Annotated in this window: 49 protein-coding genes (1 of these 49 only partly in view); 25 read left to right on the top strand and 24 right to left on the bottom strand. The window is 71.9% G+C overall.

Annotated elements, in window-relative coordinates:
* Positions 1-21: 21 nt before the first annotated feature.
* Entirely contained in the window at positions 22-1,497 is a 1,476-nt protein-coding gene (locus ACGF3C_RS01610; protein ID WP_393217743.1) for an alpha/beta hydrolase, read from the top strand.
* Between the two features lie 164 nt (positions 1,498-1,661).
* Here the strand turns inward: ACGF3C_RS01610 and ACGF3C_RS01605 are convergent, their stop codons facing one another.
* The 3 genes from ACGF3C_RS01605 to ACGF3C_RS01595 all read right to left on the bottom strand — a co-directional run bounded on the left by ACGF3C_RS01605 (position 1,662) and on the right by ACGF3C_RS01595 (position 4,679).
* Positions 1,662-2,915, bottom strand: coding sequence for a sigma-70 family RNA polymerase sigma factor (locus ACGF3C_RS01605; protein WP_357226192.1), 1,254 nt, complete (start codon positions 2,913-2,915; stop codon positions 1,662-1,664).
* On the bottom strand, positions 2,912-3,268 hold the full coding sequence (locus tag ACGF3C_RS01600; protein ID WP_357197465.1) for a YciI family protein: 357 nt from the start codon (positions 3,266-3,268) through the stop codon (positions 2,912-2,914). Before ACGF3C_RS01600 ends, ACGF3C_RS01605 begins: the two co-directional genes overlap by 4 nt.
* 148 nt (positions 3,269-3,416) lie before the next feature.
* Entirely contained in the window at positions 3,417-4,679 is a 1,263-nt protein-coding gene (locus ACGF3C_RS01595) for a DUF2786 domain-containing protein (protein ID WP_393217741.1), read from the bottom strand.
* A gap of 188 nt (positions 4,680-4,867) precedes the next feature.
* On the opposite strand from ACGF3C_RS01595, the gene ACGF3C_RS01590 reads away from it, so the two are divergent.
* Together ACGF3C_RS01590 and ACGF3C_RS01585 are read left to right on the top strand one after the other, a co-directional pair.
* Positions 4,868-5,350 (top strand): DUF2243 domain-containing protein, encoded by a 483-nt coding sequence (locus ACGF3C_RS01590; RefSeq protein WP_357197456.1) that lies wholly within the window; start codon positions 4,868-4,870, stop codon positions 5,348-5,350.
* Positions 5,347-6,273: a cytochrome c oxidase assembly protein gene (locus ACGF3C_RS01585; RefSeq protein ID WP_357226200.1), complete on the top strand. Its 927-nt coding sequence runs from the start codon at positions 5,347-5,349 to the stop codon at positions 6,271-6,273. Before ACGF3C_RS01590 ends, ACGF3C_RS01585 begins: the two co-directional genes overlap by 4 nt.
* On the opposite strand, the gene ACGF3C_RS01580 is transcribed toward ACGF3C_RS01585, so the two are convergent.
* The 6 genes from ACGF3C_RS01580 to ACGF3C_RS01555 form a co-directional block, all read right to left on the bottom strand.
* The gene (locus tag ACGF3C_RS01580) at positions 6,248-7,375 is read right to left on the bottom strand and encodes a CaiB/BaiF CoA transferase family protein (RefSeq protein ID WP_393217738.1); all 1,128 of its coding nucleotides are present in this window, start codon (positions 7,373-7,375) and stop codon (positions 6,248-6,250) included. The genes ACGF3C_RS01585 and ACGF3C_RS01580 overlap by 26 nt on opposite strands.
* Positions 7,375-9,531, bottom strand: coding sequence for a 3-hydroxyacyl-CoA dehydrogenase NAD-binding domain-containing protein (locus ACGF3C_RS01575; protein WP_393217736.1), 2,157 nt, complete (start codon positions 9,529-9,531; stop codon positions 7,375-7,377). The genes ACGF3C_RS01580 and ACGF3C_RS01575 overlap by 1 nt, the downstream gene beginning before the upstream one ends.
* Before the next feature lie 14 nt (positions 9,532-9,545).
* Positions 9,546-10,760, bottom strand: a complete 1,215-nt coding sequence (locus ACGF3C_RS01570; protein ID WP_393217734.1) for an acetyl-CoA C-acetyltransferase — start codon at positions 10,758-10,760, stop codon at positions 9,546-9,548.
* Positions 10,750-11,916, bottom strand: coding sequence for an acyl-CoA dehydrogenase family protein (locus ACGF3C_RS01565; protein ID WP_393217732.1), 1,167 nt, complete (start codon positions 11,914-11,916; stop codon positions 10,750-10,752). The genes ACGF3C_RS01570 and ACGF3C_RS01565 overlap by 11 nt, the downstream gene beginning before the upstream one ends.
* A gap of 158 nt (positions 11,917-12,074) precedes the next feature.
* Positions 12,075-12,221, bottom strand: coding sequence for a hypothetical protein (locus tag ACGF3C_RS01560; RefSeq protein ID WP_357226219.1), 147 nt, complete (start codon positions 12,219-12,221; stop codon positions 12,075-12,077).
* Between the two features lie 198 nt (positions 12,222-12,419).
* The gene (locus ACGF3C_RS01555) at positions 12,420-12,638 is read right to left on the bottom strand and encodes a hypothetical protein (RefSeq protein ID WP_357226224.1); all 219 of its coding nucleotides are present in this window, start codon (positions 12,636-12,638) and stop codon (positions 12,420-12,422) included.
* Between the two features lie 157 nt (positions 12,639-12,795).
* Here ACGF3C_RS01555 and ACGF3C_RS01550 point away from each other — a divergent pair, with 157 nt between their 5' ends.
* Together ACGF3C_RS01550 and ACGF3C_RS01545 are read left to right on the top strand one after the other, a co-directional pair.
* Positions 12,796-13,053: a hypothetical protein gene (locus tag ACGF3C_RS01550; RefSeq protein WP_357226227.1), complete on the top strand. Its 258-nt coding sequence runs from the start codon at positions 12,796-12,798 to the stop codon at positions 13,051-13,053.
* A 107-nt stretch (positions 13,054-13,160) separates the two neighbouring features.
* Positions 13,161-13,805 (top strand): TetR/AcrR family transcriptional regulator, encoded by a 645-nt coding sequence (locus tag ACGF3C_RS01545; RefSeq protein WP_357226231.1) that lies wholly within the window; start codon positions 13,161-13,163, stop codon positions 13,803-13,805.
* 74 nt (positions 13,806-13,879) lie between these two features.
* On the opposite strand, the gene ACGF3C_RS01540 is transcribed toward ACGF3C_RS01545, so the two are convergent.
* Positions 13,880-14,794: a zf-HC2 domain-containing protein gene (locus ACGF3C_RS01540; RefSeq protein ID WP_393217728.1), complete on the bottom strand. Its 915-nt coding sequence runs from the start codon at positions 14,792-14,794 to the stop codon at positions 13,880-13,882.
* Positions 14,795-14,866: 72 nt separating this feature from the next.
* On the opposite strand from ACGF3C_RS01540, the gene ACGF3C_RS01535 reads away from it, so the two are divergent.
* The 8 genes from ACGF3C_RS01535 (at position 14,867) to ACGF3C_RS01500 (ending at position 26,666) form a co-directional block, all read left to right on the top strand.
* Entirely contained in the window at positions 14,867-15,907 is a 1,041-nt protein-coding gene (locus ACGF3C_RS01535; RefSeq protein WP_357197426.1) for an SAM-dependent methyltransferase, read from the top strand.
* 498 nt (positions 15,908-16,405) lie between these two features.
* A complete protein-coding gene (gene kdpF, locus ACGF3C_RS01530; RefSeq protein ID WP_036410889.1) occupies positions 16,406-16,495 on the top strand; it encodes a K(+)-transporting ATPase subunit F in 90 nt (29 codons plus the stop codon).
* Positions 16,495-18,150: a potassium-transporting ATPase subunit KdpA gene (gene kdpA, locus ACGF3C_RS01525; protein WP_393217725.1), complete on the top strand. Its 1,656-nt coding sequence runs from the start codon at positions 16,495-16,497 to the stop codon at positions 18,148-18,150. The genes kdpF and kdpA overlap by 1 nt, the downstream gene beginning before the upstream one ends.
* A 20-nt stretch (positions 18,151-18,170) precedes the next feature.
* A complete protein-coding gene (kdpB, locus tag ACGF3C_RS01520; RefSeq protein WP_393217723.1) occupies positions 18,171-20,366 on the top strand; it encodes a potassium-transporting ATPase subunit KdpB in 2,196 nt (731 codons plus the stop codon).
* The gene (locus ACGF3C_RS01515; RefSeq protein WP_393217721.1) at positions 20,366-21,247 is read left to right on the top strand and encodes a potassium-transporting ATPase subunit C; all 882 of its coding nucleotides are present in this window, start codon (positions 20,366-20,368) and stop codon (positions 21,245-21,247) included. Before kdpB ends, ACGF3C_RS01515 begins: the two co-directional genes overlap by 1 nt.
* A 74-nt stretch (positions 21,248-21,321) precedes the next feature.
* Positions 21,322-23,871: a DUF4118 domain-containing protein gene (locus ACGF3C_RS01510; RefSeq protein ID WP_393217719.1), complete on the top strand. Its 2,550-nt coding sequence runs from the start codon at positions 21,322-21,324 to the stop codon at positions 23,869-23,871.
* Positions 23,868-24,548, top strand: coding sequence for a response regulator (locus ACGF3C_RS01505; protein ID WP_357228997.1), 681 nt, complete (start codon positions 23,868-23,870; stop codon positions 24,546-24,548). The genes ACGF3C_RS01510 and ACGF3C_RS01505 overlap by 4 nt, the downstream gene beginning before the upstream one ends.
* Positions 24,549-24,650: 102 nt before the next feature.
* Positions 24,651-26,666, top strand: coding sequence for an FAD-dependent oxidoreductase (locus ACGF3C_RS01500; protein ID WP_393217716.1), 2,016 nt, complete (start codon positions 24,651-24,653; stop codon positions 26,664-26,666).
* Here ACGF3C_RS01500 and ACGF3C_RS01495 read toward each other — a convergent pair.
* Positions 26,567-26,986 carry an SAV_915 family protein gene (locus ACGF3C_RS01495; protein ID WP_393217714.1) on the bottom strand — a complete coding sequence of 140 codons (420 nt, stop codon included), beginning with the start codon at positions 26,984-26,986 and terminating at the stop codon, positions 26,567-26,569. The two genes, ACGF3C_RS01500 and ACGF3C_RS01495, sit on opposite strands and share 100 nt — an antisense overlap.
* Before the next feature lie 181 nt (positions 26,987-27,167).
* A complete protein-coding gene (locus ACGF3C_RS01490) occupies positions 27,168-28,130 on the bottom strand; it encodes an SDR family oxidoreductase (RefSeq protein ID WP_393217712.1) in 963 nt (320 codons plus the stop codon).
* A gap of 151 nt (positions 28,131-28,281) precedes the next feature.
* Here ACGF3C_RS01490 and ACGF3C_RS01485 point away from each other — a divergent pair, with 151 nt between their 5' ends.
* Positions 28,282-29,037, top strand: coding sequence for a dienelactone hydrolase family protein (locus ACGF3C_RS01485; RefSeq protein ID WP_357229003.1), 756 nt, complete (start codon positions 28,282-28,284; stop codon positions 29,035-29,037).
* A 17-nt stretch (positions 29,038-29,054) separates the two neighbouring features.
* Here ACGF3C_RS01485 and ACGF3C_RS01480 read toward each other — a convergent pair whose 3' ends face one another.
* The 8 genes from ACGF3C_RS01480 to ACGF3C_RS01445 all read right to left on the bottom strand — a co-directional run bounded on the left by ACGF3C_RS01480 (position 29,055) and on the right by ACGF3C_RS01445 (position 36,305).
* Positions 29,055-30,158 (bottom strand): L-dopachrome tautomerase-related protein, encoded by a 1,104-nt coding sequence (locus ACGF3C_RS01480; protein WP_357229006.1) that lies wholly within the window; start codon positions 30,156-30,158, stop codon positions 29,055-29,057.
* Between the two features lie 155 nt (positions 30,159-30,313).
* Positions 30,314-31,195 carry an SMP-30/gluconolactonase/LRE family protein gene (locus ACGF3C_RS01475; protein ID WP_393217709.1) on the bottom strand — a complete coding sequence of 294 codons (882 nt, stop codon included), beginning with the start codon at positions 31,193-31,195 and terminating at the stop codon, positions 30,314-30,316.
* A gap of 73 nt (positions 31,196-31,268) precedes the next feature.
* Positions 31,269-32,210 (bottom strand): sugar kinase, encoded by a 942-nt coding sequence (locus tag ACGF3C_RS01470; protein ID WP_393217707.1) that lies wholly within the window; start codon positions 32,208-32,210, stop codon positions 31,269-31,271.
* Positions 32,207-32,827, bottom strand: coding sequence for a bifunctional 4-hydroxy-2-oxoglutarate aldolase/2-dehydro-3-deoxy-phosphogluconate aldolase (locus ACGF3C_RS01465; RefSeq protein WP_393217705.1), 621 nt, complete (start codon positions 32,825-32,827; stop codon positions 32,207-32,209). The genes ACGF3C_RS01470 and ACGF3C_RS01465 overlap by 4 nt, the downstream gene beginning before the upstream one ends.
* Before the next feature lie 10 nt (positions 32,828-32,837).
* A complete protein-coding gene (locus ACGF3C_RS01460) occupies positions 32,838-33,674 on the bottom strand; it encodes a hypothetical protein (RefSeq protein WP_393217703.1) in 837 nt (278 codons plus the stop codon).
* Positions 33,671-34,816 carry a galactonate dehydratase gene (dgoD, locus tag ACGF3C_RS01455; RefSeq protein ID WP_393217701.1) on the bottom strand — a complete coding sequence of 382 codons (1,146 nt, stop codon included), beginning with the start codon at positions 34,814-34,816 and terminating at the stop codon, positions 33,671-33,673. The genes ACGF3C_RS01460 and dgoD overlap by 4 nt, the downstream gene beginning before the upstream one ends.
* On the bottom strand, positions 34,813-35,523 hold the full coding sequence (locus ACGF3C_RS01450; protein WP_393217699.1) for a FadR/GntR family transcriptional regulator: 711 nt from the start codon (positions 35,521-35,523) through the stop codon (positions 34,813-34,815). The genes dgoD and ACGF3C_RS01450 overlap by 4 nt, the downstream gene beginning before the upstream one ends.
* A 35-nt stretch (positions 35,524-35,558) precedes the next feature.
* The gene (locus ACGF3C_RS01445) at positions 35,559-36,305 is read right to left on the bottom strand and encodes an SDR family NAD(P)-dependent oxidoreductase (protein ID WP_393217697.1); all 747 of its coding nucleotides are present in this window, start codon (positions 36,303-36,305) and stop codon (positions 35,559-35,561) included.
* A 159-nt stretch (positions 36,306-36,464) separates the two neighbouring features.
* On the opposite strand from ACGF3C_RS01445, the gene ACGF3C_RS01440 reads away from it, so the two are divergent.
* The 5 genes from ACGF3C_RS01440 to ACGF3C_RS01420 are packed head-to-tail and all read left to right on the top strand — an operon-like array spanning position 36,465 to position 43,844.
* Positions 36,465-37,760: an ABC transporter substrate-binding protein gene (locus ACGF3C_RS01440; RefSeq protein ID WP_393217695.1), complete on the top strand. Its 1,296-nt coding sequence runs from the start codon at positions 36,465-36,467 to the stop codon at positions 37,758-37,760.
* Between the two features lies 1 nt (position 37,761).
* The gene (locus ACGF3C_RS01435; protein WP_357264275.1) at positions 37,762-38,682 is read left to right on the top strand and encodes a sugar ABC transporter permease; all 921 of its coding nucleotides are present in this window, start codon (positions 37,762-37,764) and stop codon (positions 38,680-38,682) included.
* A complete protein-coding gene (locus tag ACGF3C_RS01430; protein ID WP_196920834.1) occupies positions 38,679-39,500 on the top strand; it encodes a carbohydrate ABC transporter permease in 822 nt (273 codons plus the stop codon). The genes ACGF3C_RS01435 and ACGF3C_RS01430 overlap by 4 nt, the downstream gene beginning before the upstream one ends.
* The gene (locus ACGF3C_RS01425) at positions 39,497-41,584 is read left to right on the top strand and encodes an alpha-galactosidase (RefSeq protein WP_393217692.1); all 2,088 of its coding nucleotides are present in this window, start codon (positions 39,497-39,499) and stop codon (positions 41,582-41,584) included. The genes ACGF3C_RS01430 and ACGF3C_RS01425 overlap by 4 nt, the downstream gene beginning before the upstream one ends.
* A 46-nt stretch (positions 41,585-41,630) precedes the next feature.
* A complete protein-coding gene (locus tag ACGF3C_RS01420; protein ID WP_393217690.1) occupies positions 41,631-43,844 on the top strand; it encodes a glycoside hydrolase family 27 protein in 2,214 nt (737 codons plus the stop codon).
* 105 nt (positions 43,845-43,949) lie between these two features.
* On the opposite strand, the gene ACGF3C_RS01415 is transcribed toward ACGF3C_RS01420, so the two are convergent.
* The 3 genes from ACGF3C_RS01415 to ACGF3C_RS01405 all read right to left on the bottom strand — a co-directional run bounded on the left by ACGF3C_RS01415 (position 43,950) and on the right by ACGF3C_RS01405 (position 50,793).
* Positions 43,950-46,460 carry an ATP-binding protein gene (locus ACGF3C_RS01415; RefSeq protein WP_393217688.1) on the bottom strand — a complete coding sequence of 837 codons (2,511 nt, stop codon included), beginning with the start codon at positions 46,458-46,460 and terminating at the stop codon, positions 43,950-43,952.
* 97 nt (positions 46,461-46,557) lie between these two features.
* Positions 46,558-49,584, bottom strand: a complete 3,027-nt coding sequence (locus ACGF3C_RS01410) for a S8 family serine peptidase (RefSeq protein WP_393217686.1) — start codon at positions 49,582-49,584, stop codon at positions 46,558-46,560.
* 729 nt (positions 49,585-50,313) lie between these two features.
* On the bottom strand, positions 50,314-50,793 hold the full coding sequence (locus ACGF3C_RS01405) for a winged helix-turn-helix transcriptional regulator (protein WP_393217684.1): 480 nt from the start codon (positions 50,791-50,793) through the stop codon (positions 50,314-50,316).
* Positions 50,794-51,015: 222 nt separating this feature from the next.
* On the opposite strand from ACGF3C_RS01405, the gene ACGF3C_RS01400 reads away from it, so the two are divergent.
* Complete coding sequence (locus ACGF3C_RS01400; protein WP_357221930.1) at positions 51,016-52,503, top strand: MFS transporter; 1,488 nt, start codon at positions 51,016-51,018, stop codon at positions 52,501-52,503.
* A gap of 12 nt (positions 52,504-52,515) precedes the next feature.
* Here the strand turns inward: ACGF3C_RS01400 and ACGF3C_RS01395 are convergent, their stop codons facing one another.
* Positions 52,516-53,382, bottom strand: coding sequence for an oxidoreductase (locus ACGF3C_RS01395; RefSeq protein WP_393217681.1), 867 nt, complete (start codon positions 53,380-53,382; stop codon positions 52,516-52,518).
* Positions 53,383-53,538: 156 nt separating this feature from the next.
* Between ACGF3C_RS01395 and ACGF3C_RS01390 the strand changes: the two genes are divergently transcribed.
* The 5 genes from ACGF3C_RS01390 to ACGF3C_RS01370 form a co-directional block, all read left to right on the top strand.
* Positions 53,539-54,420, top strand: coding sequence for a helix-turn-helix transcriptional regulator (locus ACGF3C_RS01390; protein WP_357221934.1), 882 nt, complete (start codon positions 53,539-53,541; stop codon positions 54,418-54,420).
* A gap of 91 nt (positions 54,421-54,511) precedes the next feature.
* Positions 54,512-55,054 (top strand): TetR/AcrR family transcriptional regulator, encoded by a 543-nt coding sequence (locus ACGF3C_RS01385; RefSeq protein WP_393217678.1) that lies wholly within the window; start codon positions 54,512-54,514, stop codon positions 55,052-55,054.
* Between the two features lie 86 nt (positions 55,055-55,140).
* Positions 55,141-56,175, top strand: a complete 1,035-nt coding sequence (locus ACGF3C_RS01380; protein ID WP_357221938.1) for a medium chain dehydrogenase/reductase family protein — start codon at positions 55,141-55,143, stop codon at positions 56,173-56,175.
* 167 nt (positions 56,176-56,342) lie between these two features.
* A complete protein-coding gene (locus ACGF3C_RS01375; RefSeq protein ID WP_393217675.1) occupies positions 56,343-57,557 on the top strand; it encodes a PP2C family protein-serine/threonine phosphatase in 1,215 nt (404 codons plus the stop codon).
* Between the two features lie 73 nt (positions 57,558-57,630).
* Positions 57,631-57,671, top strand: the start of a protein-coding gene (locus ACGF3C_RS01370; RefSeq protein WP_393217673.1) for a DUF2855 family protein. It continues 1,027 nt past the right edge of the window; the window shows 41 of its 1,068 coding nt (coding positions 1-41); its start codon is at positions 57,631-57,633; its stop codon lies beyond the right edge, outside the window.

Below are 57,671 nucleotides of genomic sequence, written 5' to 3'. Positions count from 1 at the left end.
TCGAGGAGAGGACAGCACCTCATGCTGCGCTCACGCAAATCCGCAGTCGGCTGGGCCGTCGCCCTGGCCCTGACTGCCGCCGGCCTGACCCCGGCGAGCCCGGCCGCCGCCCGACCACAGCCCGCCCCGACGATCGACTGGCGGCCCTGCGCCACTGACACCAACGCCACGGACACCAGCGCCGAGTGCGGCACCCTGTCACTGCCGGTGGACTGGAACCGACCCGGGGGTGAGCGCTTCGACCTGTCGCTGGCCCGCCGGCTCGCCGACCCGGCCACCCGGAAAGGCGCGCTGGTCTTCGGCCCCGGCGGGCCGGGCGACAGCGGGGTCGACCGGGTGGTGAACGGCAGCTCCCGATTCAGCGCCGACCTGCGTGCCCGGTTCGACATCGTCAGCTTCGACCCACGCGGCACCGGCGGCAGCCACCCGGTGGTCTGCGCCCGGGACCTGCTCGCCCGGCAACCGCAACTGATCGCCGACCAGGCGCAGTTCGACGCCACACTGGCCAACAACGCGCTGTTGCGCGCCGACTGCAGGGCCCGCACCGGGGCGCTCTACGACCACGTCGACACCACCAGCGCCGCCCGCGACCTGGACGCGGTCCGCGCCGCGCTCGGCGAACGACAGTTGACCTTCCACGGCAGCTCGTACGGCACCCTGCTCGGGCAGCGGTACGCCGAGCTGTACCCCGACCGGGTCCGGGCCATGGTGCTGGAGGCCACGATGGACCACAGCCTCGGCACCCGCGCCTTCCTGGACAGCCAGGCCGCCACAGCGGAGGGCGCGTTCGACGAGTTCGCCGCCTGGTGTGAACGGTCCACGGCCTGTGCCCTGCACGGCCGGGACCTCCGGTCGATCTGGGCCGGGCTGCAGGTGCGGGCCGAGCGCGGCCTGCTGACCGACCCGAAGCGGCCCGGGGTGGTGCTGACCCCGTTCGAATTGAGCCGGCTCACCCACAAGGAGTTCTACGACACCTGGCGGTGGCCGGGCCTGGCCGAGTGGCTGGGCAGGATGGATGCCGCCACCGCCATGCGAAGCGCCGGCCCACCGACCGGCGACGCCGTGGCTCCGTACCCCTTCGCGGTCTTCTGTCAGGACTGGAGCCTGCCGGTGAGCGACTACCGCGAGTACGTCGGACATCTGCGCCGGGCGGCCCGGCTCGCCCCGGACCTGCGCTACCCGCCGGCGCTGTTCGCCCTCGTCACCTGCCTGGGCACCCCGACGCCGGTGGCCAACCCGCAGCATCGGCTACGGGTCCACACCGACGTTCCGCTGCTGCTCGCCGCCACAGTGCACGACCCGGCCACCGGCTACGACTGGGCGCGCAACGTGGCGCGACAGTTGGGCCGGCACGGCGCGGTGCTCACCTACCAGGGGTGGGGGCACGGCAGCTACAGCAGTAGCCCGTGCGTGCAACGAGCCGTCGACTCGTACCTGACCGATCAGGTGGTGCCCGCCCGGGGTGCCAGCTGCCCGGCCATCGAACCCGAGGTGTGACCGCCGCTGCCGGCCGCCGGGCGCCCGGCGGCCGGCAGCGGTGTGCTCAGCGGCGTCGGGTGGCGCGGACGACCACGTCGTACAGCGGGGCCTCCCGGCCCGGCACCGTGCGGCGGCGCTCCTCGGCGGTGACAATTGTTGCCAAAACGGCAAGGCGACGTCGCTCAGCCCTGCCCGGTCAGCCGGGCCGCCCGCACCTCCAGGTAGCGCTGCTCTGGCCGGCTCGTGGTGCCCCGCGCCGCCACCAGGTACGCCTCCCGCGCCGCACCGACCTCCCCGGTCAGCTCCAACAGGTGAGCCCGGACGGCGGCCAGCCGGTGGTGCCCGGCCGTGCGTTCGTCGGCGTCCAACGGCGTGAGCAGGGCGAGCCCCGCCCGGGGCCCGTCGACCATGGCCACCGCCACCGCCTGGTTCAGGGTGACCATCGGGTTCGGCGCGATCCGGGCCAGCAGTCGGTAGAGCGCGACGATCTGCCGCCAGTCGGTCTCCGCCGCCGTCGACGCCTCGGCGTGCACAGCGGCGATGGCCGCCTGGAGCTGGTACGGGCCGGGCGGCGACCAGGTCAGCGCCTCGGTGATCAGCGCTACCCCCTCCGCGATGGCGGCGGCGTCCCACCGGGAACGGTCCTGCTCCGCCAGCGGCACCAACTCCCCGTCCGGCCCCACCCGGGCCGCCCGGTGCGCGTCGGTCAGCAGCATCAGCGCCAGCAGCCCGGTCACCTCGCCGTCGTCGGGCAGCAGCCCGCGCAGGATGCGAGCCAGCCGGATCGCCTCGCCGGTCAGCTCGGCCCGGCGCAGGTCCTGGCCACTGGACGCGGTGTAGCCCTCGTTGAAGATCAGGTAGAGCACCCGCAGCACCGTGCCCAGCCGCTCGCCCCGCTCGGCCGGCCCGGGCATCGTGAACCGCGCCCCGGCAGCCTCGATCCGTTGCTTGGCCCGTCGGATCCGTTGACTCATCGTCGCTTCGGGCACCAGGTGCGCCCGGGCGATCTGGGCGGTGCTGAGACCGCCGACCGCCCGCAGGGTGAGCGCCACCTGCGCCGAGCCGGGCAGCGCCGGGTGGCAGCAGAGGAACAGCAGCGTGAGGGTGTCGTCGTCGGCCGCAATGGTGGGCTCCGCGTCCGCCGCGGGCGCCACCCCGGCGTACGCCGGCTCGCGCCGCGCCACCGCCGCCTCGCGGTCCCGGCGCGCGCTCTCGCTGCGCCACTCGTCGGTGAGCCGGCGGGTGGCAACGGTGAGCAGCCAGGCGCGTGGGTTGTCCGGCACGCCCTGCCCGGGCCACTGCGTCGCGGCGGCGAGCAGCGCCTCCTGGACCGCGTCCTCGCACCTGTCGAACTGTCCGTGCCGACGGACCAGCAGGCCGAGGACCTGCGGCGCGAACGTGCGCAGCAGATCCTCGACCCTCCGGTCCTCGGTCACATCTCCGTCCCGGCCTCGTCCATGATCGGGCGGACCTCCATCGCGCCGCCGTACCGGACGTCCGGCCAGCGGGCCGCGATCTCGGCAGCCCGCTGCGGGGTGTCGCAGTCGACGGCCAGGTAGCCGGCGAACTGCTCCTTGCTCTCCATGAACGGGCCGTCGAGAACCTCGGGGCTGCCGTCCACGAGCCGGACCGTCAACGTCTGCGACGGATTCGCCAACGCCTGGCCGCCGATCAGCTCGCCGGTCTCGGTCAGCTCCTTCATGATCTCGTCGACCTCGCCGAAGAGGGCGGTGCGCTCCTGCTCGCTCAGACTCTCGGTGAAGCCGGGCCGGTTCCAGATCAGCAGCATGTACTTCACGGCGATTGCTCCTCAGGCTCTGGTCGCACCCCGATCGGGGCGCGACTCACCGGAGGGTCGGAGCCGATCCCCCGATCCCTACCGCGTACCGAAGAAGATCGCAGAAACATCCGCCGGGGGCGTTCCCACGCCGGACGGTTCAGCGCGGATCGGGTCGGCCGGGCACCTGTCGGGGCTTCCGGGCGCCGCCGACGTCCAGCGAGGCCCGGTCGGCGGCCGAGGTGCCGGACGACCAGCCCTCGGCGTCGCGCACGCTGAGCCGGTGCCGGGTGACGCCGGGGAAGAGCGTGTCCAACCGCTCCCGGACCGCCTCGCCCCGCGCCGCGAGCACCGGCAACAGCCGTTCCGCCCCGGCCGTCTCCGCCGCCGCCTCGTCCGCCGCGTTGGTCGCCGCCTCGGTGGCCGTGCGCAGCCGCTCGCCGATCCGCAGCGCGAACGCGTTGAGGAAGGACTCGTCCCAGACCTTCGTCCGCCGCCCCGACCCCGACCGGCGCTCGGCGCGGCCACGCAGCATCGCCGCCGTGGCCTGCACCAGCAGCGACGTGTAGAGCAACTCGACCGCCACCAGATCGGCCGGCCAGCCCAGCACTGTGGCGAAGCCCAGATCGTCGGACCAGACCGCCTCGCACCGGTTCGCCGCCGCCACCTCCTGCACCAGCAGCGCCTTCGCTCCCGCGTATGGGGTGTCGGTGCTCAGGCGTACCCCGCCGGGCAGGTCCCCACGCTCGGACCCGGCCGCCAGCAACGCCTCGTCGATGCTGTGCCGGGCGATCAGCTCCTGGGCCTTACCCGTCAGTGCCTCCGCCTCCGCCGGGAAGGTCGTCGACTCGGCCTTCGCCAGCAGCGCCCGCACCCGATCCAGCATCGGCGACCCGCTGCGAGCCGTGCCCGCAGTGCGGGGCAGTGCCGCGCCGCTCGTGCCCGGCGGCGGGCGCAGCACCGCGATCGGCGGCAGGCTCTCCACCAGCGCGAGCGCGTCCACTGCCGATCGGAGCGCGTCGGCCCGGTCCAGCCCCTCCCGACTGGCCCAGCCGGCCACCACGCTGCCGTCGGCACCGCCCTCGGCGGCCACCAGCTCGCGTAACTGGTCGTCCCACCAGGCCGGGACCGGCTCGGCCTGGTCGCGCCGCTGGGCGGCCATCGCCGCACGGACCAGCCGCGCCGCGCGGCCGTCGAGCCGTCGACTGGTGATCCGGTCCACGTCGACCGGCTGCCAACCGCGCGGCCAGAGCCGACCCAGTCCGCGGACCAGGCGACGCAGCAGAGCGGCGTCCACCGCCGTGCTGCCGTCCGCGGCGCCGGTGCCGACCATCAGTTGGTCCAGCTGTCGTTCGGCCTGTCGTACGTCAGTGCCGCGCACCGCCGCGAGCGCGTTGGCGACGAGTTCGTCCGCGTCCGGCACGGGCACCTCCTTCTCGGGATCTGGCTGTCGTTGCCCCTCCAGGCTCCATGATCATGCCGTCAGCGGCCCGGGAGCCACGAAACGGGGATGTGCCCCGGCCCCTTGGGCCTTCCTACGGCTTCAGTAGCGCATGTTTCATGCGGTTAGGGGTATTTGCGGCCTGTTCCGAGTTGACTGCGAGGTGTGTGGTGGTCGAAGCGAGCCTGCCGAGGACCCGGACCGCCGACGTTCGTTCCTCCACCCTCGTCGGCGTCCTGATCGGCATCGCGATCATGGCCGCGGTGGACGAGATCGTCTTTCACCAACTCCTCGCCTGGCACCACTTCTACGACCGCTCCACCCCGTCGGTGGCGCTGCTCTCGGACGGGCTGCTGCACGCCGCCGAGGTGATCGCCCTGGTCGGCGGGTTCTTCTGGTTCGCCGACCTGCGTCGACGGCGTGCCCTGTCGAGCCGGCTCGCCTGGGGTGGCTTCCTGCTCGGCGCCGGAGGATTCCAACTCTTCGACGGGATCGTCGACCACAAGGTGCTGCGGCTGCACCAGATCCGCTACGGCGTACACCTGGTGCCGTACGACGTGGTCTGGAACGTGGCCGGCGCGGTGCTGCTGCTGGCCGGCGTGGCTGTCCTGTGGCGGGCCCGTTCCCGCCGGCCCGACGCCGGCCCCCGATGACGGCGGTCGGGTCGCTGGCGCACGCCGGACACGGTGCGGCCGGGCCGACCTGGTTCCCGCTGTTCCCGGTCGCGTTGTTGGCGGTCGGTTACGTGCTGGCCGCCGCCCGGGACCCTCGGGGTTGGGACCACAGGCGCACCGCCTCCTGGCTGGTCGGCTGCACCCTGCTGGCGGTCGCCGTCGGGCCGCTCGCCCAGCTTCCCGACAACCCGAGCGGGCACATGGCGCAGCACCTGCTGCTCGGCATGCTGGCCCCGCTGGGGCTGGTGCTCGCCGCCCCGGTGACGCTGCTGCTGCGGGTCGCGCCGCCGCCGGTACGCCGAGCGGTCGGCCGGCTGCTGCGCGCCCGCCCGCTGCACCTGCTCGCCCACCCGGCCACCGCCGCGCTGCTGACCACCGGCGGGTTGGCGTTGGTGCTGCTCACCCCGCTGTACGCGGCTGCCGAACGGCAACCAGCCCTGCACCACGCCGTGCACCTGCACTACCTGGCCGCCGGGTACCTCTTCGCCTGGTCGTTGGCCGGGCCGGACCCAGCGCCGCGTCGCCCCGGGCTGGCGGTACGGGTTGGCGCGTTGCTGGCCGCGTCGGCCGGCCACGCCGTGCTGGCCAAGTACCTGTACGCCCAGGCCGAAACCCTCCCGCCCGGCCTCACCGACCGCGACCCGGAAGCGTTCCGCTCGGCCGCCCAACTCATGTACTACGGCGGCGACCTGGCCGAGCTGCTCCTGGCCGCAGCCCTCTTCGCCACCTGGTACCACACCCGCCGCCGACCCCACCCCCACCCCCGCCGGTCGCCGCCGACCCCACCTCCGCCCGTCGCCGTTGACCAAGAGGTTTGCGTCACCGGAAGGCGATTCCCTGACGCAAACCTCTTGATCAACAAGGTGAGGGGGTCGGTCAGGCGCGCTGGGGCCAGTGGCTGAGGATCTCCTCGACGGGTAGGACGTCCTGCTCCGGGTTGGGTGCCGGGGTCGGCCGGTCGGTCGGGGTGCGGTCGAAGCGGGGTGCGGGGGCCGGTTGGATCTCGCCGCCCACCTCGACGAACGTGCCCCGGGCCGCGTTGTGCGGGTGCGCGTGCGCCTCGCCGGGGGCGAGCACCGGCGCGACGCAGGCGTCCAGGCCGGCGAAGACCGCCGTCCACTCGTCCCGGGTGCGCTCGGCGAACCGTTCGGTGAACCGGCGGCGCAGCTCGTCCCAGCCGCTCGGGTCGTACTGGGCGGGCAGGTCCGGGTCGTCGGCGAGGTCGAGGCCGGTGAGCAGTACGGCGTAGAAGGCCGGTTCCATCGCGCCGACCGCCATGAAGCCACCGTCGGCGGTGGCGTACGTGTCGTAGAACGGCGCCCCGCCGTCGAACAGGTTGCCCCCGCGTGGGGCGGCCCACAGGCCGGCGCCGAGCAGCCCGTGCAGGAACGAGGTGAGCAGCGCCGAGCCGTCCACCATCGCCGCGTCGACCACCTGGCCGAAGCCGGAGCGCTCCCGCTCCAGCAGCGCGGCCAGCACCCCGACGGCGAGCAGCATCCCGCCGCCGCCGAAGTCGCCGAGCAGGTTCATCGGCGCGTACGGGCGTTCGCCGGCCCGTCCGAGCGGCTCCAACGCCCCGGCCACCGCGATGTAGTCGATGTCGTGCCCGGCTCGGGCTGCCAGCGGGCCGTCCTGACCCCAGCCGGTCATCCGCGCGTACACCAGTCGGGGGTTGCGGGCCTGGCACACCTCCGGCCCGATGCCGAGCCGTTCGGCCACCCCCGGCCGGTACGCCTCGACCAGCACGTCCGCGCGGTCGGCGAGGCGCAGCAGGTCCGCCACCCCGGCCGGGGACTTGAGGTCCAGCGCGGTGACCTGCCGGCCGCGTTGCAGCGGCCCGCTGGTCGGTGCGGCCAGCCGGCCCGCTCCCGGTGCGCCCGGCCGGTCCACCCGCACCACGTCCGCGCCGAGGTCGGCGAGCACCATGCAGCCGAACGGCGCCGGGGCGAGGCTGGCCAGCTCGACCACGCGTACCCCGGCCAGCGGTCCGCCGCGGGCCGCCATCACGCGACGTCAGCCGGTTCGGCCCGAAGGGCGGCGAGCCGGTCGGCCAGGTCGGCGGGGGGCGTGAACCGGTCGCCGTAGCTGGCGGCCAGCTCGGTGGCACGGGCCGCGAAGCCGGCCGGGCCGCCCGTGTACTGCCGGACGTAGCGGATCACCCCGCCTGTCCATGCCGGGAAGCCGATGCCGAAGATCGAGCCGATGTTGGCGTCGGTCTCGGTGCGCAGCACCCCCTCGTCGAGGCAGCGCAGCGCGTCCAGCGCCTCGGCGAAGAGCATCCGCTCCTGGAGGTCGGTGAACGGCACCGCCCGACCCGCGTCGGCGACCAGGTCGGCGAGCCCGGACCACAGCCGGCCCCGGGCACCCTCGTCGTAGGAGTAGAAGCCGCGTCCCGCAGCGCGCCCCGGCCGGTCGTACGCGTCGACCAGCTCGTCCACCAGGCGGTGCGCCGGCAGCGGGCGGAACTCCTCGCTGGCCGCCTCGAACTGGCGGCGGATCCGTTGGATCAGCGTGAGACTGACCTCGTCGGCCAGCGCCAGCGGCCCGGTCGGGTAGCCGGCCTGGAGGGCGGCCTGCTCCACCGATGCGGCGGGGACACCCTCGGCGACCATGCCGACCGCCTCGTCGATGAACCTGCCGATCACCCGGCTGGTGAAGAAACCCCGGCCGTCGTTGACCACGATCGGGGTCTTGCCGATCCGCCGGCCCAGGTCGAATGCCCGGGCCAGCGCCACGTCCCCGGTCCGCTCGCCCACCACGATCTCCAGCAACGGCATCCGGTCCACCGGCGAGAAGAAGTGCATGCCGATGAAGTCCGCAGGCCGGTCCACGCCGGTGGCCAGGCCGGTGATCGGCAGGGTCGAGGTGTTGGAGGCGAGCAACGCGTCGGGTGCCAGGACGGGTAGCACCTCGGCGAAGACCTGCTGCTTCAGCGCCGGGTCCTCGAAGACCGCCTCGATGACCGCGTCGCAGCCGGCGAGGGCGTCCACCTGGTCGGTCGTGTTGATCCGGTCCAGCACGGCGCGGGCGTCCGCCTCGGTCGTGCGGCCCTTACGTACGGCGCGGGCCAGTAGGCGCTCGGCGTGTTCGCGGGCCCTGCCGGCGGCCTCCGGCGTGACGTCCTTGACCACGACGTCCAGCCCGGCAGTGGCGCAGGCGTACGCGATGCCCGCGCCCATCATGCCGGCCCCGAGCACCGCCACCCGGCGTACCGGTGCGGCGTCCACACCGGTCGGGCGGGCCGCGCCACCGTTGACGGCCTTCAGGTCGAAGAAGAACGCACCGATCATGTTCTTGGCGACCTGCCCGGTGAGCAGCCCGATCAGGTGCCGGGTCTCCACGGTCAGGGCGGTCTCCAGGTCGACCTGTGCGCCCTCGACGGCCGCGGCGAGGATCGCCTCGGGCGCTGGTAGCCGGGCACCCTTGAGCTGCTTGCGCAGCGTCGCCGGGAAGGCGGGCAGTTGTGCGGCCAGCGAGCGGCTGGCCGGGGTGCCGCCGGGCATCCGATAGTCCGGCCGGTCCCACGGTTGCGCCGGGTGCGGGTTCGCCGCGATCCAGGCCCGTGCCCGGTCCAGCAGTTCGGCGGGCGTGGCGACCACCTCGTCGACCAGCCCGACCGACAGCGCCTCGGTCGGGCGCATCCGCCGGCCGGTGAGCAGCACCGTGGTCAGCGCGCCGGCCAGGCCGAGCATCCGCACGGTCCGGGTGACGCCACCCGCCCCGGGCAGCAGGCCCAGCGTCACCTCGGGCAGCCCGAGCCGGCTGCCGGGGGTGTCCAGCGCGATCCGGTGGTGGCAGGCGAGCGCGATCTCCAGCCCACCGCCGAGCGCGGAGCCGTTGACCGCGGCGACCACCGGTCGGCCCAGCGTCTCCAGCCGGCGCAGGTCCCGTTTGATGGCGCCGAGCAGGTCGGCCAGGTCGGGCGCGTCGGCACGGGTCGCCCGGATCATCTCGGGCAGGTCACCGCCGGCGAAGAAGGTCGACTTCGCGCTGGTCACTATGACGCCGACGAGATCGGGCTCGGCCTCCAGCCGGTCCAGCACCGCGCTCATCGAGGCGGCGTACGCCCGGTTCATGGTGTTGGCGGACTGGGTGGGGTCGTCCAGGGTGAGCGTGACGATGCCGTCGGCGCCGCGGTCGTACCGGATGGTGTCAGTCATTGTCGTCCTCCGGGTCAGCAGCGCTCGAGAACTGTGGCGACGCCCATGCCGCCGCCGATGCACAGGGTCACCACGGCCCGGCGCAGGTCGCGGCGCTCCAACTCGTCCAACGCCGTACCGAGCAGCATCGCTCCGGTCGCGCCGAGCGGGTGGCCGAGCGCGATCGCGCCGCCGTTGACGTTCACCCGGTCCGGGTCGAGGCCCAGGTCGCGGACGTATTTGAGCACCACCGCGGCGAACGCCTCGTTGATCTCGAACAGGTCGATGTCGTCGACTGTCAGCCCGGCTACGGCCAGCGCCTTGTGGGTGGCGGGGATCGGGCCGGTCAACATCAGCGTCGGGTCCGCGCCGGTGACCGCCGCGCCGACGATCCGGGCGCGCGGGGTGAGGCCGAGATCCCGACCAACCTGCTCCGAACCGATCACCGCCAGCGCCGCGCCGTCCACGATGCCGGACGAGTTGCCCGCGTGGTGGACGTGCTCGATGGCCTCCAACCAGTGGAACTTCTGCAACGCGACCGCGTCGAAGCCGGCCGCCTCACCCATCGTGGCGAACGACGGGGTGAGCTTGGCCAGCGCCTCCCGGGTGGTCTCCGGGCGCGGGTGCTCGTCGACGGTGAGGATGTCCAGCCCGTTGCTGTCGCGGACCGGCACCAGCGAGCGGGCGAAGTATCCGCCGGCCATCGCCTTGGCGGCACGCTCCTGCGACCGCAGCGCGTAGCCGTCCACGTCGTCGCGGGTGAAGCCCTCCAGGGTGGCGATCAGGTCCGCGCTGACGCCCTGTGGCACGAACGACGTGGCCAGCGCGGTCTGCGGATCGGTGGCCCAGGCCGCCCCGTCGGAGCCCATCGGCACCCGGGACATGGACTCGACCCCGCCGGCGAGCAGCAGATGCTCCCAACCGGAGCGGATTCGCGCGGCGGCGGAGTTGACCGCCTCCAACCCGGAGGCGCAGAACCTGTTGAGCTGCACCCCGCCGACCTGGTCCGGCAGCCCGGCCAGCAGCGCGGCCGCCCGGGCCAGGTCGCCGCCCTGCTCGCCGACCGGGGTCACGATGCCGAGCAGCAGGTCCTCCAGCCGGCCGACGTCCAGGCTCGGGTTGCGCTCCCGCAACGCGTCGATCAGGCCGACCACGAGGGAGATGGGCTTGACCCCGTGCAGCGCGCCGGTGTCCCGGCCGCGTCCGCGCGGGGTGCGGACCGCGTCATAGACGTACGCCTCAGAGGGCACGGGCGATCAACTCCTTCATGATCTCGTTGGTGCCGCCGTAGATCTTCTGGACGCGGGCGTCGGCGTACATCCGGGCGATCGGGTACTCCGTCGTGTAGCCGTAGCCGCCGAAGAGCTGAAGGCACCTGTCGACGACCTCACACTGCCCGTCGGTGAGCCATGACTTCGCCATCGCCGCGGTGGCCACGTCCAGGTCGCCCCGGGTGTGTCGGACGATGCAGTCGTTCAGGAAGACGCGGCTGACCCGCGCGCGGGTGGCGCACTCGGCGAGCACCATCCGGGTGTTCTGGTGACCCATCAGGGGCTTGCCGAAGGCGGTGCGTTCCTTGGCGTACGCGACGGTCAGCGCGACCGCCCGTTCCATGGCGGCGACCGCGCCGACACCGATGACCAGCCGTTCCTGCGGAAGCTGCTGCATGAGCTGGACGAAGCCCAGCCCTTCGGCGCCGCCGAGCAGGTTGGCCGCCGGCACCCGGAACTCGTCGAAGAACAATTCCGCCGTGTCGTTGGCGTGCAGGCCGATCTTGGACAGCAGCCGGCCTCGCCGGAAGCCCTCCGGGTCACCGCCCACCTCGCAGACCAGCAGCGAGACGCCGGCCGCCCGCTGCTCGGGGTCGGTCTTCACGGCCACGATGACCAGGTCGGCCAGGCCACCGTTGGTGATGAACGTCTTCGCGCCGGTGACCAGGTAGTCGTCGCCGTCGCGGACCGCCCGGGTCCGCATCGCCTGAAGGTCCGAGCCACCGTCCGGCTCGGTCATCGCGATGGCACCGACCAACTCGCCGCTGCACAGGCCGGGCAGCCAGCGCCGCTTCTGCTCCTCGCTGCCGTACGCCACCAGGTAGCCGGTGACGATGCCGCTGTGGACGGCCAGGCCCAGACTGCTCTCCCCGGTGTACGCCTGCTCGTGCAGCAGCACCGCCTCGTGGGTGAACCCGCCGCCTCCGCCGCCGTACTCCTCCGGGACCGACAGGCCGAGCAGCCCCAGCTCACCGGCGCGCCGGTAGTGCTCGCGGTCCGGATGGCCCTGCTCCTGAAGGCGGTCGGCGTGCGGCAACACCTCCTTGGTGAAGAAGGTGCGGGCCAGCTCGGCCAGGTCGTCATGCTCCGGCTCGCGCCACTGTGAGGGGGAGCCGTCGGGCGGGGGGGTCGGCATGTGCACCACCCTCGCGCGCTGTTGGCAGCATGTCAATAAGTCGTGATCGGCTCTCGGCGCCTCGGTCGTCGGGGTGTTCCGGAACCGCAGCCGGCACCGCCAGGCGGGATCCGCCAGGCCGGCTGGAGTTACGGCAGCACGAGCTCGCCGGCCCTGGCCTAGACGTCGTCGATCATGGAGTTGTGGTGCTTCACAAAGAGGGAACGCGCGACCATATCGCCCACCACAACTTCATGATCGACGGTGGTCCGGGCGGCACGCGGGCCGGGAAGGCTGCGCGCCGACGGGGAGGCATCGATCGCCATGGCCGTTTGCGCGGAGATCTTGGACAGTTTCCGTTACGAGCTAACGGAAACTGTCCAAGATTGCGGGAACTTGCCCCGCCGCGAGGCGTGCGCCGTGCGGAGCGCGGGGTTGTGTGGGTGCATCAATCGCGCGAACCCGCTGTTGTCAGACACCACGGGCGGGCGGCGAGTGGGCGGGCGCCAGGCGGGGCGGGCGAACTACTCGGCCTCGTCGCCGTCGGTGGGGCGCGGCGGGCGGTGCTCGGCGATCCACGCCTCCACATCAGCACGCAGCCACACCTTCATGCCGCGCAGCTCCTGATAAGGCTTCGGGAAGGTCGGCCGCATGGCGATCTGCTGGAACCGGCTCCGGGAGACGTTCAGCCGTTGACCGATCTCATACGGCCCCATCAGCTCGCCCGGCCCGTCGTCTCCCACACCTGGAACCTATGCACGGTCGCCCATCCCTGATCGGGGGTCCCCAAATGGGGGTCCCCGAACGGTTGACACTCAGCCGAAAGTGGCTGAGGGTGGTTGGAGCGTGTCGTTGCGTCGTCGATTGGGCGGCGTGGGTGGTCAAAGAGGGGTGAGCGTGGTGGATCAGGCGACGGAGTTGGCGTGGTTGCGGGAGCGGGTCGGGGGCCTGGAGACAGCGCTGCACTGTGCGCGGAGGGAGTTGTTCGATCTCCGGTGTCGGCTGACGTTGATCGGCCGGGTGGTTCAGGACGTCGACCGGGTGCAGCGAGCGCCCGGGGTGGCCCTGGGTGCGATCAACGCGGCGCTCTACTCCGAGGCGTCCAATCTGCGCCACCTGGGCCGGCACCTGGTCCGGCGTCGCCGGGGCCTGCGGTGATCACTTGATGCTGAGTAGCTCAGCGGCAGCCGTGACGACTACTGAGCATCAAGTGATCAAGGTGAGGAACGGCGGCCGACCGGTGGGCTGTCGATAGGGTCGGGCAGATGAGTGTCGAGACGGCTCCGCGCCGCCGCCGTTTGGAGCCGGACGCCCGGCGTGGGCAGATCCTGGCCTGCGCGGTCCGGCTGTTCGGTGAGCGCCCGTACGTGGACGTGTCGACCACCGACGTCGCCCGCGAGGCTGGTGTCGCTCGCGGCCTGGTCAACCACTACTTCGGTGCGAAGAAGGACCTCTACCTGGAGGTCGTCCGGGTCATGGTGACCATCCCCGAGGTTGCTCTGGAGCGGCTGCCCAAGGGTGATCTGCGGACCCGGGTCGACGCGAGCGTCACCTGGTTCCTCGACGTGGTTTCCCGGCACAGCACCTCGTGGCTGGCGGCGGTCACCGCTCGGGGGATGGGCGGCGACGCCGACGTGGAGCGGGTGCTCGCCGAGGCCGAGGAGGTCGCCGCGGACCGCATGCTGGTCGCCGTCGGGCTGGCCGGCGAGGCGGAGCACCGCGAGGAGTTGCGCGGGATGGTCCGGGCGTACGGGGGTCTGGCCACCTCGACCGCCCGCGAATGGCTCCAGCGTGGCGCGCTGACCCGCGCCCAGGTGCACCTGCTGCTCACCACGACCCTGCTGACCATCGTCGAACAGGTCATCCCGCAGGTCCTCGCCGACGAAGAACCGACGCGACCAGAGCGCTGAACGCCGAGGCCGTCAAGCGCTGAACGCCGGGGCCGCTCAGCGCTGACCGCCGTCCGCCGAAGGGCACCGGCCGCTCAGGCGGCCCGTCGGTCGCCGGCCTGGCCGGTACGAGCCGCCGGAGCGGGCTGGCCGGCATGCGCCGCCGGTGCGGCCTGGCCGGTACGAGCCGCCGGGGCGGCGTACCGGTCGGCGGCCTGCGCCGGATAGGACTCGGGGCGTACCACCCGCAGCGGCCGGTCCACCTCGTCGGCACCGAACCGCCAGCGCGACGGTGTCGGCTGCCGCTGCGGTGCCGGGCCACCGGGGCGCAGCCCGGGCCGGGACAGCAGCACGGTGATCAGGTAGCCGACCACCAGGAAGCCGTGGCTGATCAGCCGTTCCCCGCCCACCGAACCGGTGGCCAGGTCGTTGACCGACAGCAGCAGCAACGTGCCGACGAACGCGCTGAGCATCGGCAGCAGCCCGGCGGGCGGGCTGCGGCGCAACGCCACGAACAGGAAGCCCGCACCCACTGCCACGTTCCACGCCGCCGACTCGTGCCACAGGTGCTGGCCGGTGGGGTGCAGGTGGTCGGCGGTCGCGCCCCGGCCGACCTGGGCCAGGCCGAGCACCAGTTGCACCGCGCCGAGCAGCCCGAGCGCCGACCGCAGGCCGGCGACGAGCGGGCCACGTCCGAACGCCGCGCGCAACCCGGCGGCGAGCTGACCCCGTCCGGGCACCTTTCGCAGGCCAGCGACCAGCGGGCCACGCCGCCACCGTGACCGGCGGGCCGGGGTCGCGCTGGCGGCGGCAAGGATCGCCTCCGTCCGGTCGGGCACCTCAACGACCAACCGGGTACGAACCCGACGGGTCACCGCGGCCGCAGCCGTGAACCAGGCCCGGCAATCGGCACACCCGTCGAGGTGCCCCTGCACCGCCGCCAGTTCGGCGGCGGTCTCCTCCCCGTCCAACTGCGCGGACAGGACCTCCCGCCACTGCTCACACCCCATGTACCGGTAGTCGCTCTGGCAGCCGCTCCGGTTCCCGGCGACGGTGACCTGTTGTGGAATACTCGCCGGATCATGACGCGTTACGGCCTGCTGATCCTGCCCGCCACCAACCGGGTGTACGCCCGCGCCGCAGTCGACCTCACCCGGGCCGAGCTGGAGATCTTCGGCCGCTCGGCGCTCGACGGCCGGATCGGCGAGCTGGACACCGAGGTCGTCGGAGGGGCGTCCTACATCACGTTCACCGGCGACGGGCTGACCGAGCGTGACCTGGCCGTCCTGGGCAACCTCTCCGCCGGGTACGCGTTGTTCGAGATCGTCGGTGAGCTGTTGCGGCCGATCGAGTGGAGCCGTCTGGACCGCTACGACGACGATCTGCTCACCATTCAGAAGTACCCGGGCAAGACCAACGAGCAGTTCACCAAGCTGCTGCTCAACGTCACACTGCTCGCCTCGGACTGGGCCGCCGAGATGACCAGCCGCCGGTTCCGGGTGCTCGACCCGCTCTGTGGTCGGGGCACCACCCTCAACCAGGCGCTGATGTACGGCTTCGACGCCGCCGGGATCGAGCGCGACCAGAAGGACGTCGAGGCGTACCGGGCGTTCGTCACCACCTGGCTGAAGCAGAAGCGCGTCAAGCACCGGGTGCTGGAGTCGGGGCCGGTGCGGCGGGAGCGCAAGGTGGTCGGCCGGCGGGTACGGATCGAGGTGGCGCCGACCCGTGAGGAGCACAAGGCCGGCCAGACGCAACTGCTGGACGTGGTCAACGCCGACACCACCCGCTCGGCGGAGTTCTTCCGCCCGGAGACCGTGGACCTGGTCGTCGCCGACGCGCCGTACGGCGTGCAGCACGGCAGCCGTACCGCCGGGCAGGGGTTGACCCGCGACCCGCTGGCGTTGCTCGCGGACGCCGCACCGGTCTGGGCCCGGTTGTTGCGTCCTGGCGGTGCGCTCGGAATCTCCTGGAACACCCACGTCGCCAGTCGGGACGACGCGGCGGCGGCGTTGGCCGACGCCGGCCTGACAGTGGTCGACGACGAGCCTTACCGCGCGCTGCGGCACCGGGTGGACCAGTCGATCATGCGCGATGTGCTGGTGGCGCGCCGCCCGGCCTGACCCCCGGCCTCGCCCCTCCGCCCCTGCGCCGCGCCGTGCGTCACCCCATCGGGGTCGCGCACGGTCTCGGCCTCGCCCTTCCGCCCCTGCGCCGCGCCGTGCGTCACCCCATCGGGGTCGCGCACGGCCTCGTGCGTCCTTTGCTCTGCACCCGCGGAGGCGACACTCACTGTCCGTAGCTGGTGCCTCCGCGGGTGCAGAGCAAAGGGGTGGACAACTGGTCTCGACCCCCCGGACCGCCGAGGGTCTGTGCCGCATCTCACCTGCTCAGTGGGCGGGCGTGAAAACCACGTCAAGAAAAGGTTCGCCCCCGTCATGGTCGCGTTATGACCCCTGCCGATCGGCGGGTGGTGGGGCTTTGATTGCCCGGCGCGACCGGAAGGCGGTCGCGACGAACCTTTCCGGCTGAGGAGTCAGCGTGTCTGACGTGGTGTTCGTGGTCCTGACGGTGGTGCTGTTCGCAGTGCTCGCCCTGGTTGTCCGGGCGGTGGAGAAGCTGTGAACGCGGTAAACGCCGTCGGTCTGGTGCTCGCGGTCGTGCTGGGCGCGTTCCTGGTGTTCGCCCTGTTGTTTCCGGAGCGCTTCTGATGACCATGACAACAGCGGGCGTCATCTTCGTGTTGACGCTGGTGGCGGCCCTGGTCGCCGTATACAAGCCGTTCGGCGACTACATGTTCCGGGCGGTCTCCGGCACGAAGCAGTCCCGGGTCGAGCGGGGCATCTTCCGACTGGTCGGGGTCAATCCGGCAGCCGAGCAGACCTGGGGCGTGTACGCCCGCAGCGTGCTGGCGTTCTCCGCGGTCTCGATCCTGTTCCTGTACCTGTTCCAGCGGGTGCAGAACCACCTGTGGTTGTCGCTCGGGTTCGACCCGGTGGTGCCGCACGGCGCGTGGAACACGGCCGTGTCGTTCGTGACGAACACGAACTGGCAGTCGTACTCGGGTGAGTCGACGATGGGCCACCTGGTGCAGATGGCCGGTCTGGCCGTGCAGAACTTCGTGTCGGCGGCGGTCGGCATCGCGGTGGCTGTCGCGTTGGTACGCGGCTTCGCCCGCAGCCGTACCGGGCAGCTCGGCAACTTCTGGGTCGACCTGACCCGGATCACGCTGCGGATCCTGCTGCCGATCGCGGTGCTCGGCGCCATCGCGTTGATGATCGGCGGGGCGGTGCAGAACCTGTCCGCCGGCACCGACGTGAGCACGCTGACCGGCGGCACCCAGACCATCACCGGCGGCCCGGTCGCGAGCCAGGAAGTGATCAAGGAGCTGGGCACCAACGGTGGTGGCTTCTACAACGTCAACAGCGCGCACCCGTTCGAGAACCCGACCACCTGGACGAACTGGCTGGAGATCTTCCTGATCTTCCTGGTCCCGTTCAGCCTGCCCCGGGTCTTCGGCCGGATGGTCGGGCAGAACCGGCAGGGCTACGCCATCGCCGCGGTGATGGGCATCCTCGCGTTCCTCAGCGTCGCCATCACCAACATCTTCGAGCTGGCCGGCCACGGCACGGTGCCGCAGGCGGTCGGCGCGGCGATGGAGGGCAAGGAGGTGCGGTTCGACGTGTCGAACTCGGCCACCTTCGCCGCCGCCACCACGCTCACCTCGACCGGTGCGGTGAACTCGTTCCACGACTCGTTCACCTCGCTCGGCGGCATGATGGCGATGGTCAACATGATGCTCGGCGAGGTCGCGCCGGGCGGCACCGGTTCAGGGCTGTACGGCCTGCTCATCCTCGCGGTGATCACGGTCTTCGTGGCCGGGCTGATGGTGGGTCGCACTCCCGAGTACCTGGGCAAGAAGATCGGGTCCCGCGAGATCAAGTTCGCCTCGCTCTACTTCCTGATCACGCCGATCCTGGTGCTCGTCGGTACGGCGGCGGCGTTCGGCACCGGCAACAACTCGACGGCGCTCAACGTCGGCCCGCACGGCCTCTCCGAGGTGCTGTACGCGTTCACCTCGGCCAGCAACAACAACGGCTCGGCGTTCGGCGGCATCACGGTCAACACCACCTGGTGGGACACCGCGCTCGGGTTGTGCATGCTGCTGGGCAGGTTCCTGCCGCTGATCTTCGTGCTCGCGTTGGCCGGCTCGCTGGCCCGCCAGGCACCCACCCCCGCGTCCGAGGGCACCCTGCCGACCCACCGACCGCTGTTCATCGGCATGGTCGTCGGCGTCACAGTGGTCCTCGTCGCGCTGACCTTCCTGCCCGCGCTCGCGCTCGGTCCGCTGGCAGAGGGGCTCTGACCATCATGAGGAACGAGGACATGTCCGTCACGTCCGCCCCAACAGAGCAACTCCCCGGTACGCCCGCCACCCAGGGCAACCGGACCGGTGGAGGGCTGCTCGACCCCAAGCAGTTGATCCGGTCCCTGCCGGACGCGGTACGCAAGCTGAACCCCGCCACGATGTGGCGCAACCCGGTGATGTTGATCGTGGAGGTCGGTGCGGCCTTCACCACCGTCCTGGCGGTGGCCGACCCGTCTGTGTTCGCCTGGGCGATCACCATCTGGCTCTGGCTGACGGTGGTCTTCGCCAACCTGGCCGAGGCGGTCGCCGAGGGACGGGGCAAGGCCCAGGCCGCGACCCTGCGGCAGGCGAAGAAGGACACCATCGCCACCCGGCTGATCGACTGGAAGCCGGGCGCGCGGGCCAACACCTACCGCGACGAGGCGGTGCCAGCGCCGGACCTGCGTCAGGGCGACGTGGTGCTCGTCGAAGCGGGCGGCATCATCCCCGGCGACGGTGACATCGTCGAGGGCATCGCCAGCGTCGACGAGTCGGCCATCACCGGCGAGTCGGCCCCGGTCATCCGGGAGTCCGGCGGCGACCGCAGCGCGGTCACCGGTGGCACCAAGGTGCTCTCCGACCAGATCATCGTGAAGATCACCCAGAAGCCCGGGGAGAGCTTCATCGACCGGATGATCGCCCTGGTCGAGGGGGCCAACCGGCAGAAGACGCCGAACGAGATCGCGCTGAACATCCTGCTCGCCGCGCTCACTGTCATCTTCCTGCTGGCCGTGGTCACCCTCCAGCCGCTGGCCATCTTCTCCAAGGCGTATCAGGCGGCCGCGCCGGACAGCGGGGCGATCACCGGTTCCGGTGTCACCGGGGTGGTGCTGGTCTCGCTGCTGGTCTGCCTGATCCCCACCACCATCGGGGCGCTGCTCTCCGCCATCGGCATCGCCGGCATGGACCGCCTCGTCCAGCGCAACGTCCTGGCCATGAGCGGCCGGGCCGTCGAGGCCGCCGGCGACGTCAACACCCTGCTGCTGGACAAGACCGGCACCATCACGCTGGGCAACCGGCAGGCCGCCGAGTTCGTCCCGGTCGAGGGGGTCGACGCCGCGACGTTGGCCGACGCCGCGCAGATCTCCAGCCTGGCCGACGAGACCCCGGAGGGGCGCTCGGTGGTCGTCCTGGCGAAGAACGAGTTCGGGCTGCGCGAGCGCGAGCCCGGCGTGATGCCGCACGCCACCTTCGTACCGTTCACCGCGCAGACCCGGATGAGCGGCGTCGACCTCACCCCGGACGCCAGCGTGGACGCCGGCGCGGTGGGCACGGCCCGCCGGGTCCGCAAGGGCGCCGCCGCAGCGGTGATGAAGTGGGTACGGGAGAACGGCGGCCACCCGACCGAGCAGGTCGGCGAGATCGTGGACGCGATCAGCGGCACCGGCGGCACCCCGCTGGTCGTCGCCGAGCACGTCGACGGTGCGCCCGCCCGCGCCCTGGGCGTCATCCACCTCAAGGACGTCGTCAAGTCCGGCATGCGCGAACGGTTCGACGAGATGCGCCGGATGGGCATCCGCACCGTGATGATCACCGGCGACAACCCGCGTACCGCGAAGGCGATCGCCGACGAGGCCGGGGTGGACGACTTCCTGGCCGAGGCGACGCCGGAGGACAAGCTCGCGCTGATCAAGCGGGAGCAGGAGGGCGGTCGGCTGGTCGCGATGACCGGTGACGGCACCAACGACGCGCCGGCGCTCGCCCAGGCCGACGTCGGGGTGGCCATGAACACGGGCACGTCGGCCGCCAAGGAGGCCGGCAACATGGTCGACCTCGACTCCGACCCGACCAAGCTGATCGAGATCGTGGAGATCGGTAAGCAGTTGCTGATCACCCGTGGCGCGCTGACCACGTTCAGCATCTCGAACGACATCGCGAAGTACTTCGCGATCATCCCGGCCATGTTCGCCGGCCTCTACCCGAGCCTGGACGCGCTGAACATCATGCGGCTGGCCAGCCCGGAGTCGGCGATCCTGTCCGCTGTCATCTTCAACGCCCTGGTGATCATCGCGCTGATCCCGCTCGCACTGCGAGGCGTGCGATACCGGCCGGCCGCCGCGTCGAAGCTGCTCAGCCGCAACCTGCTGGTCTACGGACTGGGCGGCATCATCGTGCCGTTCATCGGGATCAAAATCATCGACCTGCTCATCCAGTTCATCCCGGGGATTTCGTGATGCGCCTACCCACCTGGATCGCCCAACACCTCGCCGCGCTGCGCGCCGTACTCGTCTTCACGGTGCTGCTCGGCCTGGTCTACCCGCTGGCCCTGGTAGCGCTCGGTCAGCTACCCGGCCTCAACCACAAGACCGACGGTTCGCTGATCTCCTCGGGCGGGACGGTTGTCGGCAGCGCGCTGATCGGCCAGTCCTTCACCGACGCGGACGGCAACCCGATCGCCCGGTACTTCCAGTCCCGCCCCTCCGCCGCCGGCGACGGCTACGACCCGAGGGCCACCTCGGCCAGCAACCTGGGCCCGGAGAGCGTTGTCGACACCATCGCCACGGACCCGGAGGAATCCAGCGAGAGCCTGCTCACCCAGGTGTGTGGGCGCAGCAAGTCGGTCGGCGAACTCAACGGCGTCGACGGCCGGCGCCCGTACTGCACCGACGACGGGATGGGCGCCGTGCTCGCGGTGTTCCGCGCCGACGGCCTGACCGGCCCGATCACCCGGGTGGTCAGCGTCAACCAGGCAGCCCCGGCCACGCCGTTCGTCAGCGAGTACCAGGGCGTGACGGTGGAGCCGGCCCAGCCTGGCGAGGACTACGTGGCCGCCGGCGGGGTGATCACCCCGATCCGGGGCGACGCGCCCGCCGACCCGGCGGTGCCGGCCGACGCGGTCACCGCCAGCGCCAGCGGCCTCGACCCGCAGATCAGCCCGGCGTACGCCGAGTTGCAGGTGAACCGGGTCGCGCGGGAGCGCGGCGCGGACCCGGCGGCGGTCCGCAAGCTGGTCAAGGAGCACACCGACGGGCGGGCGCTCGGCTTCATGGGTGAGCCCGGCGTGAACGTGCTGGAGCTCAACCTCGCGCTCGACAAGCAGTTCGCCGCACGCTGAGCACGCGCGCGGGGCGGGGCCGTGCCCACCGGGCGCGGCCCCGCCCGCCAATCTGACCAGGGAGGATGGTCCCCGTGCCACGCGGAGAACTGCGCATCTATCTGGGGGCCGCCCCCGGCGTCGGTAAGACGTACGCCATGTTGGAGGAGGCCCAGCGGCGGGCCACGCGCGGCACCGACGTGGTGATCGGTTTCGTGGAGACCCACGGCCGTCAACACACCGCCGCGATGCTCGGTGATCTGGAGCAGGTGCCCCGCCGGACCATCGACTACCGCGGCGCGGAGTTCACCGAGATGGACCTGGACGCGGTGCTGGCCCGCCGACCACAGATCGCCGTGGTCGACGAGCTGGCGCACAGCAACGTGCCCGGTTCCCGGCACGACAAGCGCTGGCAGGACGTCCAGGAGCTGCTCGACGCGGGGATCGACGTGCTGTCCACCGTCAACGTGCAGCACCTGGAGTCGGTGAACGACGTCGTCGCGCAGATCACCGGCACCACCCAGCGGGAGACCGTGCCGGACGAGATCGTCCGCGCCGCCGAGCAGGTCGAGCTTGTCGACATGACCCCGGAGGCGCTGCGCCGGCGGATGGCGCACGGCAACATCTACCGACCCGACAAGATCGACGCAGCGTTGGGCAACTACTTCCGGGTCGGCAACCTCACCGCGCTGCGCGAGCTGGCGCTGCTCTGGCTGGCCGACAAGGTCGACGAGCAGCTCGACCGCTACCGCAGCCAGCAGGGCATCGCTGCCACCTGGGAGGCCCGGGAACGGGTGGTGGTCGCGCTGACCGGCGGCCCGGAGGGCGAGACGCTGATCCGCCGCGCCGCCCGGGTCGCGGCCCGCAGCAAGGGCGCCGACCTGCTCGCCGTGCACGTGGCCCGCAGCGACGGCCTGGCCGGGGCTGACCCGGCCCAGTTGGCCCGGCAACGGGTGCTGGTGGAGAGCCTGGGCGGCACGTACCACCAGGTGCTCGGCACCGACGTGCCGGCCGCGCTGCTGGACTTCGCCCAGGGCGTGAACGCCACCCAGTTGGTGCTGGGGGCCAGCCGGCGGGGTCGCCTCGCGCAGGTCTTCGCGCGGGGTGTCGGGGTGACCACCACAGCGCTCTCCGGCTCGATCGACGTGCACCTGGTCACCCACAAACAGGCCGGCAAGGGCCGGAGGGCGGCGGCCGTACCGGCGGCGCTGTCCCGACGCCGCCGGCTGCTCGGCTTCGGTCTGGCGGTGCTGGGCATGCCGCTGCTCACAGTGCTGCTGAAGACCCTGCCCGACCTGACGTTGACGAACGACATCCTGCTGTTCCTCGCCGGGGTGGTCGGGGTCGCGCTGGTCGGCGGGGTGTGGCCGGCCCTGGTCGCCGCGCTCGGCGGCTCGCTGCTGCTCAACTGGTTCTTCACCCCGCCCTTCCGCACGCTCACCATCGCCGAGGCGGACAACCTGCTCGCCCTGGCCGTCTTCGTCGGGGTGGCCCTGGCCGTGAGCTGGATCGTCGACGTGGCCGCCCGGCGTACCCGGGAGGCCGCGCGGGCCGCCGCCGACGCGCAGACCCTCGCCGCCGTCGCCGGTGGTGTGCTGCGCGGCGAACGTCCGCTGCCCGCCCTGCTCGATCAGCTCCGGGAGACCTTCGGGCTCCGCGCGGTGAGCGTGCTCGAGTTGGCCGAGGAGGCCAGCGGGCGACCGGGGCGGTCCCGCGAGGAGCACGCCTGGTGCGTGGTGGCGAGCGTCGGCGAGCAGCCGGCGTGCACACCCGACGCCGGCGAGACGGCGGTGCCGGTCGACGAGCGGATCACGGTCGTGCTCAGCGGCCGGCGGTTGGAGGCGGCCGACCGGCGCATCGTCGAGGCGTTCGCCGCCCAGGCCGCCGTCGCGCTGCGCCAGGAACGGCTCGCCGAGGAGGCCGCCACCGCCCGGCCCCTCGCCGCCGCCGACCGGATGCGCACCGCGCTGCTCGCGGCGGTCAGCCACGATCTGCGTACCCCACTGGCGTCCGCGAAGGCGGCCGTGACCAGCCTGCGCAGCCACGACATCGAGTTCGACGAGTCCGACCGCGAGGAGTTGCTGGAGACCGCCGAGGAATCGCTGGACCGGCTCGCCCGGCTGGTCGGCAACCTGCTGGACATGAGCCGGCTTCAGGCGGGCGTGCTGGGCATCTCGGCGACCGCGATCGGCCTGGAGGACGCCGTACCCCTGGCGCTTGACGAACTTGGCCCGGTGGCCGCGACGGTCGGCACTGACATTCCGGCCGACCTGCCGGCCGCCACCGCCGACCCGGGCCTGCTGGAACGGGTGCTTGTCAACATCGTCGCCAACGCGCTGCGGTACAGCCCGCCCGGTCAGCCGCCCACGATCACCGCGAGCGCCCACGCCGGCCAGGTCGAGCTGCGGGTGATCGACCGGGGGCCGGGCATCCCGGAGGACCAGTGGGAGCACGTCTTCCTGCCGTTCCAACGTCTCGGCGACCGGGACAACCAGACGGGTGTCGGTCTCGGTCTTGCCCTGTCCCGGGGGTTGGCCGAGGCGATGGGTGGCAGCATCACCCCGGAGACCACGCCCGGCGGTGGGCTCACCATGGTGCTGCGGCTGCCCGCCGCGCCGACCAGCTCGGAGGGGCCGCAGGAATGACGCGCATCCTGGTCGTCGACGACGAACCGCAGATCCTGCGTGCCCTGCGCATCAACCTGCGCGCCCGCCGGTACGACGTGGACGTTGCCGGCACCGGGGCCGCCGCGTTGAAGGCCGCCGCCAGCCACCCGCCCGACCTGGTGGTGCTGGACCTCGGCCTGCCCGACATCGACGGCGTGGAGGTGATCCGGGGCCTGCGCGGGTGGACCACAGTGCCGATCATCGTGCTCTCCGGTCGGGCCGGCAGCGAGGACAAGGTCGCCGCGCTGGACGCGGGCGCGGACGACTACGTCACCAAGCCGTTCGGCGTCGAGGAACTGCTGGCCCGCATCCGCGCGGTGACCCGCCGTCTCGGCGCGCCCAGCGAGGCGGTGCCGGCCCTGCGGATCGGCCAGCACACCGTCGACCTGGCCGACCACAGCGTGCGGCGCGACGACGGCACCGAGGTCAAGCTGACCCCCATCCAGTGGAGCGTGCTGGAGAAGCTGCTGCGTCACCCCGGCAAGCTGGTCAGCCAACGTCAGCTCCTCCAGGACGTGTGGGGGCCGGAATACCAGAACGAGACCAACTACCTGCGGCAGTACCTGGCCCAGCTACGGCGCAAGCTGGAGGACGACCCGGCCCGCCCCCGCCACCTCATCACCGAGCCGGGAATGGGTTACCGCTACCGGCCGTGAACCGTTGACACCCGCGCGAAGAGATTGAAGAATTTCGCTCGCAGCGGCAGCGGCGTGCTTCTGTAACCGTCCCCTCCACCGGTTACCCCTCGGGAGCCCGCCGTGTCCGTGCCTCTGCCCCTGTCCCGTCGTCGGCTGCTGGTCGCCGGCGGTGCCGGCCTCGTCCTGGCCGGTCTCACCGACCCGTTCCGGGCCGCCCCCGCCCGAGCCGCCGTCACCACCGCCGACCTTGTCGTCTACGGCGCCACCTCCGGCGGGTTGGCCGCCGCGATCACCATGCGCCGGCTCGGCCGTACGGCAGTGGTGGTGGAGCCCACCGGTCACGTCGGCGGGTTGAGCACCGCCGGGCTGGGCGCCACCGACACCGGCGTCCAGGCGTCCATCGGCGGGCTCGCCGCCGAGTTCTACCGCCGGGTGTACGTGAAGTACCACGGCGGAACCCTCACGTCGACGTCGCCACTGCGGATGACCTTCGAACCGCACGTCGCCACCGCCGTCTTCGCCGAGATGCTGGCCGAGGCGGGCGTGCCGGTGGTCGTCGACGCCCGGCTGGCCGGCCTGGGCCGAACCGGGAACCGGATCACCGAGCTGCGCACCGAGGACGGGTCGATCTACCGGGGCGGGGTCTTCGTCGACGCCACCTACGAGGGCGATCTGCTGGCCATGGCCGGCGTCGGGTTCACCGTCGGGCGGGAGTCCAACGACACCTACGGCGAGACGATCAACGGGGTGCAGTCGCGCAACACCCACCAGTTCGCCTACCCCGTCGACCCGTACGTGACGGCCGGCTCGCCCACCAGCGGACTGCTGCCGGGCATCTCCGCCACCCCGCTCGCCCCGCAGGGCAGCGGCGACGACAGGATCCAGGCGTACTGCTTCCGGATGTGCCTGACCCAGGCCGCCAACCGGATCCCGTTCGGCAAGCCGTCCGGCTACGACCCCATCCGGTACGAGCTGCTGCTGCGGCACATCCAGGCCGGCTACGCGGGACCGTACTTCACCACCCACTCGGTCGGTGGCGGGAAGACCGACTCCAACAACAACGGTGCCGTGTCGACCGACAACATCGGCTTCAACTACGCGTACCCGACGGCGAGCTGGGCGACGCGCGAGAGCATCATCGCCGAGCACCGCACGTACCAGCAGGGGTTGATGTGGTTCCTGGCCAGTGACAGCCGACTGCCGGCGTCGGTTCGCGACTCGACGGCCCGGTGGGGGCTGCCGGTGGACGAGTTCACCGGCACGGGCGGCTGGCCGCCGCTGCTCTACATCCGCGAGGCCCGCCGGATGATCTCCGGGTACGTGATGACCGAGGCCGACTGTCGGGGTCGGGTACGCGCCACCGACTCGGTGGGCCTGGCCAGCTACACGATGGACTCGCACAACTGTCAGCGGGTGGTCGTCGACGGCAAGGTGCGCAACGAGGGCGATGTGCAGATCGGTGTGCCGGCGCCGTACCCGGTGAGCTACCGCGCGATCGTGCCGCACGAGGCGCAGTGCGCCAACCTGCTGGTGCCGGTCTGCCTCTCGGCGAGTCACATCGCCTACGGCTCGATCCGGATGGAACCCGTATTCATGATCCTCGGGCAGGCCGCGGCCACCGCGGCGTCCCTGGCGCTCGCCGGGAACCTCGCCGTGCAGGCCGTCTCCGTGCCGGCCCTCCAGACCCGGCTTCGCCAGGACGGCGCGGTGCTGGAGTGGGGCTCCACCAGCGAGGTGATCCTGGACAACGCGTCGACCAGCGGGATCACCCGGGCCGGAACGTGGCTGCGCAGCACCAGCATCGGTGGTTACTACGGCGGGGACTACGAGCACGACGGCAACACCGCCAAGGGCGTCAACCGGCTGCGGTTCCGCCCGACGCTACCGGTCTCCGGGTCGTGGACGGTGCAGTTGCGCTGGACCGCTGACCCCAACCGGGCGAGCAATGTGCCGGTGGACATCGCGTATTCCGGAGGGTTGGTCACCCGGACCGTCGACCAGCGGCAGTCCGGGGGTCAGTGGGTACCGCTGGGCACCTACCCGTTCACGGCGGGCACGGAGGGGAGCGTGTTGATCCGCACCGAGGACACCGACGGCCACGTGATCGCCGACGCGGTGCGCTTCGTCCGGGCCTGACCGCTCGAAACGGCAGCGGTCTCCGGACGGGCGGCGGTCTCCGGACGGGCGGCGGTCCTCGGATCGAGCGGCGGTGCCACCAGCAGCGGGTCGACCTGGATCACCTCGATCCCGAGCGGGCGCAGCATGCCCCGCAGTGCCGACTCGCACAGCTCCTCCCAGGGCTGCTCCGCGCCCATGGCGGCGACCAGCAGCTCGGGGCGGGTGAAGGCGATGCCCACCCGTCGCCCCTGTGGGGAGCGGCCGGTCCGCACCGTCCGCACCAGCCGTCCCGGCAGGTCGCGCACCGGAACGGCGAAGATTATCGGGGCCTCGTCCATTGTCGGGTTGGTCCTTCCCGTTCGTGCCGCGGTTGCGGTTGCGGCTGTTCCCAGCGTGTCATCCGCCAAGGACTCATGGACCCATCGTCACCACCGGGCGACGGCGGTGCGCCAGTCGATACGCCGTTTCGACGGGCCATCGCCAGATCTTGACGCCGCGTTCACGCGGTGCGCTCTCCGGTCAGTTGCCGGAGAACCCGACGCCCACCAACCGTTCCGAGACGGCCCAGAGGCGGGCGGCGTCGTCGACGCTCCGGGCGGAACGGTAGACGGTCAACTCGGTCGGCGCCCCGGTGAACTGACCCAGCCCGTCCGGGCCGTAGAACCGGCCGCCCTGCGCCTGCGGGCTGGTGGCCGCGTACAGGGCGGGACGCAGCCCGGCCTCCACCGAGTGCACCAGGAAGCCCCAACGGGCCAGCCGACTCATCACCGTGTGGTGCAGCGAGGGCCGGCTGCGGCCAAGGTTGGGACCGGACGCGTACAGGTTCGTCATCGTGGTGCCCGGGTGGGCGACGTTGCTGACGATTCCCCAGCCGCCGGCTCGACTGCGCCGGTCCAGTTCCAGCCCGAACAGCAGGGTGGCGAGCTTGGAGGCGTTGTAGGCGCGGATCGACGCGTACCTGCTGTCGCTCTGCAGGTCGTCCCAGTCCAGCCGGCCGGAGCGGGCGGCACTGCTCGACATGGTGGTGACCCGCGCCCGCCCGGCGCGGAGCAGCGGCAGAAGCCGTCCGGTCAGCGCGAAGTGGCCCAGGTGGTTGGTGCCGAGTTGCAGCTCGAAGCCCTCCGCTGTGACGTGCCGGGTGGGGGGTGTCATCACGCCCGCGTTATTGATCATGAGGTGGATCGGCCGGCCCTCGCCCAGCAGCGTGTCGGCCAACGCGGCCACCGAGTCCAGCGAGGCGAGGTCCAGCTGCCGGGTCGACACGACGGCGCCCGGTGCGGCGGCCCGTACGGCGTCCAGCGCGGCGGCGCCCTTGGCAGGGTTGCGGACCGGCAGCACCACCTCGGCGCCGGCCTGCGCCAGCCGGGTGGCCAGGCCGAGGCCCAGCCCGTCGCTGCCGCCGGTCACGACGGCGAGTTTTCCAGTCAGGTCCGGAACGGTCAGGTCGAGCACGACATCCCCCAGGTCGACGGTGTCCTTCATCGGTCGTGGACAAGCCTGGATCGGTCGCCGGCCGGTACCCAGGGTGGCCTTGTCCAGGGATCACCGGTCCCTGGCTCGGGGAAGCTGCCGGCCGGGCCGACACGGGGAGTAGCGTTCCAGGCGGACCAAGATCGGCGTACGAGGAGGCACAGTGCAGACGACGACGGTGGACATCCCGACCGGTGACGGAGTCGCGGACGCATCCCTGAGCCGGCCCGACGGAGACGGCCCGTTCCCCGCGGTGCTGCTCTTCATGGACGCCTTCGGCCCGCGTCCACGCCTGGTCGAGATGGCCGAGCGGATCGCCGCCCGGGGCTACCTGGTGCTGACACCCCACCTGTTCTACCGGGCCGGCCGGGCGCCGCTGTTCGACCTGTCCCGGCTGGGCGACGCGGATCAGCGCGGCGCGCTGTTCCAGAAGATCATGCCGTTGGTCGGCGCGTTGACCCCCGAGGTGATCAGCCGGGACACCGCCGCGTTCCTCGATTTCCTGGCCGCCCGCGACGACGTCCGACCGGGAGCGGTCGCCATCACCGGTTACTGCATGGGCGGCACGAACGCGCTGCGGGCCATCGAGGCACACCCGGACCGCATCGCCGCGGTGGCGAGCTTTCACGGCGGGCGGATCGTCACCGAGGCGCCGGACAGCCCACACCTGGGCGTCGCCTCGATCACCGGCGAGCTGTACCTCGGGCACGCCGACGCAGACCAGTCGATGACGCCCGAGCAGATCGCCACGCTGGAGAAGGCGCTCGACGCCGCCGGTGTGCGCTACCGCTCCGAGGTGTACGAGGGCGCGCACCACGGCTACACCATGGCCGACACCCCGGCGTACGACGAGCAGGCCACCGAGCGTCACTGGGCCGCCCTGTTCGACCTCCTGGACCGCACAGTGCCCGCCAGCTGACGGGCGCGCCGGCCCGATCAGCGGCGCAGCAGCACCGGGCCGGCGTCGATGCGGGTGCGGAACAACGCGTACGGCTTGCGCCGCAGGTCCTTGCCCCGCTGGTACTGCGGCTGCCGGTGCAGTTGGTTGGCGGTGACGTAGAGGTAGCCGTCGGTGGCCACCGACATGGTGTCCGGCCAGAGCAGCCGTGGGTCGTGCACCAGGGTCTCGTACTCGCCGTCGGGCAGTCGACGGAGCACCCCGTTGTGCTCGTACGAGGTGAGGTAGAGCCGCCCCGCGTCGTCGCTCTCCAACCCGTCCGAGGCGGTGCCCCGGTCGCCCTCGTCGACCACTGTGGCGGCGACCGCCTCCTGGGTGACGCCCGGGTCGGCCAGCGCCTCGGTGGACACGCTGTGCAGGCGTCGGGACGCCAGCGGGCAGTAGTAGAGCCGTTCGCCGTCGGCGGAGATGGCGATGCCGTCGGAGCCCATGCTCACCGGCTTCGGCGGGCCGTCGGCCGGCCGTTCGAGGAACGGTCGGCCCTCCACCACCGGCCGGAACGACGTCAGCGGTTCCGCCTTTGTGGACGGGTGGTCGTGCAACCGCCGCCAGGAGGCCCCGCTGGCCAGGTCCACCACGATGATCCCGTTCGGCCCGGAGTCCGCCGAGTCGGTGATGTACGCGACCCCCGCCTCGCCCCGCCGCAGGTCGAAGCGGACGTCGTTGAGGTAGGTCGTCGGCAGCGCCACGTCCGCCGGGAAGGTGATCACTTGGGCGACCGTGTCCGTGTCCAGGTCGATCCGGACCAGCTTGGGGCCGCCCGGCTTGGTGGGCTGGAACATCGGGCTGCCGGTGTCCAGCACCCAGAGCCGGTCGGCCGGGTCCACCACGATGCTCTGCACCGAAACGAACGCACCCGCGTCGTTGTCGCCGGACGGGTCGTTCCAGGCCTGGTCGGGGTAGGGCACCTCCTGATCGTCGCGCAGCTCGACGACCGTGGCCGGCACCTCGTCGCCCCATTTCGGGAAGTTGACGAAGATCCGGCCGGAGTGCGAGACGCTCACCCCGGTCGGCATCGGGCCGGTGAAGGTGTGCACCAACTCCAGCTCGCCCATCGGCTCGTCGCCGACCGGCCCGTTCATGACGTCCGCCCCACGGTGCTCATCGCCCGCCCCTTCCGACCCGCCGGATGTCCCGCTCCACCGCTGCTATTCCCGCCCGGACGTCCGGTATGCGTCGCCAGTCAGCGGAGCCGGAAGGGACAGCGGAGCCGGAGGGCGGGCCGGTCCGGGTTCGGTCAGGCCACCGGCGCGGCGGCCCTGGCGGCGGGCAGGCCGGGAACGGGGACGTCCACCGCGAGTAGCGCTCCGTCTTCCGGGCCGGGCGTGTCCAGCCCCACCCGGGCGGTGCCGATGAAGAGTCGCCGCAGGTCGGGGCCGCCCAGGCAGATCCCGGCCGGCTGTTTCGCCGGCAGCCGGATCTCCTGCTCCAGGGTCCCGTCCGGCCGGTAGCGGCGGACCGCCGAACCGCCCCACAGCGCGATCCAGAGGTGACCGGCGGCGTCGACGGTCATGCCGTCCGGGCCGCCATCCGCGGAGGGCAACCGGAGGAACGGCTCCCGCCCGTTCAGGGCCCCCGTCGCGGGGTCGACGGTGAACCGGTCGATCTCGCCGCGCGGCGTGTCGGCGAGGTACATGGTGGTGCCCGTGGCGTCGAACGCCGGTCCGTTCGGGATGGTCAGTCCTGTGACCGCGGGCACCGGTGCCGTGCCGGGGGTGAGCCGGAACAGCGTGCCGCCGCCGGGCGTCATCGCGTACGTCATGCTGCCGGCCCAGAAGTGGCCGTGCGGGTCGGCGACCGCGTCGTTCATCCGGGTGGGAACGGGTGCGTCAGCGACCAGGTCGGCGACCGGTCGGGGGTCACCGGTGGCGGGCAGCACTGTGAGACCGGTTCCGGCGGCGGCCAGCCAGTCACCGGGCCGGCCGGCCACCGGGGCTACCGCGCCGAGCGGAACGTCGAGACGGCGCACCTCCCGTAGCGCGGCGGGGGCGTCGCCGTCGGTTTCCAGCAGTCGTCCGGCCAGCAGATCGACGAGGATCAGGCGGTCGTCGACCCAGCGCAGCCCTTCGCCCAACTCCAACCGGTCGGTGCTCCAGACGGTCGGCTCGGTCAGCTCCATCTCGCTCCTCCAAACGATCTACGGGGCGGCGGCGGGCGGTCCTGCCGATCAGCGGTGACCGCCCACCACCCGGTCAGCGGACCGTACCGCCCGGCTCGTGGTCCAGCAGGGCCAGCTCCGCCCGGTCGGGCAGGCCCTCCCAGTCGCCCCTGGTGGCGACCGCGAACGCGCCGGTGGTGACGGCCCGGTCCAGTCGGGCCGACGCGTCGACGCCGTCGAGCCAGCCGGAGAGCAACCCGGCGACGAAGGCGTCGCCCGCGCCGACGGTGTCCACCACCGGCACCGTCCGGGCTGGACGGTGCAGTGTGCCGACCGCGCTGTGGCTTGTCGCTCCATCGGCACCGTGCTTGACCACGACCTCGGTGACGCCGGCCGAGAGCAGCGCCGAGGCCGGGTCGGTCGCATCGGTGAGCACCGCCAACTCGTCGTCGGAGGCGATCACCAGGTCGATCGAGGGCAGCAGCGGGCGCAGCGCGGCGGCGGCGTCGGCCACCGACCACAGCCGGTTGCGGTGGTTGACATCCAGGCAGATCGTGCTGCCGGCGGCGCGGGCGCACCGCACGGCCTCCACCACCGCCTGGTACGGCTCGACGCCGAGCGCGCAGGTGATGCCGGTGACGTGCAGCAGCCGGGGCGGCGGCCCGGGCGCGTCGAAGGCCCGGGTCACGTCGGCCGGGCCCAGCCGCGACCCGGCCGACCCGGCCCGGTGGTAGGTGACCCGGAAGATGTCGGCGACACGGTTCTCGAAGAGGATCAGTCCGGTAGGGGCGGTCGTGTCGACCCGGGACCAGGTCAGGTCGACACCCTCGGCGCGCAGCGTACGGCGGACCAGCTCGCCGGGCTCGTCGGCACCGGTGACACCGACCCAGGCCGCCCGGTGGCCGAGCCGGGCCACGCCGATCGCCACGTTCGACTCGGACCCCGCGACGGAGATGCCGGCGGTGCCGCCGAGTCGCAGTGGGCCGGTGGTGCGGAACGCCGCCATCGTCTCGCCGAGCGTGAGCAGGTCGGTCATGGCCGGACCGCCGCGAGGAAGGCGGCGGCGCGCTCGCGCAGCGCGGTCGCGTCGCCGCCTCGGACGGCGTCGCCGAGCAGCGGGGAACCGACGCCGACGGCTGTAGCGCCCCGGTCGAGGTAGCGCCGAGCGCCGTCCGCGTCGACACCACCGACCGGCACGAACGCGGTACCGGGGAACGGGTCGCGCAGCGCGCCGAGGTAGTCGGGCCCGCCGAGCGAGGCCGGGAAGAGCTTGATCGCGGTGGCCCCGCCGTTGGTGGCCTGGACCACCTCGGTGGGGGTGAGGGCGCCGGCGAGCACCGGCAGCCCGAGCCGGCCGCCTTCGGCGAGGCTCGGTGCGATCGCCGGGGTGACCAGGAAACCCGCGCCGGCGTCGGCTGCGGCGCGGGCGTCCTCGGCGCTGAGCACGGTGCCGGCGCCCAGGGCGAAGTCGGGCCCGAGAGCGGTCCGGGCGCGGCGGATGATGCCGAGCGCGTCGGCGCTGGTCATCGAGACCTCGACCAGGACGACGCCGCTCTCGGCCAGGGTGAGCACGGCGGTCAGCGCGGCGGCCGGGTCCGGGCCGCGCACGATCGCCAACAGCCGGTGGGTACGCAGCTCGTCGAGCAGGTTCATCACGGTGTCCTCAGTGGTTGCGGTGGGCGGAGATGGTGAGTCGCCAGGTGACCTCGCCGGTGGCCGGGACGACCGCCGCGTCGGTGGGACCGGCGTCGACCAGGTCGAAGGCCGCGCCGAGCATCGGTTCGATGCCGACGCTGCGGTAGGGGCCGTTCGCCGGCCAGCCACCCAGGTTGCGCCAGAGCGCGGTGCTGCGGGGCTGGCCGGCGCACTCCAGCTCAAGAGTCAGCCGGTCGACTCCGTCGATCACCTGCACCCGGGCGCAGTCGAGCAGCACCGCGCCGAGCGCGGTCCCGTCGTCCGGGCCGAACGTGTCAAGGGTCAGCCCGGCCGGGGCCGGCCACGGCCCGGTCAACCACGGGTCGCCGGTGGGCCAGCCGCCCGGCGGCAGGAGCGCGGCGGCTTCCGGGTGCAGCCGGGTCGGGGTGCCGGCGGGCGCGTCGAGGTGGGCGGCGGGGGAGAGGTCGAGCAGGGCGTGCGCGGCCCAGACGAACCGGTGCCCGGGGTCGGCGGCCAGCCGGTAGTCGGCCATCACCACGCCGCCAGCGCCGGTGATTCGGCGGGTGAGGGTGAACGTCGGCCGCTCGATGACCACGGTGCCGGGCCCGGCGCTGCGCCACGGCCGTGACCACACCTCGCCGTGGTCGGGCTCGCCGCGCACTGTGGGCAGGCACTCCTCCAGCCCACCGGCATCGATGAACGCATCGTCGGGGCGTACCTCGTGCCGGCCGGGTACCGGGCCGCGCCACAGCCACTCCCGGCCGCCGCCGCGCAGACTCGTCCACCGACCGCCGTGCGCCGCGTCGTACGCCACCCGCAGGGCCACCGGCCGCGCGCCGGTCACCACTCGGCGAAGGACCCGTCGGCGTGCTGCCAGACCGGGTTGCGCCAGGCGTGCGGCGTCTGGGCGGCCTTGCGGACTGCCGCCTCGTCGATGGTGATGCCCAGGCCGGGCCGGTCGAGGCGGGCGATGTGCCCGTCCACGAACCGGAACGGCTCCGGGTCGACCAGGTAGTCCAGCAACTCCGAGCCGGCGTTGTAGTGGATGCCGATGCTCTGCTCCTGGATCAGGAAGTTCGGCGTCGCGAAGGCCACTTGGAGGCTGGCCGCCAGGGAGATCGGGCCGAGCGGGCAGTGCGGGGCGAGCAGCGCGCCGTACGTCTCGGCCAGCGCGGCGATCCGGCGGACCTCGGAGATCCCGCCGGCGTGCGACAGGTCCGGTTGGACCACGGCGACCCCGGCCTGCAACGGGCCGAGGAACTCGTTGCGGCCGTAGAGCCGCTCGCCGGTGGCCACCGGGATCGGCGTGCTGGCGACGATGTCGCGCAGGTGGTGAGCCTGATCGGGCAGGACCGGCTCCTCCACGAAGAACGGACGCAGGGCGGCCAGCTCGGGCAGGATCCGGCGGACGGCGGCCATTCCGGCGCGACCGTGGAAGTCCACGGCGATGTCCCGGTCGGGGCCGAGCACCTCGCGGGCGGCGGCCACCCGGCCGACGACAGCGTCCACCTCGGCCGAGGTGGGGATCGGCGAGAGCCGCCCGCAGGCGTTCATCTTGACCCCGGTGAGGCCAGCGGCGACCTGGGCGGCGGCGGCGTCGGCCACCTCGCCGGGTTCGTCCCCGCCGATCCACGAGTAGATCCGTACCCGGTCGCGCACGTGCCCGCCGAGCAGCGCGTGCACGGGCGCGCCGTACGCCTGCCCGGCGATGTCCCAGAGCGCCTGGTCGAGGCCGGCGACCGCGCTGGAGAGGATCGGGCCGCCCCGGTAGAAGCCGCCCTTGGTGAGGACCTGCCAGTGCTGCTCGATCCGTAGCGGGTCCGCACCGATCAGATGTTCGGAGAGCACCTCGACCGCGCTGCGCACCACCTCGGCGCGGCCCTCGACCACGGGCTCACCCCACCCGACCAGCCCGTCGTCGGTCTCCACCCGGCAGAACAACCACCGTGGCGCGACCAGGAAGGTCTCGATCCGCTCGATCTTCACTGACTGCCCCTTCGTCCCCGTGCCTTCTCGACGTCGCGGACGGCCTTGTCCAGCAACTGACGCATAGCGGTCTCGGCCGCCGTCTCGTCCCGGTCGCGCAGCGCGTCGACCACCGCACGGTGGCTGGGCACCGGGTCGTCGTGCGCGGTGCCGCCGTGCACCAGCCGGTCCCGTTCGGCGAGCCCGGTCTCCATCACCACCTCCATCCGTTCCAGCAGCTCGTTGTGGGTGGCGGTGAGCAGCGCGCGGTGGAAGGCGAGGTCGGCGGCGATGGCGGCTGCGGGATCACCGTTGGCCTGGGCCATCTCGGCCAGCGCCCGGTCGAGGGCGGTCAGGTCGTCCTCGGTGGCACGGGTGGCGGCCAGCCGTGCGGCGGCCGGCTCGATGATGGCGCGCACCTCGTGCAGTTGGTCGAGCAACCGCTGGTCGGTGCCCTCGGCGAACTGCCAGCGGATCACGTCACCGTCGAGCAGGTTCCAGTCCGCACGGGGTCGGACGAAGGTGCCGCGCTTCTGTCGGGCGTCGACGATGCCCTTGGCCGAGAGGACCTTCAGCGCCTCGCGGAGCGCGGTGAGGCTGACGTCGAACTCCTCCTGCAACGCGACGATGTTCAGCGTCGCGCCGGCGGCGATCTCGCCGGTGAGGATGCGACGGGCGATCGCTTCGACGGTCTGCCCGTGGACGCCGCGGCGTGCGTACTGTGCCAATGCTCCTGGCCTTTTCGCTGGTCGGTATCGATCTCTCAGGCCGAGGCTTTCACCGCTGTCCAGCCACCGTCCACCACGAGGCTCGCGCCGGTGATGTAGGCGGCGTCCGGCGAGGCGAGGAAGGCGACAGTGGCGGCCACCTCGTCCGGTGTGCCGAAGCGCTTCGCGACGGTCTCCGCGATGCTGCGCTGGCGGTCCTCTTCGGACACGTCCGCCCAGGCGGCGGTGAGGATCGGCCCGGGCAGCACGGTGTTGACCCGGACCTGCGGGCCGTACTCGACGGCGAGCTGGCGGCCGAGCGCGACCAGGCCGCCCTTGGCCGCTGCGTACGCGGGCCGGCCGGGCAGCCCGACCAGCGCGTGCACCGAGGAGATCAGCACCACCGCGCCGGAGCGTGCCCGCAGATCGTCCAGGCAGGCGCGGACGCCGAGGAACGAGCCGGTGAGGCTGACGCCGAGCTGGTGGTCCCAGGACTGCCGGCTGGTCTCGTGCGCCGGGGCGACCCGCACTGCGTACGCGGTGTTGACCAGGATGTCGACCGGGCCGAGGCGGTCGCGTACTGCGCTCACGGCGGTCGTCCAGTCGGCCTCGTCGCTGACATCGCCCACTACGGACAGTGCGCGGTCGCCGCGCGCGGTCAGTTCCTCGGCGAGTGGGGCCGGGTCGGCGACGTCGAGCAGCGCGACCGCTGCCCCCTCGGCGGCGAGTCGCCGGGCGATGGCCGTGCCGATCCCACCCATCGCACCGGTGACCAGCGCGTTCTTGCCCTCAAGCCGACGCATAGGCTGATCCACGTGACCCTCGCCTTGATCTCGTCTAATCATTAATTACGAAGATATCTTGACAGCCGGCGACGGCCGATGCAACCTTCTGGTCACAGCATTCACATGGACGACACATCACGTGGTGACGCTGAGTGTCGTAAAGGAAGGGATACCTCCGTGAGCGACTTCGACCCCGGTCGCCGGCGATTCCTTGGCCACCTCGGGCTCGCCGGCCTGGGCGCGCTCGGCGCCAGCTCGTTCCTCAGCGCGTGCGCCAGCTCCGCCAGCGGGCCGACCACGAGCAACGGCTCGGGCGCTGTCACCATCCAGTCCAACCTCTCCTCGCCGCAGGCCAAGGCGGCGATGGAGAAGCTGATCGAGACCTTCAACGCGCAGGGCAAGGGCACGGCGAGTCTCAACACGATCGCCTCGGAGACCTTCCGGACCCAACTGCCGACCTACCTGACCTCGGCCAACCCGCCGGACCTCTACACCTGGTACGCGGGCTCGGTCGCCAACGACTACGCCAGCAAGAACCTGCTGCTGGACGTCTCCGAGGTGTGGAAGTCGCTGGGCGACTACCCCGAGTCGTTGCGCACCCTCTCCACCGACGCCAGCGGCAAGCAGATCTTCGTGCCGATGAACAACTACTGGTGGGGCTTCTTCTACCGCAAGTCCAACTTCGCCAAGTGGGGCGTGCAGGAGCCGAAGACCTGGACCGAGTTCCTGGCGCTGTGCGAGACGCTGAAGAGCAAGGGCATCCCGCCGATCGGCATCGGCCTCGGCGACACCCCGTGGGTGGCCTCGGCCTGGTTCGACTACCTGAACATCCGGATCAACGGCGCGCCGTTTCACCGCGAACTGCTCGCCGGCAAGCAGCGCTTCGACGACCCGAAGGTCAAGGCGGTCTTCACCCGCTGGCGCGAGGCCCTGCCCTACTTCGACCCCAAGGGCAAGGCGTACCCGTTCCAGGAGGCGACCACCGCGCTGCTGGCCGGCAAGACCGGCATGTTCCTGATCGGCACGTTCTTCGCCGACGCGGCACCCAAGGACGCGCTCGGCGACCTGGACTTCTTCCGGTTCCCGATCATCGACCCGGCGGTGCCGCTGGCCGAGGAGGCCCCGACCGACGGCTTCTTCGCCAGCGCGAAGACCGCCAACCCGACCGGCACCAGGGCCCTGCTCAGCTACCTGGCCGGGATCGAGGCCCAGGAGGCGTACGTCAAGGCCAGCTCCGGCATCGTGCTGCCGGCCAACCCCAAGGCCAAGGCGTCGGACTCGCCGCTGGTGGTCAAGGGCAAGGCGATGCTCGGCGAGGCCAAGGAGCTGACCCAGTTCTTCAACCGCGACTCCAGCGACGCACTCCAGCCGACCGCGGACACCGCGCTGACCAAGTTCATCGACAAGCCGGACCAGATCGACGCGATCCTGCGGGAGTGGCAGGCCGGCGCCGAGAAGGTCTTCAAGGGCTGACGTGACGGCAACGATCTCCACGACTTCGGTCACCCCCACCCGGCGGCGGCGACGGTCGGCTCGACTGTCGCCGCTGCTGGTGGCGTTCGTCCTCGTGCCGTTCGCGGTCGAGAGCGTCTGGGTCTTCTGGCCGGCGATCCAGGGCTTCTGGTTCTCCCTCACCCGCTGGGACGGGATGACGCCGCCGACGTTCGTCGGCACCGACAACTACGTCGAGCTGGCCGGCGACGCCACCTTCCGGGGTGCGCTGGTCAACACGGTGATCTGGCTGGTGCTCTTCGGCGGCCTCTCCGTGCTGGGCGGCTTCGGGATGGCGCTCGTCCTGCAGAAGGAGCGGCGCTGGGTCGGCTTCTACCGGGCCGCGTTGTTCACCCCTGTGGTGTTCTCGCTGGTGGTGACCGCGCTGGTCTGGCGGGTCTTCTACCAACCCGACGGGATCGCCGACACGCTCCTGCGGGCGGTCGGCCTGGAGCAGCTGATCCGGCCCTGGCTCGCCGACCCGCAGACCGCCCTGTACGCCGTGATCCTGCCCGCGCTGTGGCGGCAGATCGGGTACGTGATGGTGCTGTTCCTGGCCGGGTTGAAGGCGATCGACCCGGCGCTGCACGAGGCGGCCCGGATGGACGGCGCGAACGCCTGGCAGCGGCTACGGCACGTCACGATTCCCCAGCTCAAGGGGGTCAACGCCGTGGTGCTGTCGGTCATCGTGATCGACTCGCTGCGCTCGTTCGACATCGTCTGGTCGCTGACCAGGGGCGGGCCGTACCACTCGTCGGAGCTGCTCAGCACCTACATGTACTCGACAGCGTTCCAGAGCCTGCGGCTTGGCTACGCCTCGGCGATCGCTGTCGTGATCTTCGTGCTCGCGCTGGCCGTCATCCTCGGCTACCTGGTCCGCGCGTTCCGGGAGGAAGCGTCATGAACAAGCTCCGTACCGGGGCCTTCCACACCGGCATGATCCTGCTCTCGCTGCTCTGGCTGGGCCCGGTGCTCTGGGTGGTGGTGATGTCCACCCGGTCGTTCGACGACATCGCCGCGCACGGCGTGGGCAGCCTGCCCCGGTCGTTCACACTGGACACCTACCGGCAGGCGTGGACCGACGGCGGCGAGCTGCGGGCGCTGATCAACAGCATGCTGGTCACCGTTCCGTCGGTGGCGCTGAGTCTGGGGTTGGCCGCGATGGCCGCGTTCGCGCTGAGTCGCTTCCGGATCCCCGGGCGGCGCACGATCCTGCTGCTGATGCTCGCCGGGAACCTGCTCCCACCGCAGATCCTGCTCATCCCGGTGGCAAAGTTCAGCGAGCTGACCGGCCTGTACGACACGCTCTGGGCGTTGATCGCGGTGCAGGTCGGCTTCGGGCTCGGCTTCTACACGTTCGTCCTGCACGGCTTCATGCGGGACCTGCCGGGCGAGATCCAGGAGGCGGCCACCATCGACGGTGCCGGCACGGCGCAGATCTTCACCAAGGTGATGCTGCCGCTGACCCGACCCGCGCTGGCCGCTCTCGGGGCGCTCTCCTTCACCTGGATCTTCAACGACCTGCTCTGGGCGATCACCGTGCTGCGTACCGATGACAACATGCCGGTCACCCCGGCGCTGCTCGCCCTCCAGGGCCAGTTCGTCTCGTCCTGGAACGTCATCGCCGCCGGTACGGTCATCGCGGCCGTGCCCACCGTCGCGGTGTTCCTCCGCTTCCAGCGGCACTTCGTCTCCGGCCTGGCCCTGGGAGCGGTCAAGTGACCGCCGAGGCCGGGCAGCGCTGGACGCTGCGCGGCACGCACACTGAGTACACCGTGACCGTGCCCGCGCACGGTCGCTGGCTGGAACTTGTCGCGTGGGGACCGCACGGCGTCTCCGACGGGCCCTCGCCGGTCGCCTACGACGGCCCGGTCCCCTTCCTCACTGCCGGGGACGCGGCCCCCATCGAGTACGCCACCGACGCCGACCGCCCGTTCACCGGTGCCGACCTGGTGATCGAAACCTCGAACGGGCAGCGCCGGGTGGGCTTCGTGCGCACCGGCGCGCGGGCCGACGCCGACCAGCGGGAGCTGGCCGTCGAGTTCGCCGACCCGGTCACCGGGCTGCGCGCCACGGTGCACTACCGGGTTCCCGTCGGCACCGACGTGGTGCAGCGGTGGGTCGAGCTGGCCAACGACGGCGCCGACGCGCTGCGGGTGGTCCGGGCCGGGTCGGGCGGCTTCTGCGTACCGACGCCCCACGGCGCGCTGCTCAGCCACCAGTGGGGCCAATGGGAGCAGGAGTTCCAGCTCTCCCACGTCGAGCTGGGCCACGGCACGTTCAGCATCGGCAGCTCCCAGGGCGTACCCGGGCATCTGCACGTGCCCTGGCTGGCCGTGCGCGACACCGCCGAGCCGGCCGGTCCGGCGTGGGGGATGGCGCTGGCCTGGACCGGCTCGTGGGAGATCAGCGCCGAGCGGGACACCGGCGGCCTGACCCGGGTCCGAGTCGGCCGTCAGCTGGTCGACGGCCCGCTGGAACTGGCCGCGGGTGAGCGGTTGACCCTGCCGGTGGCCACCGGGGCCTACAGCCCGGACGGCCTGGACGGGCTGGCCCGGGTCTGGCACACCCACCAGCGGCTACTGGCCGGCGATCGGCTCACCCCCCGCCCGGTGCTCTACAACTCCTGGGAAGCGACCTACTTCGCCGTCGAGGCGCACAGTCAGCTCGCGCTCGCCGGGATCGCCGCCGAGCTGGGCGTGGAGACGTTCGTCGTGGACGACGGCTGGTTCGTGGGCCGCGACGACGACACCGCCGGGCTGGGCGACTGGACGCCCGACCCGGCGAAGTTCCCGGCCGGGTTCGACGCCTTCATCGCCGACGTCCGCGCGCTCGGGCTGAACTTCGGGCTCTGGGTCGAGCCCGAGTGCGTCAACCCGAAGTCCTCCCTGTACGCCGAGCACCCGGACTGGGTCTACTCCGTCGACGGGCGACCGCTCACCCCGGTCCGCAACCAGTACCTGCTCGACCTGGGCCGGACGGAGGTCGCCGAGTTCGTCCACTCGACCGTCGACGGCCTGCTGCGCCGGTACGACATCGACTACCTGAAGTGGGACTTCAACAGGCCGCGTACCGAGCCGGGTCGGCCCGGCGGGGTGGGCCCGCTCGACCTGGACGGCGCGCACGTCGCCAACCTGCACCGGATCTACGAGCGGTTGCGCACTGACCATCCCGATGTGCTGATCGAGGCGTGCGCCGGCGGGGGCGCGCGGACCGACCTGGCGATGGCCGCCCGGGCCGACGTCTTCTGGCCCAGCGACAACACCGGCCCGCTGGACCGGCTGGCCATCCAGTACGGCTTCCTGCACGCCAACGCCCCACACCTGCTCAGCTCCTGGGTCACCGACGCGCCCGGCCTGTTCGACAACCGCCCCCGCTCGCTGGCGTTCCGATTCGTCCTGGCGATGGCCGGTGTGCTCGGCATCGGCGCGGACATCCGGGCGTGGACCCCCGCCGAGCGGGCCGAGGCGGCCGGCTGGATCGCCCGCTACAAGGAGATCCGGGACGTCGTCACGCACGGCGAGGTGCACCTGATCGGTGGCCCCGACCAGGCCCGCTGTGCCGTGCAGTACTCCGCGCCGGACGAGAGCCGGGTGGTAGTGCTGGCCTGGCACACCGGCCGGCTCGACGGGGCCGGGCTGCTCCCGTCCCGCCCGGTCCGGTTGCCCCTGCGCGGCCTCGACCCGGCGGCCCGCTACTCGCACGGCGATCGGCACTACTCCGGCAGCCATCTCGCCACTGTCGGCCTGCCCGTGCAGTGGAGCGCGACCCACGACGCCGACCTCATCGTGCTGACCCGCGACTGAGATCGGAGCACCACCACCCCCACCCCCGAGGGACAGGAGTACCTCCATGCGCCTGAACCGACCGCTGACCGCTGCCCTGGCCGTGCTCGGCCTGGGCCTGACCAGCCCGATGCCGGCGATGGCCGGCCCACCTCACGCCGACCCAGCACAGGCGGGCCACGGGCCGGGCCGCCCCGGTCACGCTCCGGCGGCCACCGGCGCCGAGGACCAGGGTGCGCCGACCTTCTTCAACAGCGGGCTCGCCCCGACGCCCTACCAGGGCTGGAACACCTACTTCGGCCTCGGTGGTGATCCCACCGAGGCCGAAGTACGGTCGGTCACCGACTACATGGTCCACAGTGGCCTACGGGACGCCGGCTACACCTACGTCTGGATCGACGGCAACTGGGCCGCACCCACCCCGCGCGACGAGGCCGGCAAACTGGTCGCCGACCCGGCCCGCTTCCCTGGCGGGATGGCCGCGCTCGCCGCGTACATCCACAGCAAGGGGATGAAGGCCGGTATCTACACCGACGCCGGCCCGTACCTGCCCGGACAGTGTGGGCTCGGCAGTAACGGCCACTACCAGGCCGACATCGCCCAGTTCGCCGGCTGGGGCTTCGACGCGCTGAAGGCCGACTGGCTCTGCGGCCGGGCCGCCGGCCTCGACCCGGAGACCACCTTCCGGGAGTTGGCCGAGGCGGTACGCCAATCACCCCGACCGATGCTGCTCAACATCTGCAACCCGGTCAGCTCGGACTGGGGCGGCGGCCCGTACACCCCGGAGCAGCTCTCCACCTGGAGTTACACGTACGCGCCCACCATCGCCGACTCCTGGCGGACCTATACGGATGTGGGGCTAACCGACCCGTCCCCGCAGTGGGCGTACCCGTGGGTGCTGCGCAACATGGACGTCAACGCGTACCACCCGGCGGCCACCGGGCCGGGGCACTACAACGACCCGGACTACCTGCTGCCGATGCGTCCGCTGCCCGACGGTGGGTACGAGTTGAGCCTGGACGAGTCCAAGACGCAGCTCGGCATGTGGGCCATCATGGCCGCGCCGCTGGTGATCGGCTCCGACCCGCGGGGCCTGCCGAAGGAGATGATCTCGGCGCTGACCAACCCGGAGATCATCGCGGTGGACCAGGACCCGCTGGTCCGGCAGGGCGTCAAGGTCGCCGACACCGGCACCGACGCGCAGGTGTGGAGCAAGGTGCTCGCCGGCTCCGGCAAGCGTGCGGTCGCGCTGCTCAACCGGCACGACACCGCCCAGCAGATCACCGTGAACTTCGCCGACGTCGCTCTCGGCGGGTCGGTCAAGGTCCGTGACCTGTGGTCCCGCACCACTGTGGACGCTCAGCCGGGCAGCCCGGGTGTGCAGCCGTTCACCGGCTCGTACACCGTTGAGGTGCCGGCGCACGGGGTGGCCATGCTCGGCCTGACCGGCGCCGACCAGGTCGCCGGCGCCGACCTCGGTGGCACCGCCAGCGCCAGCCCGGCCCTGGTCCGGGTGGACGACACCCACGCCACCGCCTTCGTCCGCGACGCTGCCGGCGCGCTGGCCGTCAACACCCGCACCGGTACGACGTGGGGCACGCACTGGACCTCCCTCGGCGGCCCGGTCGGCGGCCGGATCCTCGGCCAGCCGGCGGCGTACGGCTCCGCGGACGGGCGGCTCGACGTCTTCGTCCGCGGCACCGACAACGCCGCCTGGCAGCGCAGTTACGTGGCCGGCAGTTGGGGACCGTGGCGCAGCCTCGGTGGCACGCTGACCGACGCGCCGACGGTGGCCTGGACGAACCCAACGCAATGGACCCTCGTCGCCCGCGGCGCCGACGGCAAGCTCTGGTCGCGTACGCCGAACGCCGGCTGGACCGGCGTCGGGGCTCCCGGGAACCGGCCGTTCTACGGCCGGCCGAGCGCTGTCGTCGACGATGCCGGCGTGCTGCACGTGGCGGTCCGCAGCCGAACCGACGAGGTGTGGTGGAGCAGTCGTACCGGAACCACCTGGTCTGCCTGGACCAACCTGGGCGGCACCACCAGCGGCAGCCCGACCCTGCTCGCCACCTCCGGCCGGGTCTACCTGTTCGCGCTGGCCGCCGACAACCGGCTCTGGCAGCGCAACCTGGCCGACGCCGCCTGGGGCGGCTGGTTCCGACGCGGTGAGTTCGCCACCGACGCCTTCCGGGGTGCTCCCGGGACCGCCGCCGGTGCCAACGGCAGCGCCTGGCTGGCGGTACGCGGCGTGGACGACCGGGTGCACCAGATCGTCCTCTGACGCGCAGATGGCGGGCCGTCGGTAGACGGCCCGCCACCTGCGCTCGCACGGTCGGCCGGCTCCACGTAGGGGCCGGCTCCGCGTCGGCTCGGCTCCCGCGCCGGTTCAGGCCGGGACGAACTCCCGGCATCGACGTAGCGCGGCGAGGGCGAGTGGAGCCTCGCGGTCGGCGATCCCGGCTTCCAACTCGGCCACCGCACTCGCCGCCCGCGCCGGTTCACCAGTCGCGGCTGCCGCTTCGGCCAACACCAGCACGGCCTCGGCGGCCCAGGCCAGGACGCCCTTTCCGCGTACCAGCGACAGCGCCTCGGCTGCGTGCCGGACCGCCTCGTCCGGCCTGTCGACCAGCAGCAGCCGGGCAAGCGCCGAGAGTGCCTGCACCAGTGGCCAGATCGCGCCGACCCGCCGAGCGTCGGCCACCACATCCCGCAGCGCCCGTTCGGCGACCTCCACGTCGTCGCCTCGCCCAGCGGTGCTGCGGAGGTCGTTGCGTCCCTTGGCGGTGCCGCCGTGTTCGTTGCGTCCCTCGGCGGTGCCGCCGTGCCCGGTGCCGGCAACGAGCGCCAGCACCGTGGCCAGTTCGGCCCGCGCGTCCAGCAGGGTGACCGGCATCCGCTCGGCGTTGGTCACCAACCGGCCGAGCCGTTCGGCGAGCCCGTCCAGCCGGCCGGCGGCCCGGTCCAGTGACAGTTCGGTCGCCTCCACCAGGGACGCCAGCCGCTCGTACCCGGTCTCGTCGACAAGCTCCCGACCGGCCGCCAGCAACGCTTCGGCCTGCTCCGGGTGACCGGCGTGCAGCGCGCCCTGCGCCCAGTTCAGGCAGGCTCGCGCGTGCTCGCGGGGCCGGTCGGCCAAGTCGGCGGACGCGCGCAGCTCGGAGATGATCGCCCACGCCGCCGGGTCGCCCAGCTCCAGCAGCAACGAGGCTCGGGCGATGCGGACCGCGAGGTGCGCCGCCGGGTCCCCGCTGGCCGCGGCGGCGGTCTCCGCCTCCGCGCAGCGGGCCAGGTGGTCGTCGACGTGCCGGCCGACGACGGTGTCGGGGGCCGCCAGCACCGCGAGCGCCGGGGCCTTTCGGCGCGGCGCGCGCAGGTACGGCACGGCACGCTCGATCTCCGTGTACCCGCGCAGCGCCTCGCCCTGCTGTCGCAGCATCCGCCCGAGCACCAGACCCAGCTCACCTCGGGCACCCGGCGGCAGCCGCCGGTCGGCGAGCAGCCGTTCCAGCACCGGGATGGCCTCGGCCTGGCTGAGTCCGTCGATGGCCGAGCGGCCCAACTTGGCGGCGAGCCGAACCCGTACCGGCCGGGGCAGTTCGGCGATGTCCATCGTCTGGAGCAGGAAGCTGGCCGCTGTAGCGTCGTCGCCGCGCTCGGTGGCGAGGTCGGCGGCCGCCTCGGCGTTGCGGACGAAGTCTGCCCCGCTGCCGGCTCGACGGTAGTGGTGCGCCAGTTGGGCCACCGGCCTCGGCAGCTCCTGTTCCAACACCCGCGCCACCCGCAGGTGCAGCCACTCCCGGCTCTCCCGGGGCACCAGGTCGTACACCACCTGTCGGGCCAGGTCGTGCCGGAACCGCAGGCCGTCCCCGGCGTCGTGCAGCAGGCCCGCCCGGTGCGCGGCGGTCAACGCCGCGCCGATCGCCACCCGATCGAGGCTGAGCACCGAGGCGAGGATGCGCTGATCAGGCGTCATCCCCAGTACGGCCGCCGCGCCGAGCACCTCCCGGGTGGCCTCGTCGAGCGGACGCAGCCGCCAGAGCAGCACGTCACGAAGGACGAAAGGGACACTGTCGTCGGCCAGCGGGTCGCCGCCCCGCTCGGCGAGCGTCCGCAACACCTCCTCGACCACGAACGGGATGCCTGCCGTGCGGTCGAGCAGGGTGGCGGTCAGCTGCTGAGGCGGATCGTCGAGGCGCAGGGTGCGGGCCGCCAACCGGCGTACGTCGGCGGCGTCCAGCGGCCCGAGCGCAACGCGCGTGACGCTCCACGGGGGAGTCCGGGCCAGGGCGTCGTGGATCGGCGTACTGCTTCCCGGCGTCGCCGTACGCGCGGTCAGCACCACTGCCAGCCCTTCCACCGGGTGGGTGCTCAGGTAGGCGAGGAGTTCGCAGGTCGCCGGGTCCGCCCAGTGCAGATCCTCCAGCAACAGCGTGGCCGGACTCAGCGCGGCGAGCACCGCCGCGACGGCGCGGAGCAGGCGATGTCGTTCGGCCGCCGGGTCGGTCAACGGAGGCGGGGCGTCCGGCAGGACGTCGACCAGTTCGGGTAGTAGCGGCGCGAGGGCGCCGGCCACCGGGTTGAGCGGACCGAGTCGGTCGGCGCTGCCCCGGATCGCGTCCAGCAGCACGCCGAGCGGGAAGGGCTCGGGCACGTCGTCGCACTCGCCGACGAGGTGTCGTCCGGGGAGTTCGGCGAGCAGTTCGGCGACGAGTCGACTCTTGCCGATCCCGGGCTCACCCTCCAGCAGGATCAGGCAGGGCGGGGTGGCGACGAGTCGGCGTAACTGCGCCAGTTCCGCCGCTCGGCCGACGAACTCGACGGGCCCGCGCAGACGTTCGGGGCGGACGGGAGTTGGGCTCCCGCCGCCCCGTTTCTTGTCCTCGCCACTGTCGATCACCGTGGGCCGAGCAGATCACCTCTGCCCGGCGCGACGGTGGGCCGGCGGATCGGCGGTGACCTGGGTCACACGCCGATCCGCCGGGTGGGGGGTGCGGTCAGGACTGGATGGTGACGGGCACGGTCTTCAGCGACCCGTCCCCGTTGCGGAACTCCACCACGCCGACGTAGCGCTGACCCGGAGCGAGTCCGAACCAGCGCACTGTCAGGTTCGCCGTCGCGCCCGGCTGCACGCTGCGCTGCTTCGGGTCGATGGTGAACCGGCCGGTCGAGGTGCCCGGCGCGCCCGGCAGGTAGCTGGTGACTGTGTACGCGTTCGCGCCGTCCTTGATGTTCTCGGTGAACTCCTGCTCGACGACCACGATGTAGTCACCGGCACCGTCCGGCAGGGTGACCTTGGCACCGATCCGGGTGCTTGCCGTGGCGGTGACGAACTTCCCGGACTTGTCGTAGACGTTGAGGCTGAACTCGGTGCACTCCATCACGCCCTCCTCGTCCTCCCAGTCGATGTGGGAGCAGGTGGGCCGCGCGGACGTCACGTGGATTTCCGGACTGCGGGTGCCGGCCGGGACGTGCAGGGTGGTCCTGCTGATCGACGCGGGCAGCGGCTCCGGCAGGTTGTTCGACGTGCTCCAGTCCCAGCTCGGCCCGTCGCCCTTCAGGGTGACCACGTTGCTGGTGCCCGAGGTGAGGCCGGAGAGCTGGGAGACCAGCTGACCCTTGAAGCCGACCTCGGCGGCGATCCGGACGCTGCCGAAGGTGCCCTTGCCGGTGATGGCGTCGGGGGCGACCAAACCGGAATTGTGTACGACGAGCGGGCTGCGTACCGCGTGCTTGAACTGGTCGCGCCAGGTCAGCGAGCCGTCGGCCCAGGTGTCGAACGCACCACCGCTGTTGGTGACTTCGACTGTGAAGCGGGCGCTGTGGCCGGGACGGATCTGCAGCTTCTTCGGGGTGACCTTGACCTTGTACCCCGGCGGGGCCTGCACCGAGGAGGTGTAGGTGCTGGTCTTGTCGCTGACGTTGGTGACGGTGCGGGTAACGGTCTGCTTGCCCACCATCCGGCCCAGCGAGATGGACGGGTAGTTGAGCTGTGCCGTGTCGATCGCGCCGACGGTGTCGCAGCCGTCCAGGTCGCCGAGCCCGTAGTCACCGCCACGGTCGGCGGAAACCCCGCACAGGTACTGGATCCAGTCCTGCTGGTTGGAGTCGTAGACCAGGCCCGGGTCGAAGGCGCTGCCCGGCTCCACCTGACCGGCGCCGTAGTTCAGCGGAGTCGCGTCGTACGTGCCGATCTTGATCGGGTTGCCCTTGTCGGTCTTGTCCACGGCGCTGGTCATCAGCGCCGAGCGGACCGCCGCCGGCGACCAGCCGGGGTGCTTGGCCAGCACCAGGGCGGCGATACCGGCGATGTGCGGCGCCGCCATCGAGGTGCCCGACTCCAGGGCGAAGTCGTTGCCGCCGATGGACGGGGAGAACGCGGCGACGATGTCCTGACCGGGCGCGCTGATGTCCGGCTTGAGCAGCTCACCGGCGTTCAGGTTCGACGGGCCCGCCGAGGAGAACGCGGCGACCGATGGGGCCTCCACCGCCTCCAGCCTGCTCGGCGAGATGGTCGCCGTGGCGTTGCCCTTGGCGACGTACGCCGTGACGGTGGCCAGGTCGACCTCGTTGATGTGCACCGTCGGCACGGTCTGCACGTCGGCATTGAGGGAGTTCAGCTCTTCGTTGTACAGCACCATGCCGACGCCGCCGGCCCGCGCCACCTCGATGCTCTTGTCGGTACGCGGGATCTCACCGCGCAGGCAGAGCACGATCGCACCCTTGACCTTGGCCGGATCCAACGTGTCGTCGGCGCAGAGACCGGCACCGTAGGCGCCGTCCGGATCGATCGCGCTGTCCTTCGCGAATACCAGTCGAGCCGGCCCGACGCCGGTCTCGCCCATGCCCACGCCGGCGATAGTGGTGCCGTTGCCGAGGGTGAGCTTCCGGGTGTTCTGCCGGTCGGTCGTGCTCGCGGCCACCGTGGTCAGCCACGGCGTCGAGTTGTCGACAGTGTTGGCGAACGGGCCGGAGTTGCCGGCGGCGGCGGCGACGAACACCCCGGCGGCGGCCGCGTTGAAGAACGTCGCGTCGACCGCCCCGAACCGCTCGGTGTCGTCACCGATCGAGTAGTTGATCACGTCGACGCCGTCCGCGACCGCGTCGTCGATGGCGTGCACGATGTCGATGTCGGTGCCGGTCGCGCCGCCCGCACCGTTGTCGTACAGAGCCTTGTAGATCGCCAACCGCGCAGCCGGCGCCATGCCGGAGATCATGCCCAGGTCCTGGGTGCCCGACGTGGCCCGCACGCCGTGGATGCCGGCCGCGGTGCTGGCGGTGTGGGTGCCGTGGCCGTTGCGGTCACGCGGCGAGGAGTAGTCGTCCGGGAAGGCCTCGGCGATGCCACTGTCGTTGTACCAACGTGCCCCGATCACCTTGTTGTTGCAGGTGACCGGCGCTTCGACGCCGACGTCGCAGGTGCCCTTCCACTTGGCGTCGATGACGGCCTGGTCGGGGCGCGGGCTGGGCAGCGGCGCGAAGCTCGCGCTCTCCGGCCAGTAGCCGCTGTCGATGACCCCGATGATGACGCCCTCACCAGCGCGGGAGTCTCCACCGAACTCCTTGTTCCACACCCCGCCCTTGCCGGTCAGGCCCAGGTAGTCGGGGGTGTGTGAGGTGGCGGCGTGCACCTTCCGGCTCTCGTACACCGCTCGCACACCGGTTGTGGAGCGCAGCCGGGCGGCCTGCGGCCCGGTGAGGTCGGCGGCGAAGCCGTTGAACGCGGTCTCCATGGTGACGCGGGTGCGGTCGGCTGGCACGCCGACGTGGTCCAGCACCGACGTGCGCTGCTGGCGCAGGTGATCCCGGTAGGCGTTGGCGTTCCCGGACGTGCGGTTCAGCTTGGCCCCGTCGGCCGGCTTGGTGGCCGCGATCCCGGGAACCCCGCCGGTGTAGGTGGCCAGCGGCTCCTCGGCGAGCTGGACGAGATAGCGGGCGGTCGGCCCACTGCCGGCCGGCGCGGCGGTGGCGCTGGCGGGCAGGCCGGTCAGGCCGGCCGCGGTCAGCGCAACGGCGGCCAGCATGCTGACCCCGTACCTGGCCCGTCCGGTCCGATGTGTGTTCGGTTGTGGCACGTCGTTGCCTCCACGTTCGGTGCCGGCCGCCACGACTGATGACGGTGGCCGAAACCTAGGATCGGTACCGATCATCGAGAAGCACCCGTAACCTGCCTGTCATCTTGGAAACAAGCTCGTAACACAACGGGTACTTTGCGCGTCATTTGGAAGCGCCGACCTGGGGGATCTGGGCCATTTGGTCCGGTGCGACGCCGTCTGCCAACCGCCTCAATGGTCCTGTTCGGACGGTGCGCGACGTGGCTTGTCCGACGCTCGTCCACCCCTGCTAGACGTCAGCATCCGGAACCACGCCACAACGTACGCGCGGACCGCAGCCGACTCGCCCGGTTCCACGACCTGCCGGTCCCGCAGGTCGAGGTGGCGCTCGACGCGATCCTCGACCCCGATCCTGCCGTCAGCGCCGCCGGCCTGCTCCCGTCCGCGTTGTCGAGCAGGCGGAGCCGTGCCCGCGTCCGTCGAGCAGGCGAGGCTTCGCCTCTGTTCTGTCCAAGCGGAATCGCGCCCACGTCCCGTCGAGCAAGCGGAGCGGGGCGCCGGTCCAGGACCTGGCCACCGGGAGCAGTGCCCTGCCCCAGAACAGCATGTGGGCCAAGGTGCCGCGAGGGGCGCTGATGAGCGCAGCCAGCGAAAGGCCTGGGCCGGGAACCGGGTAGCGCTGGTTCGGCCGCGCTGTGGTCAGTCGCGCCGGATGAGGCCTGGGCCGGCGATGATGTCGATGTCGCCGTCGGCGATCTCGTGGCCGGCGGCGCAGCGGAGCACCGCGCGGATCGGTTCGCCGCAGTCGTGGTGGGTGGCGACGACGGACGGGCCGGTGTCGGTGGCGGCCCAGGTGTCGCCCCAGTTCCGCAGTGCGGTGATGACGGGCAGGAGGTCGCGGCCCTTGCGGGTGAGTTGGTACTCGTGGCGGGTGCGCTGCCCGGGCTCCCGGTAGGGGATTCGTTCGAGCAGTTCCGCGGCGACCATTTCCTTGAGGCGGGCGGCCATGGCGGGCTCGCCGACGCCGACCCGGCGGACGAAGTCGTCGAAGCGGCGTGTGCCGAGCAGGGCCTCGCGCATGATCAGGACCGTTGACCTGCTGCCCACGATGTCCATCGCCCGGGCTACCGAGCAGTTCTCGCTCGTCCAGGAATCGCGATCGTCTCGTAGGTCCTCCATGCCCACCAGCCTACCTGACTTGCATGAAGGCTAGCCAGGTGCTTAACTGGGTTGCGCTGACTTAAGCATACGCAAGTCAGACCCCAGCCTGAAGGATCTTCAGTGACCACCAGCGCCACGGCCCCGACTCCACCCGGAGCGACCCCACCCGGAGCGAGCCCGCCCGGGAAGATCCCACCGGGTCCGGCGGCACACGGGTCGGCCGCCTCTACCCGCGCGTCCTTGCGCGGCTCCCGCCCGGTGACCCTGATCGCCATGTGCCTGGGCGCGATGATCACGTTCCTGCAGATCACCGCGACGGTCTCCGCGTTGACCACGATCCAGCGGGACCTGCGGGTCGACCCCACCACTCTGGTCTGGATCCCCAGCGCCTACACCCTGATGGTGGCGAGCGTCGTGCTGTCCGCGGCCACCCTGGGCAGCCGCTACGGGCGTAAGCGCATGTTCGGTGCCGGGGTCGTCGCGATGATCGTCGGCGCAGCCGTCGTGGCTGAGGCTCCGACCGTCGGGTGGGTGATCGTCGGGCAGTTGGTCGCCGGCCTCGGCGGGGCGCTGATCCTGCCGAACAGCCTGGCGATCCTCGGTGCGACCTTCACCGATCCGCACCGACGGACCGAGGTCATCACCGCCTGGTCGGCGGCGTCCGGCATCGGCCTCGCGATCGGCCCACTCATCGCCGGCTTCCTGCTGCGGCACTACCAGTGGCACAGCGTCTACCTGTCGACGATCGCGCTGGGTCTGGTAACCCTCGTCGTCGCCATCGTCGGGGTGGTCGAGTCCCGGCCGAGCCCCGCCCGACTCGACGTGCCCGGCCTGCTGCTGGGTACCGTCGCCATCGCGGCCGCCGTCTACGCGCTGATCCAGGGCGGCAAGGTCGGCTACACCAACCCGGTGGTGTCGACGGCCTGGGTCGTCGCGGTCGTCGCACTTGTCGCGTTCGTGCTGGTCGAGCTGCGGACCAGTGCGCCGATGCTCGACGTGCGGCTGTTCCGGTCCGCGTCGTTCAGCGCCGTCATGGTCGTCGGCGCGGTGTCGCTGTTCGGCTTCACCGGCGTGGCGATTCTGCTGGTCCTCTTCCACGAACGTGCCCAGGCACTCAGCCCGCTGGACACCGGCTGGCGCATGCTGGTGCTCTTCGGCGCGTACGTGCTGGTCGCCTTCGGTGCCGGGCGCGCGATCCGCCGTACCGGATTCAAGGCGCCGTTGACCCTCGGCCTGGTCCTCGCTGCGGTGGCCAGCTTCGCGCTGGCCAACCAGGGGCCGACCACGTCGTTCGGTGACCGCTGGGCGCTGTTCGCGTTGTTCGGCGCGGCCAGCGGTCTGGTGGTGGCCCCGGCGACGGCGGCGGCGTTGGCCAGCGTCGCGCCCGCCCAGGCCGGTATGGCCTCCGGCGCGGTGAACGCCGCCCGCCAGGTCGGCTCGGTGCTCGGCTCGTCCCTGCTCGGCACGCTCCTCACCACCACGATGGTGGCCGACCTGCCGGGCCGGCTCGCCGCGCACCAGATCGACGAACCCACCCGTACCGCCGTGCGGGCGGCGGTGGCCTCCGGCGCCAACGGCAGCCAACCCCTGCCCGACCCGGTCCGGGCGGCGATCGCGGAGGCACTGACCGCCGGTGTCCAGGCCGGGCTGCGGGTCACCGGCATCGTCTTTCTCGTCACCGCGGTGCTGGCGCTCACCCTGATCCGCAACCGGCCGCACCAGCGCTGAGCCGCACGAACGCTAGGAGGCGAGCGCGTCCAGTTCCTCGATGGCGTCGGTCGGCAGTTTCAGATCGGCCGCCGCCATGTTCTCCCGCAGGTGCGCCAGGCTGGAGGTGCCGGGGATCAGCACGGTGGTGGGAGACCGCTGAAGCAGCCAGGCGAGGGCGACCTGCTGAGGTGAGGCGCCCAGTCGGGCGGCCACGCCGTCGAGCGTGTCGGACTGCAACGGCGTGAACCCGCCGAGCGGGAAGAACGCCGCGAACGCGATGTTCTCCGCCGCGCACCTGTCGACCACTGCGTCGTCCCGGCGGTTGGCGAGGTTGTAGAGGTTCTGCACGGTGACCACCGGCGCGATGGCCTGGGCCTCGTCGAGTTGGTCGAGCGTCACGTTGCTGAGCCCGAGGTGCCGGATCAGGCCCTCCTGCCGCAGCTCCGCCAAGGCGGCGAACTGCGCACCGAGCGGCGCGTCGCCGGTGCCCTCCGCCACACCCACCCGCAGGTTGACCACGTCGAGGACGTCCAGGCCGAGATGCTGGAGGTTCTCCCGTACCTGGGCCTTGAGGTCGTCCGGCTCCAGGGCCGGGATCCAGGAGCGGTCGGCGCCGCGGCGCGCGCCGACCTTGGTGACCAGGTGCAGACCCTGGGGGTACGGGTGAAGCGCCTCGCGGATCAGCTCGTTGACCACGACGGGCCCGTAGAAGTCGCTGGTGTCGATGTGTCGGACGCCCAGGTCGACGGCCTCGCGGAGCACGGCGAGCGCCTGCTCGCGGTCGCGGGGCGGGCCGAAGACACCCGGGCCGGCCAACTGCATCGCCCCGTAGCCCATCCGGCTCAGGGTGAGGCCGTCGGCGGGGGTGAGGGCACCGCCGGGAAGGTTCTCGCTCATCTCATCCTCTTGTCAGTAGTCGTGATGACATCCGTGGCCGAACGGATCCGGCCCTTCGACGACTGTCCGCCGGGAGTGGCTCGGGCGGCAGGGCGAGCTGTTCCTGGTAGTGACACAGCCAGTCACCGCGCCGCCCGGCGATCTACCGTCGGTGGCATGGACGCAACGAACCCGCTCGGCGACTTCCTGCGCGCCCGCCGGGAGCAGACCCGGCCCGAGGACGTCGGGCTCGGCCCGGGGGTGGGCCTGCGCCGGGTGCCGGGGCTGCGGCGCGAGGAGGTGGCGATGCTGGCCGGCATCAGCGCCGACTACTACCTCCGACTGGAGCAGGGGCGCGAGCGGCACCCCTCGGTGCAGGTCCTCGATGCCCTCGCCGGGGTGTTGCGGCTGGATCCGGAGGCGACCGCGTACATGATCGGGTTGAGCCGGGCGCGGTCGCGCCGGGCGGCCCGACCGGCCGCCGAGCGGGTGCCGGCCAGCATCCTGCACCTGCTGCGGCAGCTCTCCATGCCGGCCTTCGTGCAGAATCGCTACCTCGACATCCTGGCCTCGAACCCGATGGCGAGGGCGCTGTCGCCGAATCTGGCCCCGGGTGCCAACCGACTCCGCGCGGTGTTCCTGGACGAGGCCGAACGGGAGCTGTTCCGCGACTGGCGGCAGGCGATGCAGAGCGTGGTGGGGCAGATGCGTGCCGACTCGGGCGGGGCCACCGACGACCCACGGTTGACGGCGCTGGTGGGGGAGTTGTCCCTCAAGAGCGACTGCTTTCGGCAGTTGTGGGCGCGCCACGAGGTGCGTCGGCGGGAGGGCGTCGTCAGCCGGCTGCACCACCCCGAGGTGGGCGATCTCGACCTGTACTGCGACAAGCTCGCCGTGGCGGGCGCCGACGGGCAGCTGCTGGTGATCTACCACGCTGAGCCCGGTACGGAGTCCGCCCGCTCGTTGGCGCTGCTCGGCTCGATCGCCGCCAGCAGTGCGGACGACCTGCCGGACAGCCTCCGACCCGGCGACCCGGCCCGTCTCTATCCGCTGGAGTGAGCCGGTCATGGCCGCTGCGGGCCGCCTGCGTAGGGATGTGCTCGTAGCGACGGACTTGACGACAGATGTTTGTGAGTGCACACTTACAAACATGCGATCCACCGCTGAGGCACGCCGGGTCACCGTCCTGAACACCGCGGTGTCGGTGTTCGCGCGCGCCGGCTTCCATGCCACCCCGGTCACCGCCGTGGCCGCCGCCGCCGGCATCTCCGAGGCGTACGTCTTCCGACTCTTCTCCGGGAAGCTCGGCTTGTTCGTGGCGGCGGCCGGGGCGTGTTTCGACCGGATCGCTGACGCGATCGAGGCGGGTGCGGAGCGCGCCGTGGGTGGCAGCCCGGAGGAGATCCTCGACGCCATGGGTGGTGCCTACGCGGAGCTGATCGCCGATCGCGACCTGCTGCTCTTCCAGGTGCAGGCGCAGGCCGTCACGGACATCCCGGAGGTCGCCGAGGCGGTGCGGGCCGGCTATCGGCGGGTCGCGACCTTCGTGCAGAGTCGGGCTCGGGCCAGCGACGCGCAGGTGCAGCAGTTCTTCGCGTACGGCCAGTTGTGCCACCTCATCGTGACGGCCGGCCTGGAGGAGGTCCCTGAGCCCTGGGCTCGCGCCCTGACCGCCGGTATCCGCCACCCCTGACCGACCCCGATGCTGGGCCGCCTCGGCGGCCCAACCTTTTGACCAGACAAGTGTGTGAGTGCACACTTACAAACAAGGAGAATCCGATGACGACCACCGACACGACGATCACCGAAGTGGTACTGCCCGGCGTGGTGGAGCCTGACGGCCTCCTGCTGCACCGACGCGCGATGCCCGTCCCCGCCCGGGGGCAGGCGCTCGTCCAGGTGGAGGCCACCGGCATCTCGTTCGCCGAGCAGCAGATGCGCCACGCGCTCTACCCCGGCCAGCCGAAGTTTCCGTTCGTGCCCGGCTACGACCTGGTCGGCACGGTGCGGGCGGTCGGCCCCGGCGGCGACGACGCGCTGGTCGGCACCCGGGTGGCGGCGGTCACCAAGACCGGTGCCTGGGCCACGCACGCGCTTGCCGACATCGACGCCCTGGCCCCGGTGCCCGCGGGTCTGGACCCCGCCGCGGCCGAGACCGTCGTCGTCAACGGGGTGACCGCCTGGCAGATGCTGCGGGACGCCAACCTGACGGCCGGACAGACCATCCTCGTGCACGGCGCGAACGGCGGCGTCGGGAGCGTGCTCGTCCAACTCGGCCGACACCTCGGCCTGCGGGTCATCGGCACCGCCGCCGAACGGCACCACGCCGGGCTGCGCGAACTCGGCGTCGAACCGCTCGACTACCGCGACCCGGACATGGCCGCGCGGGTCCGCGAACTGTCGCCGGGCGGGGTCGACGCCGTCTTCGACCCGGTCGCCGGCCCGGGCGTACGCACGTCGTACGCCCTGCTCGCCCCCGGCGGCACGTTGGTCGTCTACGGCAACGCCGCCGCCGTCGGCACCGGGCAGTCGGTCGCGTGGGTCTTCGTGAAGCTGCTGGCCCGCCTCTACACCTGGAACGCGCTGCCCAACGGCCACCGGGCCGGCTTCTACAACTTCTGGGCCGGCCAGCTCACCCGGCGCGCCGCGTTCCGCCGTCGCCTGCGTACCGACCTCGGCATCGTGCTCGACCTGCTGCGGCAGGGAGTGATCGTGCCGCAGATCGCCGCCCGCTATCCGCTCAGCGAGGTTTCCGCGGCACTGGTGTTCGCCGAGAACCGCAGCCGGGCCGGCAAGGTGGTGCTGGAGCCCTGACCTCCGGCCCGCCCAGGGCGCTGGTGCGGCGGGCCGCCGGCGGCTCGGTCGTCACGACGCGCCCTGGGGCGTACGCCACTCGTGGACGCCGGGTGCGCGGCGGGCGAGGTAACCTCACGCTCGCACTACGTGCTCCTGCTACCGGGGAGGACAGGGGGAGGTGGAGCGTGGCCGACATCGGCGAGGTGGTCCGTTGGTTGCAGCTCAACGCGCCCCGGGGTGGCCCGGACGAGGTGTCGCAGTTGGTTGCCCGAGCGGCGCCCGAGATCGATGCCACCGAGATCGTGATCTATCTGGCCGACTACACGCAGACCCTCCTCGTTCCGCTGCTCGGCGCGGGTGTCTACCGGGACCCGCTGCCGATCGAGACGACGCTCGCCGGCCGGGCCTTCACCACCCTCGACATCCAGCGCGCGCCCGACAACCCGGACCGACTGTGGGTGCCACTGCTGCTCGGGTGTGAGCGGATGGGGGTACTGGAAATCGTCTCCCCGGCCGCTGCGGACGAGGCGTTGGACGCTCCGGCCTGGGAGGTGGCGGTCAACGTCGCCCAGATCCTGGTGAACCGCCGGCTCTACGGCGACGTGGTCGAGCGGATGCGGCGGCGGATGCCGATGCAGGTCGCTGCCGAGATCGTGTGGGGCCTGCTTCCGCCGCTGACCTTCGCCACCGACGACCTGGTGGTCACCGCCATCCTCGAACCGTGCTACGACGTCGGCGGCGACATCTTCGACTACGCGTTGAACGACGACGTGCTCAGCGTCGGGCTCTTCGACACCTGCGGGCACGGCATCAAGGCGAGCACCCTGGCCTCGCTGGTGGTCAGCGCGTACCGCAATGCCCGTCGGTGCGGCCTCGACCTGGTCGACACGGCGATCAGCATCGACCGGTGGGTGCGCTCCGAGCACCCGAACTTCTTCGCTACCGGGTTGCTCATCGAGTTGGACCGCCAGACCGGCCGGCTCAGCATGATCAACGCGGGGCATCCCGGTGCGATGTTGCTGCGTGACGGCAAGGCCGTTCGGGAACTACCCGGGCCGACCGTGTTGCCGCTCGGCCTGGGCCACATGTCACCCCGCCGACCGCTGGTGCACGTGGAGAATCTGCACCCTGGCGACCGCATCCTCGCCTACACCGACGGCATCACCGACGCCCGTAGCGCCGAGGGGGAGCAGTTCGGGCTGGACCGGCTCGTCGACTTCGTCAACCGTGCCCTGAACGACGGGTTGCCCAGCCCGGAGACGATGCGTCGCCTGGTCCGCGCGGTCGTCGGCTACCAGGATGACCAGCTTGAGGACGACGCGACGGCCCTCTTCGTGGAGTGGCGGCCACCGCACCTGCCGCTCGCGCACCTCCGCGACCTCGCCGCGCTCCGACCCTGACCCCTCGGGCTCAGTGGGATTTTGCACTCGCAGTGCACTTGTCTCCGATTGCAGGGCTGTCTAGCGTCACCTCATGGCTGACTCATGGACCTTCGCCGTGGCGCGTGACGACCT

It is taken from the genome of Micromonospora sp. NPDC047762 (genome assembly GCF_043204655.1).
Classification (GTDB): domain Bacteria; phylum Actinomycetota; class Actinomycetes; order Mycobacteriales; family Micromonosporaceae; genus Micromonospora.
Note: the sequence above shows the minus strand (reverse complement) of the source record. Positions and strands in the feature narration are given on the sequence as shown.

Coding starts and splice junctions, on each gene's coding strand:
- ACGF3C_RS01475 (WP_393217709.1), bottom strand. CDS start 31,195: ATGGAGCTGACCGAGCCGACCGTCTGGAGCACCGACCGGTTGGAGTTG.
- ACGF3C_RS01535 (WP_357197426.1), top strand. CDS start 14,867: ATGACGCGTTACGGCCTGCTGATCCTGCCCGCCACCAACCGGGTGTAC.
- ACGF3C_RS01405 (WP_393217684.1), bottom strand. CDS start 50,793: ATGGAGGACCTACGAGACGATCGCGATTCCTGGACGAGCGAGAACTGC.
- ACGF3C_RS01495 (WP_393217714.1), bottom strand. CDS start 26,986: ATGGACGAGGCCCCGATAATCTTCGCCGTTCCGGTGCGCGACCTGCCG.
- ACGF3C_RS01385 (WP_393217678.1), top strand. CDS start 54,512: ATGCGATCCACCGCTGAGGCACGCCGGGTCACCGTCCTGAACACCGCG.
- ACGF3C_RS01445 (WP_393217697.1), bottom strand. CDS start 36,305: ATGCGTCGGCTTGAGGGCAAGAACGCGCTGGTCACCGGTGCGATGGGT.
- ACGF3C_RS01470 (WP_393217707.1), bottom strand. CDS start 32,210: ATGACCGACCTGCTCACGCTCGGCGAGACGATGGCGGCGTTCCGCACC.
- ACGF3C_RS01505 (WP_357228997.1), top strand. CDS start 23,868: ATGACGCGCATCCTGGTCGTCGACGACGAACCGCAGATCCTGCGTGCC.
- ACGF3C_RS01575 (WP_393217736.1), bottom strand. CDS start 9,531: ATGACTGACACCATCCGGTACGACCGCGGCGCCGACGGCATCGTCACG.
- ACGF3C_RS01610 (WP_393217743.1), top strand. CDS start 22: ATGCTGCGCTCACGCAAATCCGCAGTCGGCTGGGCCGTCGCCCTGGCC.
- ACGF3C_RS01380 (WP_357221938.1), top strand. CDS start 55,141: ATGACGACCACCGACACGACGATCACCGAAGTGGTACTGCCCGGCGTG.
- ACGF3C_RS01420 (WP_393217690.1), top strand. CDS start 41,631: ATGCGCCTGAACCGACCGCTGACCGCTGCCCTGGCCGTGCTCGGCCTG.
- ACGF3C_RS01545 (WP_357226231.1), top strand. CDS start 13,161: ATGAGTGTCGAGACGGCTCCGCGCCGCCGCCGTTTGGAGCCGGACGCC.
- ACGF3C_RS01490 (WP_393217712.1), bottom strand. CDS start 28,130: ATGAAGGACACCGTCGACCTGGGGGATGTCGTGCTCGACCTGACCGTT.
- ACGF3C_RS01580 (WP_393217738.1), bottom strand. CDS start 7,375: ATGGCGGCCCGCGGCGGACCGCTGGCCGGGGTACGCGTGGTCGAGCTG.
- kdpA (WP_393217725.1), top strand. CDS start 16,495: ATGACCATGACAACAGCGGGCGTCATCTTCGTGTTGACGCTGGTGGCG.
- ACGF3C_RS01410 (WP_393217686.1), bottom strand. CDS start 49,584: ATGCTGGCCGCCGTTGCGCTGACCGCGGCCGGCCTGACCGGCCTGCCC.
- ACGF3C_RS01515 (WP_393217721.1), top strand. CDS start 20,366: ATGCGCCTACCCACCTGGATCGCCCAACACCTCGCCGCGCTGCGCGCC.
- ACGF3C_RS01430 (WP_196920834.1), top strand. CDS start 38,679: ATGAACAAGCTCCGTACCGGGGCCTTCCACACCGGCATGATCCTGCTC.
- ACGF3C_RS01390 (WP_357221934.1), top strand. CDS start 53,539: ATGGACGCAACGAACCCGCTCGGCGACTTCCTGCGCGCCCGCCGGGAG.
- ACGF3C_RS01540 (WP_393217728.1), bottom strand. CDS start 14,794: ATGGGGTGTGAGCAGTGGCGGGAGGTCCTGTCCGCGCAGTTGGACGGG.
- ACGF3C_RS01480 (WP_357229006.1), bottom strand. CDS start 30,158: ATGAACGGGCCGGTCGGCGACGAGCCGATGGGCGAGCTGGAGTTGGTG.
- ACGF3C_RS01565 (WP_393217732.1), bottom strand. CDS start 11,916: ATGCCGACCCCCCCGCCCGACGGCTCCCCCTCACAGTGGCGCGAGCCG.
- ACGF3C_RS01600 (WP_357197465.1), bottom strand. CDS start 3,268: ATGCTGCTGATCTGGAACCGGCCCGGCTTCACCGAGAGTCTGAGCGAG.
- ACGF3C_RS01465 (WP_393217705.1), bottom strand. CDS start 32,827: ATGAACCTGCTCGACGAGCTGCGTACCCACCGGCTGTTGGCGATCGTG.
- ACGF3C_RS01560 (WP_357226219.1), bottom strand. CDS start 12,221: ATGGCGATCGATGCCTCCCCGTCGGCGCGCAGCCTTCCCGGCCCGCGT.
- ACGF3C_RS01395 (WP_393217681.1), bottom strand. CDS start 53,382: ATGAGCGAGAACCTTCCCGGCGGTGCCCTCACCCCCGCCGACGGCCTC.
- ACGF3C_RS01585 (WP_357226200.1), top strand. CDS start 5,347: ATGACGGCGGTCGGGTCGCTGGCGCACGCCGGACACGGTGCGGCCGGG.
- kdpB (WP_393217723.1), top strand. CDS start 18,171: ATGTCCGTCACGTCCGCCCCAACAGAGCAACTCCCCGGTACGCCCGCC.